We start from the raw sequence: 55,226 nt of genomic DNA, 5'->3' as shown, positions 1-55,226 counted from the left end.
GAGGTCATCGTGCAGGATTGTCCCGCGCTGTCGCCCACCCTCATCTCGGACCTGCGAGCCCGCAACCTCCTTGTCAGCTGAGCCCCTCAAGACCTCCTGGGAAGGTTCAGAATTCCCACGGCGCGGCATGAGCCACGATCGGCACCGGCGCGATCGGACTCACCGAGGCTTTCCGGCCGACCGTCGGCTCGATGACGGGCATGGGCGGCCGTGGTGTCCGGCTGTCGCCGCCCTGCACACGCCCGAGGACGAGAACCATCGTCGAGAGGTCACGACTCCAAGCGCGGCGTCCGCTCACAACATCCCGTGGGGAACCTGCGCCGCTTCCGGCACCGGCTGGACGACATCCCAGTGCTCGACGATCTGCCCGTCGACCAGCCGCCAGATGTCGACGACGGCGATGCCGCGCGGGTCGTCGGCCGTGGCCATGCGGTAATGCATCACCACGTGATCGTCGTCGGCGATGACCCGCTTGAGATCGAGCCGGGCGCGAGCCACCGGAGCCTCGGCGATGAACGCGATGAACGCCTCCCGCCCGGAGGGGTTTCCCGGGCTGTGCTCGATGAAGTCCTCGTGCAGGAGGGTGCGGAGCACATCGATGTTGCCCGCCGCGAACTCGGTGAAGCCATGAAGGGCGAGTTGCTTGTTGCGCGCGGCCTTGCTGCTTTCGCTCATGCAGCGACCGTCCCAGCCGCCGCCCGGCCCTGTCGATTACATGGCATGTAATCGTGGTGATCGACGAGGCGGGGCCATAATCGCCGCATGATGCAGGACCGGCCGGCCGGTGAGCTGCTGCGCGAGTGGCGGCACCGCAGAGGACTCACCCAGCTCGATCTCGCGATCCAGGCGGAGGTGTCCGCCCGGCACGTCAGCTTCGTGGAAACGGGACGGACCATTCCCAGCAGCGCGATGGTGTTACGGCTGGCCGAGCATCTGGGCGTGCCGTTGCGGGAACGCAACCGCCTGCTGGTCGCGGCCGGGCACGCGCCCGTCGTGCGGGAGCGGCCGCTCGACGATCCGCAGCTGGCCTCGGCGCGAGAGGTCCTGGAACAGATCCTGCGGGGGCACCAGCCGTATCCGGCACTGGTCGTAGACCGTCGCTGGAACCTGGTGCTGGCCAACACGGCGATCGACGTCTTCCTGGAGGACGTCGATGCGTCGTTGCTGCGGCCCCCGGTCAACATGATGCGGCTCGGCCTGCATCCCGGTGGGTTCGCATCACGGCTGTGCAACCTCGGGCAGGTCCGTGCCTACCTGCTGCCCCGGCTCGCCCGCCAGGTGGCGCACACCGGTGATGCGGAGCTGAGCGCACTGTATGAGGAACTGCTGTCCTACGGCCCCGAAGGTGATCCGGCACCGCCCGATCCCGCCGACATCGCGCTGCCCATCCGCATCCGCCATCGCGGAGCGGAGCTGTGTTTCATCAACACCGTCACGACGTTCGGCGCCGCCTTCGACGTCACGCTGGAAGAGATCGCCGTCGAGGCGTACTTTCCCGCCGATGACGACACCGCCCGCTTCTTTCGAACAGGAGCCGGAAGGCCCTCGGGATGAGGGCTGCGCACGATACCGTCCGGCTTCAGCAGCCCGGCCCGGTGCCCGTACGTGACGCTGGCCGGCAGCATCACACCGAATGGGGCTCTGGTGGTGCACGGCCTCGACCACCGGCGTGTGCAACTCCAGGACCAGCAGTGTCATGGCGATGGCGAACACACCGTCGCTCAGCCCTGCGAGCCTTCCGATGCTGCTACCGGAGAAAGTGGGAGTAGAGGGCGGACATCAGGTGGGCTGGCCGGTCGGGCGCACGACGACTGTGTTCACGTCCACGCCCGCGGGCTGGGCCAGCGCCCAGGCGATGGCGTCGGCGATGTTGTCCGCGGTGAGCAGCGGCCCGGCGGGGCGGCCGTCCGGCCAGAACGAAGTGTCCACGCGGCCGGGCGCGATCAGCGTCACGCCGACGCCGTCGCCGGTCACGAGCATGCGGGTGTTCTCGGCGAGCGCGGTCACCGCCCACTTCGTCACCGAGTACATGTTGCCCGGCGAGTGGATGAATCCGGCGACGCTGCCGACCAGCACGATCCGGCCGCGGGTCTCGCGCAGCGCGGGCAACGCGGCCTTCACGAGCAGGGCGGGGCCGAGCACGTTGGTGAGGACCATGTCGCGCAGCCGGTCCGGGTCGGTCTCGGTGAGCGGGCCGTGGGTGGAGAAGCCGGCGTTGGCGACGACGTGGTCGAGTCTGCCGTACTCCTTGACGGTCGCAGCCACGGCGTCCTGTACGGCGTCGTAGTCGGTGGCGTCCCCCGGCAGGCGCAACACGCCGGGCACCCCAGCGAGCCTGGCCTCGTCCCGGCCGGTGACGGCGACCGCCTGCCCGTCCGCGACCAGCCGCTTGGCGAGGGCTAACCCGATGCCGCTCGCTCCCCCTGTGATCAACGTTGACTTCACGCGCCACACAGTAGGGGGCACAGCACACGAGCGGCCAATAAATCGGCTTATGGCAGACCCCTCGGAAACCGATCAGTCATGGCGAACCCAAGTCTCCAGCATGCCCACGAGCGCCGAAGGCTCATGGGTTCCCTCCAGCAGGTTGCGGCCGAGGCGATCGACCTCCTGGACGGTCGGCATGTCCCGGGGCTTGAGTAGCAACCGAACGGCCGGTGGCGTCAGCCCGGGGTGAGGACGCAGAACTCGTTGCCCTCCGGGTCGGCGAGGCACATCCATGACACATCGCCCTGGCCGACGTCGGCGTCGGTGGCGCCCAGAGCCCGCAGCCGGGCCACCTCCGCCGCTTGATCGTCACCGCGGTACGGCATCAGGTCGAGATGGACACGGTTCCACACGGTCTTCACGCCGGGCGTGCGAAGGAGCTCCAGATATGGCCCGACGCCCTTGGCCGAACGTAGCACCGCATGATCGTCGGTCACCTCGTGCACGGTCCAGTCCATCGCCTCGCCCCAGAACCGGGCCATGGCTCGCGGATCAGCGCAGTCGACCACCACACGGGCGATCGGCCCGGTGTCCCGGTAGATCGATCGGGGCTCCAGCACGCAGAACACGTTGCCCTCCGGGTCGGCCAGGACCGTCCACGGGACGTCGCCCTGGCCCACATCGGCGGACGTCGCACCGAGCTCCTTCAGGCGCGCGACCAACTCCTCCTGATGGGCCGCCGAGGTGGTGGCGAGATCGATGTGCACGCGGTACTTCACCGTTTCGGGGTCCGGGACGGTGACGACATCGACGCAGACGGCGACGGGGTCCGGCCAGACGAAGCCCACGGGTTCGACGTTGGTCACACCGGGTCCCTCGCTGGAAACACCCCAGCCGAGCGCCTGCGCCCAGAACCGGCCGAGCGCCGAGTCATCCCAAGCCTTGAAGTTCACCTGAACAAGTCGCAGCGCCATGCCGCCCAACCCTATGTCCAGGCAGATGAGTGTGATGAATCAGGATCAGCACGCTGACCCAGCTGGTGGCGCGCGAACGGGAACGGGCCACGCGGGAGCCGCATGACACCTTGGTCGCGCTGCTCAGTGCGCAGCAGCCCCCGCCCCCCGCACACCGCCGGGAACGTCACTCCAGCCGGGCCGCGGCCTCCAGCGGCGCGGACGAACGGAGGAAGCGCAGGTCCTCCATGACCAGGGCGACATCGGTGGCGCCGCCACGGCGGAGGGCCGGGGCCAGCGCGTCCAGGTCGGACCAGCGGGACGGGCGGAGGTGGACGCGGTAGCCGTCTCCGGCGGGCTCCAGGGTGAGGGCTTCGCCGATGGCGAGCCTGCTCTCCGGGAGGTGGGCCGCGGTCGCTCCGGCGGCTCGTTCCAGGGCGGCGACCGAGGTGACACCGGCGGCGATGGGCAGGGTCGTGTCCGGGCTGGTGACGTGTTCGTGCAGGTCACGCAGGCGGGCGGCGGCGGTCGTACGGGCGGGGCGGTCCTTGGGCAGGCGGTCGGCCAGGAGCCTCACGGCGCGGGCGATGTGACCCAGCGGCGGCACGGACGGACGCTCGCCGAGCAGGGCGATCAGCGCCTCCAGGGCGTCCTCGGCACCGGAGGCGAGGGTGACCCACTGCTCCGTGCTGAGCGGGGTGAGCCTCGGGTGGCGTTCCGTCCAGTACGCGACCGCCCGGTCCAGGTCGGGGCCCGTACGCCAGAGGTCTGCGGGGTCGTCGGGCATGAGCAGCTCGACGACTTCGACGGCCTCGTCGGTGGTGGTGAGCGCCTCCAGGGAGAGCGCGGCGATGCGCAGCTCGATCTCGGTCAGGTCGAGTTCGCGGGCGCGGGCGGCGTCGCCCTTGCGGAAGGCGGCGACGCGGCCGCGCGCCCAGCCGTCCGGCCAGGAGAGCGTGCGGGCCGAGGTGGACAGCAGGATCAGGCACTGGGCCGGTGACAGGCCGGTGGCCTCGGCGAACGCCCGTACGGTCGCCTCCCGGTCCACGGGCGGCGGACCGTTCTCGGCGATCAGGTCGAGCGCCCGCCGGAGCCGGTCCTGGTCGCCCCAGCCGCGGCAGGTCCGCAGCTCGACGGCGCGGTTGCGGGTGAACAGGAGTGGGTTGGGGCCGTCCGGGGTGTAGAGGAGCGCCGTGACGGCGTACCCGTGCCCCACCCGCTCGTAGTCGGCGACGGCGGCGATCATGATGGGGCCGCTGCCCGAGCGGATCTGCCCGAGGTCGTACTCCGGGCGCAGCCGGGCGACGTGCCAGGTGCCGTCGGTACGGAGGAGCTCGGGGACGGCGGCCAACTCCAGAAGTTGCGGGCGCCCGCCGCCGTTGCCCCACGCGGCCTCCAGGACGGCGGCGCCGAGGCGGCCCAGCGTGTTCTCGACCCCCTTGACGGCGGGGGCGTTGAATATCGCGATCTTCTTGTCGTACGGCACATCGACGGCGGCACGGGTGAAGTGGACGATCCTCTCGTACGCGGACTCAGGCCCCGGATCGTCCGGCTCGGGGGACTTCTCGGACTGGACGGTGGGGGCCGCGGAGGCGGGCGCCGGGCGCAGGTGGGGCGGAGGGGCTTGCGCCAGGCGTTCCAGCAGGGCGAACGTGCGCTCGCGGCATTCGACGGCCGTCCACACCAGGAACGTGACGCCCTTCCAGAGCGACTCGTCGGTGATCTCCGGCAGGAGCGGGTGGAGCCGTCCCGCCAGCTCGTCGCGGGCGGCGTCCTTCTCCTGGTACCCGCTCTCGGGGTCCAGCACCCGCATGAGGTCGGCGCCGAGCGCGGCGTCCGCGACGTCGATCAGGGCCTGCGCCTTCTTCTCGTCGACGGCGCGCAGCGCCCTGGATCCTTGGGGGTCGCGCGGCCGCATCGCCGACCACCGGCCGGGAGGCGCGACCAGGCGGGTCCCGGATGCGTAGCGGTGGTGCTCGACCGTGCTGATGTTCTCGGCACCGTCGTGCTCGGGCACCCTGCCCCAGCCGCGGACGTAGCGGCCGATGGTCCGCCCGGCCGGGTCCCGCAGCTCGATGATCCGGCCCTGGCCGCGCCACACGGTGGCCTCGGCGCCACCGGGAAAGGCGACCCGTTCGCCGTCGGCCGGTACGACACGGCGGGCGGCGGGGTGCGCGCTGCCGTGCGGGCAGTGCGGGCCGCCGTGGTCCAGTACGGTCACCCGGCCGTTCACCGCGATCAGGCAGCGGTCGTAGAGGTCGCGCGCCTCGGTCCGTTCGTGGGACCGGCTGGAGATGTGCTCGTACGTGCCGAAGCCGTGGGACGGGCCGACTGCATCCGGTGTGACGACGGAGGCGCGGAACTTGTGCTCCCAGAGCCGGCCGGACTCGATCAGGAGCAGGTCGGTGCCGCTCTCTTCCAGGTAGTCGGTGATGGTGTTGACGTGGCCGGGGACGAAGGCGGGCAACTCCAGTTCGTCGAGGACGCCGCCGCCCAGCGTGGTGGCGAGGGCGCGGGCCGGGTCCGTCCCTGTCGCGATCGTCCGGACGCTGTCCAGGAGGAAGCCGGGGACTCCGGCGATGGTGAACCGTTCGGCGTCGCACAGGGCGGCGTGCGCGTCCGGAAGCCCTTGACCTGGGACCCGCTCGGCATGCTCGGCCAGGATGGCGGCGACAATCTGCGCCGTTCCCTGTGTCGCGGTCAGGGCCCGTACGGTCTCGGGGGCGGTCTGCTTCGGGACGGCGGGCTCGGTGACGTTGAGCTGGTTGGTCACGTTGCCCACGATCGCGTCGCGCAGCAGCGGAGCCCAGTCCGGGTCGGCGGCAACGGCGGCCAGGTCGGTGCCCGCTCCGGAGGCGAGCCGGTCGTACAGCTTGAACGTGTGCAGCAGCCGGGGCCGCGCGAGCGGGACGCCGCGGTCCAGGAGGAGATCGAGGAGCGGGAGGTCGGCGGCGGTCTCCTCCCAGCGGTTGACCTCGTCCTCGTCCACTCCGAGTACCGCCTCATGGTCGTCGCAGGTGAGGCCCTCCGCGCGCAGCCGCGTACCGGCGTCGTGCAGGAGGTCGCCGAGACCGGCGACGGGGAGTGCGAGCCCCGCGTACAGCTTCAGGAAGCGGCCGAGCCAGTCCTTCGCCGCCGCTCCTGCCAGCCCGGGGGACGTGGTGAACGGGGCGGTCAGGCCCGCGCCCGCGAGGTTGGCGAGGAGGACCGACACTGCCGCGCTCTTCGCCTCGGGGATGTCCTTGGCGGGCAGCGGCAGGATGCCGAGGAGCGCGCGGCCGATGCCCGCGTCCGCCCGTGCCATCGGGCCGAGCAATGGAAGGACGAACTTCCAGAGGGCCTGCGGTGCCGAGTCCATGCAGCCGCTCTCCAGCACTGCCCGTACGGCGCGTTCGTCCTCGAGCCCGCCGAGCGCGTGCCCGGCGGCCTTCGCCAGCGCCGCCCAGCCGTCGGCCAGTGCCAGCGCGCCGTCCGCGCCGTCCGGGACTTCCTCGCACCACTCGGTGAGCAGGCTGCGGTGCCAGCGGTACGCGCCGGGGGCGGGATGGCGGGCGGCGAGCCGCTTGCCGTGCTTCTTGAGCGTGGCCGTTCCTGCGGCGTCCGGTCCCGCGGCGAGGTGCGCCGCGACGAGCGCGGCCTCGTCGACCGGCAGCGCGTGCGCGTCCTCGGCGGCGCGGGCCTTCTCGAAGAAGGCTGCGGCGAAGCGGGCGCTGCCCGCGGCGGCCAGGATCCGCGCGCACTCCTCGTAGAAAGGCGGCAGCAGCTCGGGCGCGTGCGTCTCCAGGTCGTCGCCGGTACGGGTGAGCGCGGTGCGCGCGAGGCCGGGCTTGCGGGCGGCCAGGCCGCGGGCCGCCCGCAGGTCGGTGTGCGCGGCCAGGATGCGGGCGCGGTGCGCCGGGTACCGGTGCAGGGCGGACGCGAGGAAGCCGAGTGGGCCCGCGTGCACGGTGCCGACGCCGGTCTCCGCCACCGGGTCCAGGTCGTACAGCGACTTCTCGGCCTTGTCGCCGTCGACGGCCGCGCGCCGGACGAGTTCGACGACCGGCTCGTCCAGGACGGAGTGCTCGTAGCGGACGGCGACGCACATGTCCTCGTCGGAGCCGGCGGGCGCGCCCGGCAGCACCGCCCCGGCGCGCAGCAGCACGTCGCGCGTCGGGCCGGTGATGCCGGAGGGCACCACGGTGCCGGGCTCACCTTGGTGGGCGTCGCAGTAGTGGGAGTACGCCTCGGCCGCCTCCACCACCGGCTCCGTCTCGTCCACGGTGCGGTCCGCGTACAGAGCCATGAGAATGCGCACGCCCTCGGACCAGGCGATGTCGCCGATCTCCCGGCCGCCCGCGGCGAAGCTCAGCCACGCCATGGAGGCCGGGCTCATCGGCCCGCTCCAGTCCAGGTCGATCTCGATGCCGAGCGGCTCGGGCGCGTGCACGGTGAACCGCGCCCTGTCTCCCTTGATGCGCCCGCCCAGCTCGTGCACGCGGCGCTCGAACGCGGCGCCGCTCTCGTACCGGGCGTCCATGTATCCGAAGGTGTCGACCACGCCGAACGTACGGTCCATGCTCGCGGGACGCGTCCACACCTCGCGGCGTACCTGCTCAACGACCTGCGCGAGGTTCCGTCCCCGCCAGGGGGGCAGCTCGTCGCCGAGCGTCAGCGGGTGCGGGATCGCGAAGGCGTCCGCGCCCGTCCACGCGCCCTCGCGCAGGAGCGCGCAGCGGCCGAGGTCCGGCGCGCCGTCGACGATCGGGGCGATGACCAGGTCGGTGAGCGTCTCGCGCCACACCGGATCGTCCCACACGGCCGCGAACACCGCGGCCGGGACGGGCAGCGACCGCACCATCCAGGACTCGACCCGGTCGTGCACCGCCCGCGCGTGCTCGCCGAGCCGGTCGCAGAGGGCGGCGAGCCGTACCGCGGTCGGATCCTTCCTGACGTTGGCGGGCACCTTGGCCAGCACGCGGCCCGCGGCCGTCCGGCAGGCGAGCACCGGCCGCCGCGTCCCCTCGACGGTCAGCTCGTGGCCCGTCGCGATTCCGATCCATCTCATGGCACGCCATTCTTGATCACCCCTAGGACATTCGGCGGGAAACGGATGATTTACCCGCAGTGACAGGGGCGTCGAGGTCAGCGGCCCCTGAGGTGCCCAGGAGGTAGCCCTTGGAGAGGACCGGGCGCTGGTAGGGCAGGTGGGGCTCGTCGCCGACGAGCGTGATCGGCCCGTCGTAGCCGTGCTCGAGGCGCAGGGCCTGGGCGGCCTTCGCGCCGGCGAGGCTCGCTCCGATGATGACGATCCCCGGATCGGCAGGCATGGCAGATGGCTCCTAGATGATCTCGAGGTTGGCCATCATGGCCATGTCCTCGTGTTCGGCGTTGTGACAGTGGAAGAGGTAACGGCCGCGGTAGCCGTCGAAACGGGTGATGATCTCCACTGCTTCGCCCGGCCGTAGGGAGACGGTGTCCTTGAGTCCCGCGTCGTGTGGCAGCGGCGGGCGACCGCTGCGCGACAGCACCCGGAACCCGACCAAGTGCAAGTGGACGGGATGGTGGACGTCGGCGACCAGGCGCCACACTTCGACGTCGCCGAGTCGGGCGGTGACATCGGTGCGGGCGGGGTCGAACGGCAGCCCGCCGATCAGCCATCCGTGATCGCCACGCATCTGCCCGGCGCGGAAGGAGAAGTCGCGCACCTGGACGGCGTCCGACCGCCGCCAGGTCGGCAGATCGGTGGAGAGCGTGCGGGGGATGCGGCTGTCGTCGGTGGCGTGGCGTGCGATGCGGAAGGCCATCACGTCGCGGGTACGGCCCGAGCCGAGCCGATTGATGAGTCTGACGCGGCTGCCGACCGGGACACCGGAGAAGTCGACGATCACGTCGTAGCGTTCGGCGGGTGCGATCGGCAGCAGCCGATGGGTGACCGGCGTCGCGAGCAGTCCCTGATCGGCGCCGATCTGGACGAGGTCCAGCCGGCGGCCGTCGTCGGTGACCGCTTCCAGTTCGTAGTGGCGGGCGTTGGAGGCGTTGAGGATGCGTAGCCGGTAGCGGGCCGTGTCGACCTCGTGTACGGGCCACGGGGCGCCGTTGACCAGGATCACGTCGCCCAGGACGCCGGCGAGGTACGACTCGTGCACGCCCGGCCGCTCCCGCAGGGTGGGGTCGAGTGCGGGATAGTCGAGGCTGCCGTCGGCGGCGAACGCGCGGTCGGCGATCATGAGAGGCAGTTCGCGGAGCCCCTCGGGCAGGCCGAGATTGTCTTCTGCGTCGTCGCGGACGATGTGCAGCCCGGCCAGGCCCCGCCAGATGGCGGGGGCGGTGAAGTCCATCCGGTGGTCGTGGTACCACAGCAGCGTCGCCCGCTGGTCCAGCGGGAAGGTGTAGTCCCTCGTCAGCTTGCTCACCACGGCCCGCGGATCGTGCATACCGTGCGAACCATGCTCGGAGCCATGCCCGGTGGGCATGGCGGCGTCGTGCCAGCCTTCGGGCAGGACGAGGTCGGTCGGGTATCCGTCGGAGGCTGCCGGGGTGTGTCCGCCGTGCAGGTGCACGACGGTCGGCACGGGCAGTTCGTTGCGGTGCGTCACGGTGATGGGCCGGCCGCGGCGCGACTCGATCGTCGGCCCTGGGAAGGTGCCCTCGTACGTCCACAGCGGCGTCTTGACGCCGGGCAGGATCTCCGCACTCGCTTCGCGCTGGGTGATCTCGTAACGGTCGGTGCCACCCGCTGTGCTGACCGGCGCCAGCACAGCGGGAAGCGGCAACGGTACCTGGAAGGCGGGCGGCAACGGCACAGCGCTGCGCAGCTCGGCACCGGTGATCGACGGGCGGCGGGCCAGCGCGGCCGAGGTCGACAGCCCGGTGGCCGCCATCAGCCCGAGCGCCCCGCCGATGCCCAGCACCCGGCGCCTGGTCAGGCCACGAGCACGGACGGACCGGCCCTCATCGTGCTCACGCATCGAGGCCCTCCCCCTGCGCACGCGTACTCCGCTGGAGCGGCCGGCGCCAGACCGCGATGAACTGCACGACGAGCGCGGCGACGGTCATCACGCCCAGCGGGATGTGCAGCCACAGCGCGCCGTCCAAGCCGGCGAAGTACTGCACCGTCTCGGCCGCCACCACCGCCATCGTGGCCAGGAACGGCCAGGCCTGACGCAGCCGGACCCAGACGATGATCGCCACGATCGCCTGCAGGTAGCCGATGGAGGTGACCACGTCGGCGCCGACCGCGTGCCGGCGCAGGCTGTCGAAGTCACCGGTCAGATACACCCCGGCGAACACCGGCTGGCCGACGATCGCCACCACGTGCGCGCTGACAACGGCCCGGAAAGCCCACCCGGTCGGCCTCGTCCGATGCGCGGCAGCGGATCCCAGGCTGCTGGTGACCATGAAGGGTCCTCCTCACTCTGATCTCCGTACGCGAACCCATCCGAAGCTATGACCCATGAGCTATCTTGTCTAAGATCAATATTGCTATGGCGTTATGTGTGTGGAGGCATGATGGAGCTGAACACGCTCAAGCAGTTCCTGGTGGTGGCGCGGCTGGAGCACCTCAGCCGGGCAGCCGACGAGCTTCACATCGCCCAGCCGTCGCTGAGCCGTACCATCGCCCGGTTGGAGAGCGAGCTGGGCGTACCGCTGTTCGAGCGCAGCGGCCGGCTCCGGCTGAACGACACGGGCAAACTCTTCCGCGACCACGTCGAACGCTCCCTCGGCGAACTCGATGCGGGACGACGCGCCGTCGCCGAGGCCACCAGCCAAGGCTTGGGCACCGTGAGACTGGCGTCAGAAACCTTCCTCACCCTCACCGGGCCGCTGGCGGCCTACAAGCGCGCCCATCCCTCCGTCGAGATCGAGCTCCACTGGTCGCCGGCCGAGGACATGGCCCGCCGCCTGCGGGCCCAAGACGTTGATCTGTGTGTCGCCTCGCAGCCGATCCATGCCGAGGGCCTGGAGGCCACGCAGCTGTTCGATGAGGCGGTGGGGGTGGCCGTGCCACTCGATCACCCGCTGGCGGGCCGCGCTTCCGTACGCATCGACGAACTCGCCGGCCAGCCTTTCATCACCGCCCGCAAAGGGCACTGGCTACGCCGGCTGCTCGATCGGCTCTTCGCCGCACGAGACCTCACACCGAAGATCGTCTGCGAAGGTGACGAGCCCGCCGCCATCGCGGACCTGATCAGCGCAGGACTCGGCATCGGTCTCGTCCCCGCCTTCGCCCGCCGCAGCGCCACGCGGGCCCCCGCCGCCTGGATCGCCGTCGACAGTCCCGACTGCCGTCGCGCGGTCACCCTCTATTGGGGCGCCGACAGCCACCTGTCGACCGCCGCCCGCCTGATGCGCACCACGATCACCAGCTGGAACTGGATCGCCGGCGAACCTCAAGACAATCGCCGATGATCGCGCTCAGGACCGGCGAGCAAACCATCCAGGAATCTCAGGCGAGACATGAAGGAGACCGATGAGCGACCTGGAGGCCATCGCCGACCGGATCGAGATCGAGACGCTGCTCGGCGAGTTCACCGATGCCGTGATGATGCGACTTCGACGGCCGTGCGTCTCCGTTCGCACCCGACGACGTGTTGGCGGGCTCAGGTTCGTCGCTCGACGCGGCAGGAGCGTCCTGACCGTAAATGCCGTGAGCCTGACATCCCCGGGTGCTGTGTCGTCGTACCTGTGAGAAGCCAAGATTCCACACCGCATGGAAGGGACGGGCAGCGATGCCTACTCAACGCGAGATAGATGAAGCCAAGATTCGGCAGCAGGTCGACAAGATGATCGAAGGGCTCCGAGCCAAGGATCTCGAGGGCCTGAAGCAGCTTTACGCAACGGATGTCGTGTCCTTCGACGTCGAGCCGCCGCTGCAGCATGTAGGGATAGCGGCGAAATTGAAGAACTGGGCGAACGTGTTCACGTTCTTCCATGATGTGACTTACGAGGTCCGCGACCTGACGCTCACCGTGGGCGATGATGTGGCATTCGGGCACTGCTTCGGCCGGCTGAGCGGCACGCTGAAGAACGGGACGGCGACGAGCGGTATGTGGGTCCGGGTCACTTTCTGCTTCCGGAAGATCGACGGCAGTTGGTTGATCACGCACGACCAGGTTTCTGTGCCGCTCGATATTCCGAGCGGCAAAGGAGTGACCGACCTCGAGCCCTGACGGGCGGTTCTGCCCGTTGAGCCACTGACCTGGTTTCGCAGGCCGGGGGCGCGGCGGTGCTACTGCCGATGGTTCGTGCTGCCCGGGCATTACCGGCCGAGCAGGTCCGCGCAGATGCGGCTGACGATCGTCGTCAGCCAGGCGCTGGGAGCTCGACGGCGTCCTGCTGTTGCCGGCACAAGCCGCGGGCGTAGGTCTCGTGGACGAGTTCCTCAGCGTCGACCAGCGAGTTGGAGGAGCCGCACCCCCGGGCTGTCCCGTCATGCCGCGACAACCTGACCGATCGAGGCCCGGACGGCGCCGCCTACGACATCGACCGCGCCGGCAGGCGCCAGCCAGGGCTGGGTTTCAAGGACTTCCCCGGACGGCCGTGGATGATGATGCGGGGAGACGCGGAATCGGCCAGGGACAGCACGCCAAATATTGATGAGAAGTCCTTAGATGTCGCTTGAGGGAGTCCGGGGGAGGAAACGAGACGCCCAGGAAAAGAGGGCGAAACAAGCACAGCGCGCGATCTGATGAGAGCGGTCAGCGAGTCCGTGAGCGAGGACGACACAGTCCTCGACTCCGCCGCAAGCTTCGGAACGTCCATGTGGAGGCGCTTCCGGTGGTCCGGAGGGACGGTCAGCTTGAGGCGATCCCTGCCTACCGTGACGCGGCTCGGTCCGAGCTCATCGACCGCGGGGGCCGATCTGCTCGCCGACCGCGACCACCAGGTGCTCGTCGGCGCCTGGGCCTTCGCCCTGCCGGGATGCGGGCGCGAATAACCGGGGCCGCCTGGTGGATCCACTTCCCGACCTAAAGAGAGACACCACATGGACCTCAAACTCGAATTCATCGTGCTGCCCGTCTCCGACGTCGATCGGGCCAGGAGCTTCTACGAGGCTGCGGGATTCCGGTTGGACGTCGACCAGACATTCAGTGAGGACTACCGGCTCGTGCACCTCACGCCACCCGGCTCAGAGTGCTCGATCATGTTCGGCAAGGGCCTCACCTCCGCCGCCCCCGGCTCCGCCCAAGGCCTGTATCTCGTCGTCGACGACATCGAAAAGGCCCGCGCGGAGCTCGTCGGCCGGGGCGTCGAGGTGAGCGAGATCTTTCACGACGGCGGAGGGCTCCTTCACCACGGTCACGACGCCGACGGGGTCGTCCACCGTGGCCAGGGCCAGGAGCGGCTGGCCGGCCCGCACCCCGACCGTGCCTCCTACGCCTCCTATGTCACCTTCCGTGACCCGGACGGCAACGGCTGGGGACTGCAGGAGGTGAAGCAGCGGGCCCCCGGACGGTGACAGCACGTTGATCGCACCTCCACTCAGACACTCAGCTACTCAGCTACTCAGGAGAGCGACCGATGGTTGCCGGCAACCTTGTTCTCATCGCTGGCGCCGGTGGCACGGGCCGTACGGTGCTCGACCAATTGCGCGCGCAGGACGTGCCGGTGCGCGCGATGGTCCGCCGTGATGACGAGCGTGCGGCCGAGTTGCGCGCCCTCGGCGCGGAGGTCGTCGTCGGCGATCTGACCCGACCCGAGAACGTCGCGGCCGCGCTGGAGGGTGTCGGGCGGATGTACTTCGCGATGCCCGTGTCGCCTGACCATCTGCTGGCGGCGACCGTGGTGGCCACCGTGGCGCGGGAACGCGGGGAGCTGGAGGCTCTGGTGGGCATGTCACAGATGGCGGTGTCGGAGATGGCCGCCACCGGCACCGGCACCGCGGAGTCGCACCAGCACCGGCTGCACTGGCTGGCGGAGCAGGTACTCGACTGGTCGGGCCTGCCAGTGGTCCACATCCGGCCGACGGTCTTCCTGGAAAATCCGCTGTTCACCACGCTGGCGGCACAATCGATCAGGGAGAACGGCACGATCGCGCTCCCGTTCGGCACCGGGCGCACGGCGCCGGTCGCCGTGGACGACGTCGCCCGGGTGGTCGCCACCGTGCTCCGCGACCCGGCCCCGCACATCGGGCACGCCTACGAGCCGGCCGGGCCACGCATGCTCGACATGACCGAGATGGCCGAGGAGTTCTCACGGGCATTGGAGCGCCCGGTGTCCTATGTGGACGTGCCGCTGGACCGGTGGCGGGCCGAGGTGCTCGCCAAGGCGGGTCTGCCGCCGCACGTTGAACAGCACCTCGCCACCATCTTGGTCCGACTGCACCAAGAGAACCGTTACGACGCCGCGTCCGACGACGTCGAACGCGTGACGGGCGTACCTGTCCAAACGATCGAGGCGTTCGTGGCCGCTCGCAGGGACTTCTACCTGGGCTGAGCCGGGTGTGAGACACCTCGGCCGCGCACTGGCCGCGGCGATCGCTTGTGCTCTCACCCCGGCCATCAGCGTCTCGTGGCCGGCTGCTCATCTCAGCGGCGGAGCGGCGGCGCCTGCCACCGGGTGTCGAGCCGGCCGTGCCGCATTCGGCCTACCAAGCGGACGTGCAGCGTCTCCGGCGTGCTGTCGCCCCCGTCCCTGCTGATCGCCAGCGTGCTGTGCCGCACCGACAGCTCGTTGGCGTCCACCACCATGCCCGGCGCGAGGACCAACTCCACGGTGCCGCCGTTCACCCGCAGCTCGATGACCAGCTCGGGCGCGCTTTGCACCGCGCTGGTCAGGTCCAGCACCACCTCGCACCACGCGGTGCGCAGCGCCAGCCGGTGCGGCAGCGTCCACCGGCCCTCACGACGCACCGAGCCGTGACGCTCCTTGATCGTGAGCCGTTCGGCGGCCGGCGTCCCAGCGTGCGGGAGCGTGAGTGCGACGTCGCCGCCTGGCACCGCGACCAGATCGGTGATGAGCGGGGCCAGCGCGTCGATGGTGCGGGCGGTCAGCGCCGCGTCCAGCCGCTCGTCGAACTCGACGGGGTCGAGCCGGCCGTCGGCGACGGCGATGCGCAGCAGTTCGGTGACGCGGTCGCGGTCCGCATCGGACGCGCGCAGCGCGGGTGAGCTGGACTTTTCCAGACCCTGCGCGTGGGTCGCCTGTCTCGTCATCGGGTTCTCCCTTCGTTAGCCCGTGGCGGTGTCACTCGCGGGACACCCGCACCTCGGTGCCGGACTCGTCGACGTCGACGATGGCCTCGCCAAGCTCCTCGATGTGCTGTGCTGACGCCTACCGGCGCCTCCTGGACGCTGATCTCCCCCGCCGCAGGCGGTCGACGGCGCCGACGCCGGGGATGGCGTGCCGGTCTGCCGGCTCCCGCAGGGTCTCCTGGGGGTCCGTCACGCGAGGGCTGTCGTCATCCGAGGCAGGACCGGACGGCCCTGGCCAGGTTCGACGCCCGAGGGTCGTCGGGCCGGAAGTTCCAGAGGTTCGTGACGTAGCCGAAGCCGACACCGGCATCGGGGTCGGCGAAGCCGATCGATCCGCCGGAGCCCGGGTGGCCGAACGACCCCGACCCGGCCATCGGCAGCGGCGGGCAGGCCCGCCAGAACCCGAGCGACATGTAGAAGGAGCGGTCAGCCGGGATGTTCAGCCCCGGCGGCAGCCCGTGCATCGGCGTCTTGTCCGTCTGGACGGCCGTCATCTTCTCGACTGTCGAGGGATCGAGCAACCGCACCCCGTCGACGTCGCTGACCGTGGCGGCATACATCCGCGCCAACGATCGCGCGTCCGCGAGCATGTTCGCGGCTGGGAACTCAGCCGCGCGCCAGGCACGCGTGGTGTGATAGTCGGACGTGTTGTCCAGGGCGCCGCCGAGCTCGCCGGCGCGGGCCTGGACCGAGCCCGGACCCCACACGGCCTTCACCCATGCGGTGACCGTGTCCGCATCGAGCCCGGTGGTCGCGATCAGCCCGGCCGTCAGCTCCTCCACGCTGAACGGAGCGGCGTAGTGGATCCGGGCCACCCGTTTCTCCTGCTTCTCAGGCAGCCCGATCCAGGCGCTCAGGCCGAGCGGGGCGGCCACCTCCTCGGCGAAGAACCTGCCCAGTGACTGGCCGGAGATCCGGCGCACGACCTCCCCGACCAGGAACCCGAACGTGACGCTGTGGTAGACGTGCTCGGTGCCCGGCTGCCAGAGCGGCTTCTGCGCCTCGAGCGCGCGGATGACCGGGTGCCATGCGCACGCCTGCTCGAATGTCAGCGGCCCGTCGACGATCGGCAGACCTGCCTGGTGTGACAGCAACCAGCGCACCGGGATCTGCTCCTTGCCGGCAGCGCCGAACTCCGGCCAGTACTGGGCCACCGGGGCGTCCAGATCCAGTTCACCGCGCTGTGCCAGCATGTGGGCGCAGATCGCGGTGGCGCCTTTCGTCGTGGATGCGACCTGGACGATGGTGTTCTTGCGCCATGGGCGGCTCGCCTCGCGATCGGCGAGGCCGCCCCACAGGTTGACGACGGGGCGGCCGCCCACGTAGACGCTGCACGCCGCGCCGACCTCACCGGGGTGTCTGAAGTTCGCGCGGAACACGTCGGCGACCTTCCCCCAGCCGTGCTCGACACCGTGCTCGGCATCGTCACCGCCACCGCGTACGGAGGCGTTGCCGCGGCCGGTGAGGGCGGCGTGTGCGCCGGCGAGCGCGCCGGCACCCACCACGCCCTTCAACACGGTTCTGCGCCCGACATGTCCCTGTTCGGGTGTCCCGCTTGTCGTATCTTCCATACCGTATTCCTTTCTCAAGACCTGAAATGTAGGAATTTGCACTTCGATCGACCGGGACGGCCGTGTCACTGGATCGGTGCGTTGCGGCGTGCCAGGAGTACGAGCAGCCTTCGTCGAAGGCGCACACGGGCGGCCGGTTCCATGCCGTCGTGTCGCTCCGGCTCGCCCTTGGTGGTCCTGCCGCGGAACGCGAGCCGCCCCCGTCAGGGGGCGACCGGAATACGGGCACAAACGGGCCGCGGACGCGACCGCCGCAGGCGAGCAGCCACAGCGGCCGTGGGCGACCTCACCGGTCACCGGCTCGCGATCACGCGTCCCAGGTGACCGGGAGGCTCTTCACCCCGTAGATGTCGGCGGCCTCCGGGCGCAGGGCGACCTCTTCGGCCGGTACGGCCAGGCGCAGCGTGGGGAAGCGGTTGAGGAGTGCGGGGAAGGCGACGCGCATCTCGACGCGGGCGAGTTGCTGGCCCAGGCACTGGTGGACGCCGTGGCCGAAGGACATGTGGCCGCCGTCCTGCCGGTGGAGGTCGAGCGTGTGAGGGTCGGAGAAGCGCTCGGGGTCGCGGTTGGCGGTGTTGAGGGACAGGATGACGGTCGTGCCGGCCTTGATGGTGTGGCCGCCCAGCTCGACGTCCTCCAGCGCCACCCGGTAGAACTGCTTGGCGACGCTCAGGTACCGCAGCAGCTCCTCCACCGCCTGGTCGGTGAGCGTGGGGTCGGCGCGTAGCGCGGCCAGCTGGGCCGGGTTCCGCAGCAGGGCGAAGGTGCCCAGCGCCAGCATGTTCGCGGTGGTGTCGAACCCGGCCGCCAGCAGGATCAGGGCCATGCCCTTCAGTTCCTCGTCGGTCAGGTCGCTGTCGGTGAGTTCGCTGAGTATGTCGTCGGTGGGGTTGGCGCGCTTGGCGGCCACCAGCTCAGCGAGGTACTGCTGCACCGAGGTGTAGGCCGCGATCAGGTCCTCGTCGCCGGCCTCCCCGCTCATGAACGTGTCGATGTTCTCCTGGAAGGAGCCCCGGTCCTCGTACGGCACGCCCAGCAGCTCACAGATCATGATGGCGGGGACGGGCTTGGCGAACGCGGTCACCAGGTCCACCGTCGGCCCGGCCTTCTCCATGGCGTCCAGATGCTCGGCGGTGATCTGCTCTACGCGCTCGGTGAGCAGCCGCATCCGCCGTACGGTGAACTTGCCCACCAGCGGCTTGCGGTACCGGCTGTGCTGCGGCTCGTCCATGAGGAGGAACTCCCCGGGCGGCGCCGGAGGGACCTCGATGTCGCCGTAGTCGATCAGCGGGTGGTGGCTCATGAGCTCCTTGCGCGAGCTGAACCGCGAGTCGGCCAGCACCGACCGGACCAGGTTGTAGCCGGTGACCAGCCACCCCTCGTGCCCGTCGGGGAAGGGGAAGCGGCTGATGGGGCCGTGCCGGCGGGCCTCGATCAGCTCCTTGGGCGGGTCGAAGGGACAGCCGGACTGACGCGCCGTCGGCATCGTCGTGACGGTGTGGAGGGATTCAGTCATGATCTTCCTTGTCTCGCGATAGGACGTGTTGTGTGAAGCTCGAAGGGTGCGTTGCAAGGGATATGCCGATCCGCGTCGGCGGCGGCGTGCGTCGCCCCGGTCCACCACGACATCGGGGTGACATCAGTACCTGGTGGGGGGATCGGCCCACCCACGATGGAGGCCGTTCGTCACTCGCACCGGCAAGGGTCAGCGGCTGCCGCATGCGCTCTGGGTGGTCCGCTCACAGCCCGGTGCTCATCTCGCGCCAACTCCTGGAAGCCTCCGCCCGGCAGCGGAGACAAGCCGAGGAGGGGCTGGGCTTGTTCAGGGCAACCGCGCCGCGATCCGCCTGTCCGCCACGCTCATCGAGATCAGGCCGAGCCCGGCGATACGGCCTAGGAGATCTTGCGCCGGTAGGTGTTCATGGCGAAGACGTACGCGACGATGAGGATGCCGACACACCAGGCCAGGGCGATCCAGATGTCGGTGCCGACCGGCTGCTGGGTGAACAGGTCGCGAAGGGCGTTGACGATAGAGGTCACCGGCTGGTGCTCGGCGAAGAAGCGCACCGGGCCGGGCATGGTGTCGGTGGGCACGAACGCCGAGCTGAGGAACGGCAGGAAGATGAGCGGGTAGGAGAACGCGCTCGCGCCGTCCACGGACTTCGCGGTGAGACCGGGGATGACGGCGATCCAGGTCAACGCCAGGGTGAACAGGATCAGGATGCCGGCGACCGAGAGCCACGCCAGCACTCCCGCCCCCGAGCGGAAGCCCATGAGCAGGGCGACGAGCACGACCACCACGAGCGAGATCAGATTGGCGACCAGCGAGGTCAGCACGTGCGCCCACAGCACCGACGACCGCGCGATCGGCATGGACTGAAAGCGCTCGAAGATGCCGCCCTTCATGTCCATGAACAGCCGGAACGCGGTGTAGGCGATGCCCGAGGCGACCGTGATCAACAGAATGCCGGGCAGGAGGTAGTTCACATACGAAACCGACCCTGTGTTGATGGCGCCGCCGAACACGTAGACGAACATCAGCATCATGGCGATCGGCATGAGCGCGGTCGTGACGATGGTGTCCACGCTGCGCGTGATGTGGCGCAGGGAGCGTCCCAGCAGGACGGCGGTGTCGCCGAAGAAATGCTTGCTCATCGTTGCTCCTTACTTGCGTACCGAGATGCGGTGTTCGCCGGTGTCGCCGTCCTTGCCGTCGGCGCCGACGAGCGCGAGGAAGACGTCCTCAAGCGTCGGCTGCTTCTCGACGTACTCGACCTTCGCGGGCGGGAGCAGCTGCTTGAGCTCGGACAGGGTGCCGTTCACGATGATCCGGCCCTCGTGGAGGATCGCGATCCGGTCGGCGAGTTGTTCGGCCTCGTCCAGGTACTGCGTCGTGAGCAGCACCGTCGTGCCCTGGGCGGCGAGTTCCTTGACCGCCTGCCACACCTCGATGCGCGCCTGGGGATCGAGCCCGGTCGTCGGCTCGTCGAGGAAGACGACCGGCGGGTTCCCGATGAGGCTCATCGCGATGTCGAGGCGGCGGCGCATGCCACCCGAGTACGTCGACACCTTCCGCGTGCCGGCGTCGGTCAGCGAGAAACGCTCGAGCAGGTCATCGGCGATCTTGCCGGGATTCTTGAGATGCCGTAACCGGGCGACCAGCACGAGGTTCTCCCGCCCGCTGAGGATCTCGTCGACGGCGGCGAACTGTCCGGTGAGGCTGATGGACTCCCGCACGTCCGCAGCCTGCGTGGCCACGTCGAAACCGTTGATGCGGGCCGTGCCCGCATCGGCCTTGAGCAGCGTGGACAGGATCTTCACGGCCGTGGTCTTGCCCGCCCCGTTCGAGCCGAGCAGGGCGAAGATGCTGCCCCGCGCCACGGAGAAGTCCACGCCGCGCAGCACCCGCAGTTCCTTGTACGACTTCTCCAGGCCTTGCACCTGTATCGCCTGGGCTTGCTGTGTCGTCATCACTCTGTCCTGTCTTGTCGTGTGGTGTCTTCGCCGGCGGCGCGTTCGATGGCGCTGGTGAAGCGGTTCCGCTCCCGGCTTCTCCACTGTCCGGCCGGATAGTTGGCCACGAACGCCTCGACGAACTCCACGGGGTCTTCGCCGAAGATGTCGCGGATCGGGGTTCCGTCCGCCGCGCTCTGTTCGAACAGATCGACGAGGTCCTCGTACATCGCCATCGCGCCGGCGCCGTCCGCCGGTCCGAGGAGCATCAGGTAGCGCTCCAGCGCCTCGGCCGCCGTGCGGTAGTTCTGGGGAAGCTGCTTGATGCGCGCTTTGTACTGCCGGTAGCGCCGCTTGTCCTCCAGCGGCCCGGTGACCATCTCCAGGTACTGCAAATAGCGGCTCTTCGGCTCGTTCGACTGTGCGGCCATGTCTACTTCCCTCCTGTGCGGAGCTGTTCGAGCCTCTCGGCCAGGAAGCTCCAGGTCCTCCAGAACTCTTCGAGGTACTCCCGTCCCTGAGCGTTCAGGGAGTACACCTTGCGCGGGGGCCCCTTCTCGGACGGGACCTTCTCCACGTCGACCAGTCCGCGCTGCTCGATCCTGACCAGCAGCGCGTAGATGGTGCCCTCGGCGATATCGGAGAAGCCCTGATCGCGCAGCCACGCCGTGATCTCGTAGCCGTACGCGGGCCGGCCGGACAGGATCGCCAGGACGATGCCCTCCAGCGTTCCCTTGAGCATCTCGGTCACGAGCTTGCCCATGGACCACCTCCTTTCAGCTACCTCGTACCGCTAACTACCGGTATAAAGTAACACTGACTACTGGTACTTAGCAACGCCGAATAGCTGAGGCGCAAGCCGAGACTGCAGGCGTGTGGATGGAGGCGGCCTGATCGTTGCTCGTGAGCGAGCCCGCCACCGCCCCCCTTAGGGGAAGACGTACTGCGTCAACGCACCGGAGAGTTCGATCCTCGGCTTCGCCGTCGCGGACGCGGCGGGAGCGCCTGCGGCGACGGGTGCGGCCGCGAGCGCCGCAATCGCTGACCTGTTCATGGCATCCACCATCGCCGGCCACGCTGATACCGGGCCGCCACCGTGCTGACACGGCCGCTGACACGACACCGAGGCAGACCTGATCGCCGCCGGGACCTTGGCCGGCCTTGCGTGCCTCCCGATGCGGCAGCGCGCAGCACCTGCAGCGTCTTGTCTGACTTCTCCGGGCCCCTGCACGTGAATCGCGGGCCCGTCGTCACGGCTCGTCACCCGTGACGCGATCGATGGTGGTGGTCAGCCGTTCACGCTTGCGGCTGATCCGCTGACCTTCGGGGTGGTTCGGCGAACTTCGCAGGGGCCTCCCCGACGACTTCGCGGATCGGGGTTCCGTTCGCCGCGCCCTGCTACGGCAGGTGCGGCCTCGGGAGGGTGTTCCAGCACCCCCTCAGGGGTCCGTCCCACTGGACGACGCTTACTCGCAGAAGACACGCAGGTGGCCATCGGGCTGCTCGAGCTCCACGATCGTCTCGTCGAGGTGCTCTACGAGCGCCTCGAGGTGCTCGGGCTTGAGCTGCGTCAGGTCGAACGGCACACCCGACTTGCTCAGCTCGGCGTTGGCCCGATCCAGTGCCTGCGGCGGGATCAGGGCCGCCAGCTGTACGCCGGCCCGCAGCAGTTGCAGCGGTATCCGCACGTTGAGCCGCCCCGACTCGCCGTCATCGAGGAACTCCATCACCACCCGCAGGTACTTCGCCTTGCCTTTCGGCCGGGCGGCCGGACCGGCCGCCGTCGGCGGCTGGTCCCGTTCGAGCGCGGTGATGAGCCGCTCCGCCTCCTCTGCGGTGATCTTGCCTTCGGCCAGCATGTCGAGGATGTCCTTGCGATGTTCGTTCATCGAAGACCCTTCCTATCGGATGGCTACGAGCACGGCCGTACGGCTGTACTCCATGTCGACCCGGGTGCCGGGCAACGCGCAGACCACGCGCCAACCGGTGCCGAACGCCCGCACCACGCTGACGCCGAACATGAGGCAGGCCACGACCGCCCCCAGGACAGCCAGGACCACGACCGGTGTAAGTACGAGCACCACGGGAAGTACCGGCACCCAGATCCGGATGGCACGATGGTCCGGGCGTTTGACCCGTACGGTCAGCAACTGCGGCATCACGTGCGCCCCTCCAGTTCGGACAATGCCTGCTGGGCGGTGATCTCGCCGCGGCGCAACCGATCGAGGACCTCGGTCGGCGGCGGTGCCGGATCGGTCTCGACGAAGTCGAGCATCTGCGTGATCCGGTTCAGTCGAGCTTTGATCGTCGGGTAGCTCACCCCGAAGATCCGTTCCATCTGCTTGATGGAACCGTGGCACTGCACGAACGCCGTGACGAAGACCTGATCCTCGACATTGAGCTGAGCCAGTTGCGGTAGCTCGAACTCGCCCTCGATCGCGACGCCGTTGTCTGCCAGGCGCACCCGCTCGACGAAGAACGGCCGGCCCCGGGTCAGGTTCGTGAGTTCCTGCCAGTCCATCGCCTGATCTGTCATACCTTAAGTTATACCCGGCGAGATATTAATTTTGAAGAGATCCGCCTTAATTTTCTTAATCATCTGCGCCTTCTTCGGGTTCCATGCTGGTCCGCCGCCCTGCGTGGCGGAGTGTCAGCCTCGCCGCAACTGCCGACGCCTTCCTCGCCACCCCGCGCACGGCCAACCCCAACACCCATCCGCGCCTACGCCTCGGCCATCGACCGCACCATCGACCGCCTCGGACGCGACCGGCCGTCGGCCGAGGTCACCGACGCGGCGCCCCCCTGGGGACGCGTGGGCCCGGGATGCTGATCGAACCAGCCTGGCGGGTCGTTGAGGAGCATCAGCAGCCGCACGCGGATGGGGATCAGCCTGTCGATGAGTTCCACGTACAGCTGCTGGGTCTCCGGCTCCGGAGCGCCCGCCCTCGGAGAGACTCCAGATCATGAACATGATCGGCTCGTGGCCGCTTCTGGCCGGATCTCGGCCGGACCCGGAGGAGGCCACGAAGACGGCTCGGCGGCAGGACCTCGGCGGCGAGGGATCTGCGCGACGCTGGAACGGTTGGGACCGATCTCAGCCTTCCGCCAACCCATGCCGGTAGGCGTAGCGCGTCGCGTCGCTGCGGCTACGAGCTCCAATCTTGGCGAAGGCGTTGTTGATGTGCGTCTTGACCGTCGACTCGCCGATGAACAGCGACGTGGCGATCTGCTGGTTGGTCATGCCTTGCGCGATGAGCTTCAGAATCTCGATCTCCCGGGGGGTGAGCCCGCCGGGGTTGCCCCAGCGATCCGGCGGGACGGGGTGGAGCGGGCCCAGCCGTAGCATGGCCGCCACAAGGCGCCGGGAGACGGCGGTGTCGAAGGTGGACTGACCGGACGCGGTGGCACGGAGAGCCGCTGCGATCTCGGCTCGGCCGGCGTCCTTGGTCAGATAGCCGCGGGCGCCTGAACGAAGGGCCGCCGCGATCGAGTCATCGTCGGCGTACGTGGTCAGGACCAAGACCGCGACCTGTGAATGCTGCCGGGTGATGCGCTGTGTGGCTTCCACCCCGTCCATCACCGGCATCCGCAGGTCCATCAGCACGACGTCGGCAGAGGTTTCCGCCAGCAGCCGAAGCGCGCCCTCGCCATCGCCCGCCGCACCGACGACCTCGACGTCGTCCAGCAGCCCGAGCAGGGCCACCAGGCCCTCCCGGACGATCTGCTGGTCATCGACAACGATCACGCGGATCACCGTGGTGTCACTCACGCCGGTACCTCCGCGACCACCTGCCAGCCACCCCGCTTTTCCGCAGCGGTGAGTCGACCGCCCACGAGGGCGAGTCGTTCGCGCATGCCGGTCAATCCGTACCCCACAGGACCCGCGCTGCGGTGGCCCTCAGCCGGGTCGGGAACGGACTCGTTACGGACCACGAGGTTCACGGTGTCGACGCGGTACTCGAGCCGAACCGTGATCGCGGCGTGCGGGGCGTGCATGGCGGCATTGGTGAGCGCCTCCCGCGCGGTGCGCACCCGATTTCGGTGAGCATGCCCGAACGGGCCGTCAGCGGGGCGGCCACCATCATGATCGTGCCGACCAGTCGCTCAACCCGCCATCCCGGTGACGGGTAGACCCGCCAGGACGGCCGTTTCGCCTGGCGCGGCGTGTCGATCATGTGGCCGACGTCCCCGCTCAGACCATGGCCAGGTAGCCGGCGAGCTCGCTGGATGAGTCGGTGGCGATCCCGATATATCCGTCCGGCCGGATGAGGGTGTGACGCACGTCGCCGTACGGCTCGGCGGTGGCGTACGCCCGCACCTGCGGGCCGTTCGGCACCCTGGGCGCGGGTTCCGGCGAGAGCAGCGTGAAGTGCGGGCCCCGCAGCAGGTCGAACATGCGCGCCCGACTGCCGTCGGCCAGGCGCAGCGGCCCGTCGGGCACCCGATCCCCGCCCTTGCGGGCCAGCGAAGCGCCCCGGTAGCCGACCTGCAACTGGTAGGTCTCCTCGTCGCGCTTGTAGGTCTTCTTGTCGTGCAGGTCGGTGCTGAGGCCCAGCACCCGAGCCGCGATCGGGCGGCGTTCCTCCTCGTAGGTGTCCAGCAGCGACCGCGGCGCTCCGGCGAGCACACGCGCGAGTTTCCAGCCCAGGTTGTAGGCGTCCTGCACACCGGTGTTGAGGCCCTGCCCGCCTGCGGGCGAGTGCACGTGGACGGCGTCTCCGGCCAGGAAGACACGACCGTCCCGATACCTGTCGGCCAGCCGGATGTTGACCCGGTAGAGGGAGGACCACAGCAACTCGGTGATGCGCACCCCGCGCAGCATCGACCGCTCGGCAAAGACCCTCTGAAAGCCGGACAGCGTCAGATCCGGCGTCATGCCCGGCTTGAGCGGCGCGAGCACCTGAAAGGTGTCGGTGCCGGCCATCGGATACAGCGCCACCATGCCCCTGCCCGGCCGGACCCAGACGTGGATATGGTCACGGTCGAGCCCCTCGACACGTACGTCGCCAAGCGCCATCCGCTCCTCCTCGCGGGTCTCGCCGACGAAGCCGACACCGAGCGCCTTGCGCACGAAGCTCCTGCCGCCATCGGCCGCGACCAGGTAGTCGGCCCGCACCGTCACCCCTGTGCCCAGCCTGGCCGTCACACCTTGCGCGTCCTGCTCGAAGCCGGTCAGCTCCGCGCCGTACTCCACCTTCCCGCCCAGCTCTGCCAGCCGTTCACGCAGGACCTCCTCCGTGCGCCACTGTGGATGCATCACCACCATCGGGTACGGCACGCCGTCGGTCGCCGCGGCGGGCTTGTGCATGCGACCCTGATACACCGCCACTCTGCCGATCCTCACCCGCAACGGCGGATAGACCGTCGCGGCCGCCACCACGCGGTCGATCACTCCGAGGTCGTCGAAGATCTCCTGCGTGCGGGGCTGCAACCCCTTGCCCTTCGAACCCAGTGACGGCTCCGGCGCCCGTTCCACGATGCGATGGTCGATCCCGCGCCTGGCCAGTTCTGCCGCGAGCGTGAGCCCCGTGGGCCCGCTACCGACGATGAGCACGTTCGTCTTCTCAGCCATGGCCCGACCGTGCCAGGCCGCGCTGCCATATCTCTGTCACCGCTCTGCCGGAACCGTCACGGGCGAACGTCGGCACGCCCTGAGGGGTTGGTGAAGGCGTTGTCGTTCCACACCTCGCCCCCCGTGTACAGGTTGACCAGCGCGGCGCCGGTGGTCTTGCCACGGCCTCGTGCGGTCGGTCGAGACCTGATGCCTACTCCCTACGGTGTAGTGCGTACGGCGAACGGTGCAAGGTCACGTGACGATCAACGGACGACGCGCTCCCGCTGCGGCCCGGCCTAGCGTTTCTCGTCGAGATGGCTGGATGAGAACTGGAGGAATCGCCATGAGCAAGAGAGCGATGACTGCGATCGCCGGGCTGAGCTTGACGGCCGGTTTGCTGGGATCGACCGGCGCGCCGGCTGGTGCCCAGGCCGGCACGGCCGGCGAGGCCACCGCCGCGATGGCCGCGCCGAAGCCGCCGAAGGGCGCCAGGGCGGTGGTTCAGGTCAGCCCCAATCCCACCACCAAGCGCCGTCAGGAGGTGACGATCACCGGCCACTGCGGCGGCGGCAAAGGGCTCAAGGCCGTGCTCGCCGGGCTCGACAGGGAGCACCCGGTGCTAGAGAACATCCGCATCATTGAGGACAACCCGCAGGGATTCGTGGCGAAGGCGACCCTCGCCCCCACGATCGGTAACGGCGTCGGTCCTGTTTTCGTCGACTGTGGCGGCGAGGCAGGCGTGACCCTCCTGGTCACCCACGTCTGATCCGAACCTTCCCACCCGGGCTGGTAAACAGATCCCGAGCTTCCGCGGTCCTCGAGCCCGCCGGTCCACGCGGCCACGGAAGCCGAACACGCCGGCGGCGTCGCCCATGTGACCACCTGGGCGACGCGGTCCGGTACGCCCCGGCCCGGCGTCACCCGTCACCCCTCGAGAAAGGGGCTCCGCATGGCCGAACCGCCCCCACGACGCGAACCCGCTCCTGTCCGGCATTTTGCCTGGATCGCCGACATCACGCTCGCCGCCCTCACTCTGGTCTTCTTCGTCGCCGTAGCCCTCGCCACCGGGGTGCACAGCCCCTGGCGGGGCACGATCCCCCTCGCCCTGCTTCTCGGGGTGCTCCTGCTGGTCAGACGCCGCTGGCCGATGACCGTGCTGCTGCTGTCGATCGGCGGGATCTTCGTCTATCACCTCACCGGACATTGGTCTCCCGCCGGCTGGATCTGGCCGGCCGCGGTCGCCTACTTCACCGCCGCCACCACGCCACGCGTGCGCTGGGTGGCCGCCATCGGCCTGGCCCAACTGGTCTACTCCGCGGTCGACTTCCGCTTGGTCCTGGACAGTAACCCGACCCGCTACCTGGTCCACGTCGCGGGGGAAGGACTGCTCCTGGCGATCCTCATCGCCGCGGGCCTCACCTACGCCGCCGCGATCCGCTGGCGCGAACAGCTGCGCGGAACCGACAGCCGTGCCCGCGCCGCCGAGGAACGGCTGCGCGTCTCGCACGAAGTACACGACATCATCGCGCACACCCTGGCCGTCGTCGGCGTGCAGCTCAATGTCGCCGCCGACACCCTCCAGGAGGACCCGGCCGCGGCCGCCGCCGCGCTACGCCTGGCAAAGGACGTCAGGAACCGGGCGATGACCGACCTCCGCTCCCTCATCACGATCCTGCGCGACGACCCAGCTGACACCGCACCCCAGGCGGATCTGGCCTCCTTGGACACGCTCATCGCCGATGCCCACGCCGCCGGGCTTGAGGTGACCCTCGACGAACACGGCGACCCCTCGGCCGTCCCCGCCATTCCCGCCATCGCCACCTACCGCGTCGTACAGGAGTCCCTCGCCAACACGCTCAAGCACGCGGGAGCGAGCAAAGCCAAGGTGACGATCGGCTACCAGCCGCGCTCGATCACCGTCGAGATCACCGACAACGGCCGCAGCGTGCCAGGCGGCGCCGAGGTCACCGAAGGCCATGGCCTGGCCGGCATGCGCGAGCGAGTGAGCGCACTCGGGGGCGCGCTCACCGCAGGACCCGTCCCCGGCGGCGGCTTCGCCGTGCGGGCCGACATCCCTGTGGCAGGCTCGACGGCATGACGATCAAGGTGCTCCTCGCCGACGACCAGGCACTCGTACGGGCCGGCTTCCGCAGCCTGCTGGCCCGTTCCCGGGACATCACGGTCGTCGGCGAAGCACAGGACGGCGACGAAGCCGTACGGCTGGCCGCGAGCGCAAGCCCCGACGTGATCCTCATGGACATCCGCATGCCGGGCACCGATGGGATCACCGCCACGCGCCGCATCGTCACCAACCCGACCACTCTGGGCTGTCGCGTCATCATCCTCACCACGTTCGATACCGACGAACACGTCTTCGCCGCCCTGCGCGCCGGAGCCAGCGGCTTCCTCACCAAAGAGGTCGAACCCGCCGACCTTCGCCGGGCGGTTGCCGCCGTCGCCGGCGGAGATGCGCTCCTGTCGCCGGGCGTGACCCGCCGCGTCATCGAGCAGTTCGCCCACCGGCAGGACCTCGCGCCCAGTGCGGGGCAGCGGCTGGCCGCCCTTACCTCCCGGGAACGGGAGACGGTCAAGCTCGTGGCGCTCGGACTCTCCAATAACGAGATCGCCGAGCGCCTCGTCATCAGTCCGCTCACTGCCAAGACCCACATCACCAGGGCCATCGCCAAGCTGAACGTGCGCGACAGGGTCCAGTTGGTCATCCTGGCCTACGAGAGCGGCCTGATACGGCCCGGCGCGTGACATCGGAATCAAAGCTCAGCCACCGACCGGGCCCGGCGGCTGGAGCGCCGCAAGAGCGCCCGCTCCAGCCCGCGCGCCCGGCTGGAGACGCTGTTCACCGACAATCGGCACGCCCTGCGAGAACGCGCGCTCTGGAGGCTGCTGTATGAGAAGGCCGCCCGCGCCGAGGAGATCCCCACCCTGAACGTCGAAGACTTCGACCCCGAGTTCCGCCGTGCCCGCGTCACCTCCAAGGGCGTTGCGATCGAGTACGTGCACCGGGCCACAGGCCGGGCGGCTCCTTCGACCTCAACCCTGCGCGCGTTGCGGGGTCGTTGCCCCGTTGGAGTGTGTCGTGATGCGGCGGCCGGAGATGTGCTCGGCCTCGATCACGATGTAATGGTCCCTGCTGCCCGGTGCCCAGGTTGTCAGCGGCAGCGCCGCCAACCAGGCGATCTCGTCGGGATCGGTCACCTCCCGCGCCTGTCCCACCGCGGTGACCGACCAGCCGGTGCGAAGCTTGGGATCGAACTCGTCGGCTTCGAAGGCCACCACGGCACGTCGGGTGGCGGCTGCCAGCTTCGACCCGATCGAGGTACGGATCACGATGGACTGACCGTCGAGATAGAAGTTCACCGGCTGGACGGCAGGCAGGGCGCGATCGGTGAACACGATCCGCCCGATCGGGGTTGAGGACAGCAGGTCGAGGCACTCCTCGCGAGTGAGCACCTGAAGTCCGGACGCATCGAGCTGCATACTCTTCAGAATCCTTCGTCGAATCCCCTCCGCGGCAGGGGCGAAGGTCCCGACTTCCTTGCCGATCGGCTTGCGATCGCGAGCGCGCCTTGGAGAACACTCCACTATCCGGCCCGTCGCCTGGCCCGGTAGGGACCAAAGTCCCGACCGGAGAAGATCTTGTGTCCTGTTAGGGACTTTCGACCCTGCAAGTGCGGACGTTCGCCCGGTGAACGGCCTGCTTCGGACTCTTAGCCTGGTTCGGGCCCGCAGTCGCGGGCTGCCCTCCCCTGCTCTCTGGAGACTTCATGCTGTCCGCTGAATCAGCCGCGATCGTCCGTGCCACGCTGCCGATTGTCGGAGCCTCCCTTGAGGCCATCACGACGCGGTTCTACGACACGATGTTCAGCGAGCGACCGGAGCTGCTGGACGGCCTGTTCAATCGCGGTAACCAGGCCAACGGCGAGCAGCGCAGGGCGCTGGCCGGCTCCATCGCCTCGTTCGCCACCATGCTCCTGGACCACCCTGACGAGCGGCCCGACGCCCTGCTCGCCCGCATCGCGCACAAGCACACCGCGGTCGGCGTCACCGACGACCAGTACGTGATCGTCCACAAGTACCTGTTCGGCGCCATCGCCGAGGTGCTGGGCGATGCCGTCACCGCGGAGGTCGCCGCGGCCTGGGACGAGGTGTATTGGCTGATGGCAGGCGCACTGATCGCGCTGGAGGCTCGCATCTACGCCGAGGCCGGCGCCCGCAACGGCGACACATGGCGGCAGTGGCGGGTCATGGCCCGCCAGGACGAGACCTCGAACGCGGTCTCGTTCCTGCTGCGCCCCGCCGACGACGCCCCGGTGCCGCCCGCGTGCCCCGGTCAGTACGTCAGCGTCCGCGTCCGCATGCCCGACGGCGTGCACCAGCTGCGCCAGTACACGCTGTCGAACGGGGGCGAAGACCGGTTCCGCAGGATCACGGTCAAGCGCGTGGACGGCGACCCCGCCGGCGAGGTGTCCACGCTGCTGCACACCACCGTGCGGCCGGGCGACGAGCTGACCCTGTCGGCTCCCTTCGGCGACGTGACGCTGCAGGACGGGGACGCGCCTTTGGTGCTCGTGTCCGCGGGCATCGGCTGCACGCCCATCACGGCGATGCTCGACCACCTGGCCGCCACCGGCTCGCGCCGACGCGTTCTCGTCCTGCACGCCGACCGCTCTCCGGCCGAGCACGCGCTGCGCGAGGACATGCTGCGGCTGGCCACCGAGCGGGTCTTCTGGTACGAGAGCGGCGCGGCCGCCCCCGACCGCGACGGCCTGATGGACCTGGACGGCATCAAGATCCCGGCCGGCGCGGTCGCCTATCTGTGCGGTCCTGTGCCGTTCATGCGTGACATGCGCGCCCGGCTCCTGACGGCGGGGGTGGCGGCCTCCGACATCCACTACGAGGTGTTCGGCCCCGACCTGTGGCTGGGGGCCAACTGAGGGTCCATCGGACCGGCGACGAGGGACTTTGGTCCCTGCCGTGCCAGGGCGGCGAGCCCGAATCTTGATCTGTGTCCGCTGTTCCCCCTGTAGCGAGGAAGATCCTGTGACTGATGTCGACTCCACCCCTGGCATGGGGCCGTTGCTCGCTGCCCGTGCGTTCTTCACCAGGTCCGAGGTGTCGGCGGACGGCCGCACCCTGCACCAGATAGACCCGAGCAGTTGGGACCGCTTCTACCGGGACCGGTGGGCGCACGACAAGGTGGTGCGCTCCACCCATGGCGTGAACTGCACGGGCTCGTGCTCGTGGCAGGTGTTCGTCAAGGACGGGCTGATCACGTGGGAGCACCAGGCGACCGACTACCCGTCGGTCGGGCCGGAGTCGCCGGAGTACGAGCCGCGCGGCTGCCCCCGCGGCGCGTCCTTCTCCTGGTACACCTACTCGCCGTCACGAGTGCGGTACCCGTACGTGCGGGGCGTGCTTCTGGAGATGTGGCGCGAGGCCAAGGCCAGGCTGGGCGATCCGGTGCTGGCGTGGGAGGAACTGACCGGCGACCCCGAGCGGGCGCGAGCCTACAAGCGGGCGCGCGGCAAAGGTGGATTCGTCCGCTCCAGCTGGGAAGAGGTCCTGGAGCTGATGGCCGCGGCGCATGTGCACACGGTCAAGGAGTACGGCCCCGACCGAGTCGTAGGGTTCTCGCCGATTCCGGCCATGTCGATGGCGTCGTTCGCGGCCGGGACGCGGTTCCTGTCGATGATCGGCGGCACGCTGCTGTCCTTCTACGACTGGTACGCCGACCTGCCGATCGCCTCCCCGCAGGTGTGGGGCGACCAGACAGACGTCCCCGAGGCTGCCGACTGGTGGAACTCCCGCTACCTCATCATGTGGGGCTCCAACATCCCGGTCACCCGCACACCGGACGCCCACTTCATGACCGAGGCCCGCTACCAGGGCACCAAAGTCGTCGCGATCAGCCCCGACTACGCCGACAACGTCAAGTTCGCCGACGACTGGCTGGCGCCGCACCCGGGGACGGACGGCGCGCTGGCGATGGCGATGGGCCACGTGACGCTGACGGAGTTCTTCCGCGACCGGCAGGTCCCCTACTTCACCGACTACATCCGCAAATACACCGACCTGCCGTTCCTGGTGACGCTGGAGCGGCGCGGCGACGCTTACGTGCCGCGCCGCTTCCTGACCGCCGCGGATCTCGGCGCGGAGAGCGAGCACGCCGCGTTCAAGACCGTCTTCCTGGACGAGGAGACCGGTGAAGCGGTCGTGCCGAACGGCTCGCTGGGCTTTCGCTGGGGCCAGGAGGGCGAAGGCCGCTGGAACCTCGACCTGGACGGCGCCAACCCGGCGCTGACGCTTCTCGGGCGCCGCGCGGTCGAAGTCGATCTGCCGCGCTTCGACGAAGGCGCCACCGAGGGCGGCTCGGTCATGCGCCGCGGCGTGCCGGTGGCCGAGGTGGCGGGACAGCTCGTCACGACGGTGTTCGACCTGCTCATGGCTCAGTACGGGGTGGCCCGCGACCTGCCAGGAGACTGGCCGGCGAGCTACGAGGACGCCTCGCAGCCGTACACCCCGGCCTGGGCGGAAGAGATCACCTCGGTCCCGGCCGCCACGATCGCCAGGATCGCCCGCGAATTCGCCCGCAACGCCGAGCGCACCGAGGGCCGGTCGATGATCGCGATGGGCGCGGGCACCAACCACTGGTTCCACTCCGACCAGATCTACCGCGCCTTCCTCACGCTGGTGCTGCTGACCGGCTGCCAGGGCGTCAACGGCGGCGGCTGGGGCCACTACGTCGGCCAGGAGAAGGTCCGCCCGATCACCGGCTTCCAGCACCTGGCCTTCGCCTTCGACTGGCAGCGGCCGACCCGGCACATGGCCGGCACCGCGTTCTGGTACCTGGCCACCGACCAGTGGCGTTACGAGCAGATCCAGGCCGACGAGCTGGCCAGCCCGCTGGGCGAGGGCATGTTCGCGGGCCGGTCGTTCGCCGACTGCAACGCGCAGGCCGCGCGGCTGGGCTGGCTTCCCTCGCATCCGACGTTCAACCGCAACCCGCTCGCGCTCGCCGACGAGGCCGCCGCGAAGGGCATCCCGGTCGCCGAGCACGTGGTGAACGAGCTGACCTCCGGCCGGCTGCGCTTCGCCGCCGAGGACCCAGGCGACCCCGCCAACTTCCCCCGTGTGCTGACCGTGTGGCGGGCCAACCTGCTCGGCTCCTCCGGCAAGGGCAACGAGTACTTCCTGCGCCACCTGCTCGGCACCGACGCCGAGACCCGCAACGAGGAAGGCGTTCACCCCGTCGAGGTGACCTGGCGCGAGGGGGCCGCCGAGGGCAAGCTCGACCTGCTGACCACGATCGACTTCCGGATGACATCCACGGCGCTGTTCTCCGACGTCGTGCTGCCGGCCGCCACCTGGTACGAGAAGCATGACCTGTCCAGCACCGACATGCACCCGTTCGTGCACGCCTTCAACCCGGCCATCGCCCCGCCCTGGCAGACCCGCGCCGACTACGACGTCTTCCTCGGCCTCGCCGACACGTTCTCCGAGCTGGCCGCGGAGCACCTCGGCAGGCGCACCGACGTGCTGGCCGTCCCTCTCACCCACGACACCCCCGACGAGCTGGCCCAGCCCGGCGGCCGGGTGCGCGACTGGAAGCACGGCGAGTGCGAGCCGATCCCTGGCAGGACCATGCCGAAGATCATCACCATCGAGCGCGACTACGCGGCCGTCGGCAAGCGCGTACGCGGCATCGGGCCGCTCTTCGCCGACCTCGGGCTGACCACCAAGGGCATCACCTACCGGGTCGAACCCGAGCTGGAGTATCTGGGCGGCAAGAACGGCGTCACCCCCGAGGGCCGCATCTCGCTGGACACCGCCGACCGGATGTGCGAGGCCATCCTCGCGTTGTCCGGCACCACCAACGGCCGGTTGTCCACGCAGGGCTTCGAGACACTGGAGAAGCGCACCGGCACCAAGCTCGCCGACCTGGCAGCCGAGCACGAGGGAAAGCGCATCACGTTCGCCGACACGCAGTCCAGGCCGCAACCGGTGATCACCTCACCGGAGTGGTCCGGATCGGAGACCGGCGGGCGCCGCTACTCCGCCTTCGTGATCAACGTCGAGCGGGACAAACCGTGGCACACGCTGACCGGCCGCCAGCAGTTCTTCCTCGACCACGACTGGATCATCGAGCTGGGCGAGCAGCTGCCGGCGTACCGGCCGCCGCTCAACATGCACCGCCACTACGGCGAGCAGGCCGACGGTGGGGCGGCCGAGGTCACCGTGCGCTACCTGACCCCGCACTCCAAGTGGTCCATCCACTCCGAATACCAGGACAACGCCTACATGCTCGCCCTCTCGCGCGGCGGGCCCACGATCTGGATGAGCGTCGAAGACGCCGCCACGATCGGAGTCGCCGACAACGACTGGATCGAGGCGTACAACCGTAACGGCGTGGTCGTGGCCAGGGCGGTCGTCTCGCACCGCATGCCGGCCGGGACCGTGTACATGTACCACGCGAAGGACCGCAACGTGAATGTGCCGCTCACCGAGAGGTCAGGCCGGCGCGGCGGCGTGCACAACTCCCTCACCCGGCTGCTGCTCAAGCCGAGCCACCTCATCGGCGGGTACGCGCAGTTCACCTATGCCTTCAACTACTACGGGCCGACCGGCAACCAGCGTGACGAGGTCACGGTGATCCGCCGCCGCGACCAGGAGGTGACCTACTGATGCGGGTGCTCGCTCAGGTAGCCATGGTGATGAACCTGGACAAGTGCATCGGTTGCCACACGTGCTCCGTCACGTGCAAGCAGACCTGGACCAACAGGGACGGCGTCGAGTACGTCTGGTTCAACAACGTCGAGACCAAGCCCGGCGTCGGCTACCCCAAACGCTACGAGGACCAAGAGCGCTGGCACGGCGGCTGGACGCTGGATGGGCGCGGCCGGCTCAAGCTCCGCGCCGGCGGCCGCATCAAGCGCCTGCTCAGCCTGTTCGCCAATCCGGATCTGCCGGACCTGGACGACTACTACGAGCCGGCCACCTACGACTACGACACCCTCATCAACGCCCCCGCGGGGCCACACGTCCCGGTCATTCGCCCCAAGTCCGCCATCACCGGCAAGGACATGGCGATCACCTGGGGCGCGAACTGGGAGGACGACCTGGGCGGCGCCCCCGAGTACGCCGGCGCCGACCCCAACCTCGCGGCCATGGTGGAGAAGGTGAAGATGGAGTTCGACAAGACCTTCATGTTCCACCTGCCGCGCATCTGCGAGCACTGCCTCAACCCGGCCTGCGTCGCCGCCTGCCCGTCCGGCGCGATGTACAAGCGCGAGGAGGACGGCATCGTCCTGGTGGACCAGGACCGCTGCCGCGGCTGGCGCATGTGCGTGTCGTCCTGCCCGTACAAGAAGGTGTACGTCAACCACAAGACCGGCAAGGCCGAGAAGTGCACGTTCTGCTTCCCCCGCATCGAGGCGGGACAGCCGACCGTGTGCGCCGAGACCTGCGTCGGGCGGCTGCGCTACATCGGCCTCGTCCTGTACGACGCCGACGCCGTCCTGAACGCCGCCCGCGTCGCCGACCCGAGCGACCTGCTGGAGGCGCAGCGCCAGGTGTTCCTCGACCCGGAGGATCCCGAGGTGGCCGCGGCCGCCCGGGCGAGCGGGATCAGCGAGGACTGGATCCAGGCGGCGCGCCGCTCGCCGATCTACCGGCTGGCCATGCGGTACCGGGTGGCGCTGCCGCTGCACCCCGAATACCGCACGCTGCCCATGGTCTGGTACATCCCGCCGCTGTCACCCGTGCTCGACGCCGTCACCAGCGTGGGCGCCGACGCCGACGACCCCGACAACGTCTTTCACGCCATCACCGACCTGCGCATCCCGCTGGAGTACCTGGCGAGCCTGTTCTCGGCCGGGGACATCGAGGTCGTGGCCGGGGTGCTGATGAGACTGTCGGCCATGCGCGCCTACATGCGGGCCCGCACCGTTGACGGCAGTGTGGCCACGCACCTGCTGGAGGCGGCCGGGATGACGGCGGCCGACATGGAGGAGATGTACCGGCTGCTGGCCGTCGCCAAGTACGACGAGCGCTATGTCGTGCCCGCCGCACACCGCGAGGACGCCGCCGCGCTGTCCGCCCAAGCGGACGGGTGCAGCCTGGACGGCGACGGCGGGCCCGGAATGAGCGAGTTCCACCCGGCCGGCGTGACCGGGCGCCGCGGCGACGGGCGCGTGGGGCTCAAGCTCTTCGTCGGCAAGGGAGACGCGGCATGAAGCTCCGCACCTGGCCCCGCCGCCTCGCGCCCGCAGGGCCGCGCCGGCACAGCGAGCCCGGCCGGCGCGCACTGCCCGAGCTCGCCCCGCCGGACCGGGCGATGCTGTTTCGACTGGTGTCGCTGCTGCTTCAGTATCCCGACCCCGAGCTGATCGCCGCCCGGGAGGAGCTGGGCGAGGCGGTGCGCCGGCTGCCGGAGTCGGCGGCGCGCGAGTCGCTGACGCGGTTCGTCGAGTGGTTTCGCACCACCGAGCCGATGGCGCTGGCGCGCGCCTACGTCGAGACGTTCGACCTGCGCCGCAAGTCCAGCCTCTACCTCACCTACTACCTGCACGGCGACACCCGCCGCCGCGGCATGGCCCTGCTGACGCTCAAGCAACGCTACCGGGTGGCCGGGCTCACCCCGCCGGACGGCGAGCTGCCGGACTTTCTCCCCGTGGTCTGCGAATTCGCCGCCCTGTCAGGTCCTGCCACCGGCGAGGCGCCGCTGCGCCAGCACCGCAAGGGTCTGGAGCTGATCCGCACCGCGCTGCACGACGGCGGCTCGCCGTACGCGTGGGTCCTCGACGCGCTCTGCGCCGAGCTGCCCGGCCTGTCGGAGGCCGAGCGGGCCGCGGTGGCCGATCTCGCGCTGGCGGGCCCGCCCGCCGAGGAGGTTGGTCAGGCCCCCTTCGGTCCGCCCCTGAACGCATTGGAGGTGCGGCCGTGAGCGTCGCGCTCTGGGTGGTCGTACCCTACGTCGCCCTGACGATCTTCGTCGTCGGTCATGTCTGGCGCTGGCGCGTCGACCAGTTCGGCTGGACCACCCGCACCACGCAGGTGCTGGAGAGCCGGCTGCTGCGGCTCGGCTCCCCGCTGTTCCACCTCGGCGCGTTCGCCGCCATCGGCGGTCACGTGCTCGGCCTGCTCGTCCCGAAGAGCCTGACCGAGGCGGTCGGCGTCGACGAGCACCTCTACCACCTGGTGTCGGTGAGCGCCGGCACCGTAGCGGGGCTCATGGTGGTCGCGGGGCTGGGACTGCTGCTGGCCCGCCGCTTCACCAGCGCGCGGGTGCGCCGCACCACCACCCGCGCCGACAAGGTCCTGTTCGCCGTGCTGGCGGCGGTGATCGTGCTCGGCATGACCGCGACCGTGGGCAAGAACCTGGTCGGCGGCGGCTACGACTACCGCGCCACCATCGCCGTCTGGTTCCGCGGCGTCCTGACCTTCCGCCCCGACCCCGCCCTGATGGCGGACGTGCCGCTGGTCTTCCAGCTGCACGTGCTGTCGGCCTGGCTGCTGGCCGCGATCTGGCCGTTCACCAGGCTCGTCCACGTGTGGTCGGCGCCGATCGCGTACCTGTGGCGGCCATACGTCGTCTACCGGCGGCGCACCCCGCTCGACGTGCGCCGATGACCGGCATCCAGCGTGACACGGGCGCTTTCGTCACTACACGGGTGCCCACCCCGAAGTTGGAGGACTGTGTGCTGTCCATCGCCGATCACTTCGCCGAGGCGTTCCACGCCGAGCATCGCGAGCACATGCTGGCGATCCGCGACCTGGCCAGAGAGACGAACGCCGACGTGCTGACGTGGGCGCGGACGATGCGGGCGTGTCGTGTCTGAGGCCGCGCTCCCCGTCCTGATCCAGGGTGGCATGGGCGTCGCGGTGTCCGGGTGGCGGCTGGCGCGCGCCGTCGCCCGGACCGGGCAGCTCGGCGTGGTGTCGGGCACCGCGCTGGACGTCACTCTGGCCCGCCGGCTGCAGCGCGGCGACCCTGGAGGGCACCTGCGGCGGGCGCTGGCCTGCTTCCCGGTGCCGGCGATCGCCGAGCGGGTGCTGGGCCGCTACTTCGTGCCCGGCGGGACGGCGCCAGGGCAGCCGTACCGGCCGGTGCCCCGGCTCGGGCTGCGGCCCAATCCCGCCCGCGACGAGTTGATCGTGGTCGCGAACTTCGCCGAGGTCTTCCTCGCCCGGCAGGGGCACGACGGCCCGATCGGCGTCAACTACCTGGAGAAGATCCAGCTGGCCACGCCGGCCGCCGTCTACGGGGCAATGCTGGCCGGCGCCGACTATGTGCTGATGGGCGCCGGCATTCCGGCGGAGATACCGCACGTGCTCGACGAGTTCGCCGCGCACCGCCCGGCTGAGATCACGGTCGCCGTGGCCGGCACCGACGGCACGCGGCACGCGATCGGCCTCGACCCGGCCGCGCTGCTGCCTCGCCCCGCCGAGCCGCTGCGGCGGCCGAAGTTGCTGGCGATCGTCTCCTCCCACGTGTTGGCCGCCTACCTGGCCCGGTCCCCGCAGGCTCGGCCCGACGGGTTCGTCCTGGAGACGCCGGTGGCCGGTGGGCACAGCGCGCCGCCGCGCGGCCGCCTGTCACTGGACGCGGCCGGCGAACCTGTGTACGGCCCGCGCGACGAGGTCGACGTCGGCAAGGTCGCGGCGCTCGGATTGCCGTTCTGGCTGGCCGGAGGCTACGGCACGCCCGAAGGGCTGGCCCGGGCGCTGGCCGCTGGGGCCACCGGCGTCCAGGTCGGCTCGGCGTTCGCGCTGTGCCGTGAGTCCGGGTTCGACGACGAGCTCAGGCGCCGCCTGCTGCGCGAGGCCACCGCCGGCGCTCTGGAGGTCCGCAACGACCCGCGCGCGTCGCCTACCGGCTTCCCGTTCAAGGTCGCGCGGGTGCCCGGGACCCTGTCCGACCCCAGCGTCTACGAGGAGCGGCCCCGGCTGTGCGACCTGGGATACCTGCGCACCCCGTACGTCAAACCCGACGGCGCGATCGGCTACCGCTGCTCCGCCGAACCCGTCGATACCTACGTACGTAAGGGCGGACCTGCCGAGGAGGCCACAGCTCGCCAATGCCTGTGTAACGGGCTGACCGCCGCCATCGGGCTCGGCCAGACCCGCGGCGACGGCTACCGTGAGCCCGCCCTGCTCACGCTGGGCCAGAACGCCGCCTTTCTCGACGGGCTGCCCGAGAACCACTCGGCCGCTGACGTCGTGCACCGCATTCTGCTGGGAGCACCCGCATGACCGGCGCGCCACCCCACGCCCGGCCGCTGGGCAGGGTCCGGCGCGACGTAGCCGTCAGCCCGTTCATCGTGATCTGGGAGGCCGGACGGGCCTGCCCGTCCGGATCGCCTGTATCGCCGCGCCGAAGCCGTGCCGGCGCCGCTCTCGGGACGGACCGGAGGTCCTCCACAGTGAGGACCTTGGTCAGTACCCCGGGCCGAGCCCCTGAGCTGGGATGTAAAAGACAGCACGCGTTGGTGCGTGATGACAGCGATGAGGAAGGATGGCGATGACCGACAAGAAGGACCCGTCCGCTTTCGGGGGCAGACCCGCGCTGATGCTCGGCTTGGCGACCCTCGGTTTCGCACTGAACTTCTGGGCCTGGGCGCTACTCAGCCCGCTGGGACCGCGATTCAAGGATCTGCTCGGCCTGTCGTCGGCCCAGCAAGCGCTGCTGGTCGCCGTCCCGGTGATCGTCGGCTCGCTGGGCCGCATCCCGGTAGGCGCGCTCACCGACCGCTTCGGCGGCCGGTCGATGTTCCCGCTGATCTCGGCTGCCACCATCGTGCCCGTCGTGTTCATCGGTGTAGCCGGACAGAGCTCGCTGCCGATGCTGCTGGTCGGCGGCTTCTTCCTGGGCATCGCAGGAACGGTGTTCGCCGTCGGCGTGCCGTTCGTCAGCGCCTGGTTCCCGCCGCACCGTCGTGGCCTGGCCATCGGCATCTTCGGCGCCGGCATGGGCGGCACCGCGATCAGCGCCCTGACCACGGTCAAGCTCGTCAAGGGCGGCGGCTCGGCCACCCCGTTCCTCATCACCGCGATCGCGCTGGCGCTGTACGCCGCAGTCGCCTGGCTGGTCATGCGCGACGCGCCAGGCCGCACCGTCGCGGCGCAACCGCTGCCAGGACGGCTCGCGGCCACCGCCAAACTGGCGATCACATGGCAGGCCTGCATCCTGTACGCGGTGGCCTTCGGCGGCTATGTCGCCTTCTCCGTCTACCTGCCGGCCTATCTGCAGACCGGGTACGGGCTCGAGCAGGCCGACGCCGCCAACCGGATGGCCGGGTTCGTCATCCTCGCGGTCATCATGCGGCCGATCGGGGGCTGGCTCTCCGACCGCATCGGCCCGATTCCCGTGCTGACCGGCGTGTTCGCCGTCGTCGCCGTCATGGCCGCGATCCAGGCCATCACACCCGGCCTGATGCCGATGGGCACGGTCGCCTTCCTGACCATGGCCGCCGCCCTCGGCGCAGGCAGTGGCGCCACCTTCGCCCTGGTCGCCCAGGTCGCCCCCGCCGACAAAGTCGGCGCGGTCACCGGGCTGGTCGGCGCGGCCGGCGGGCTGGGCGGGTTCGTACCACCGCTGCTGATGGGCTTCCTCTACGGCGAACTCGGCTCCTACGGCCTGGGCCTCGGCCTGCTGGCCGCCACCTCGGCGCTGACCGTGGTGCTGACGACGACGGTGGTCCGGCTGACAGCCTCGCGGCGCCTCGCCGTGGTGGCCAGCCCGGGCACGTGATGGGCTGTGTGCTGTGAACATGGTGCTCTCTCCAGGGAGTGAGCGATGACCTGGTGGTCGGTCGTCCGCTTCCTCCACGTGCTGTCCGCCGCGCTGTGGGTCGGCGGGCAGCTCACGGTTTCGCTGGTCGTGCTGCCTCTGGCCCGCCGCCTCCTGGATGAGCGGCGGCGGGCGGCCGTGCTGAGCGCCGTCGGCCGCCGTTTCGGACTCATCACCGCGGCGGTGTTCCTGCCCGTCCAGCTCGGCACCGGGGTGGCCCTCGCCTGGCGTAAGGGCGTCACCTGGGCCTCGCTCGCCGATCCCGGCTACGGCCGGATCCTGGCCGCCAAACTGCTGCTGTTCTGCGCCGTCATGGCCGCCGCCGGCCTGCACGGCTGGGCCAGCGGCGCGGCCCGACCCAGGCTCGCTCGCGCAATGGCGGTGACCGCACTCATGGGATCGCTCGGCGTCGTCCTGCTCGCCGCTGCTCTGCCCGCGACGTGAACCGCGGCTCAAGTCGCCGGCGTTCGCATCACGACGGCCTTGTGACGGACGCATGACGCCCTGCGGCAGCCCTGCGGGTGAGGTACCGAACTGCTCCAATGGGACACTGTGCGGCATGGGGAGCGAGCATCGTCCGTTGCTGCCGCAGATGCGGCTCGATGAGCTGCTGGCCGAGCTACAGGTGCGGCTGGACGCCGTGCTGGCCACCCGGGACCGGGTGCACGCACTGCTCGAGGCGGTCGTGTCGGTGGGCAGCGATCTGGACTTGGAGACGGTGCTGCGTCGCATCGTGGAGACCGCGACCACGCTGGTGGACGCCAGTTACGGAGCGTTGGGTGTGGTCGGGCAGGACAACACGCTGATTCAGTTCATCCCTGTGGGGTTGAGCGATGAGGAGATCGCCAAGGTCGAGCACTGGCCGCACGGGCTTGGTCTGCTCGGCTTGCTGATCAAAGACGCGCGGCCGCTCAGATTGGGCCGCATCTCCGATCACCCGGAGTCCTACGGCTTCCCACCTGGTCACCCGCCGATGGGCACCTTCCTGGGCGTGCCCATCCGGGTGCGCGAAGAGGTGTTCGGCAACCTCTATCTCACCGAGAAGCGCGGCGGCGGCGAGTTCGACGAAGAGGACGAGGCCGTGGTGATCGCGCTGGCCACCGCAGCCGGCGTCGCGGTGGAGAACGCGCGCCTGTACGAGGAGTCGCGGCGGCGCGAGACATGGCTACAGGCGTCCTCAGAGGTGACCACCACGTTGCTGTCCGGCGCGGACCCGCGCCAGGTGCTGACCGTGGTGGCCGAGCGTGCCCGGCAGATGAGCGATGCGGACCTGGCCCAGGTACTGCTGCCGGACCCGCGCGAGCAGTCGCTCACCGTGGCGGCCGTAGAGGGCGAAGGCGCCGAGGAACTGGCGGAGGCCCTCTTCGAGGTGTCGGCCACGCTCGCGGGCGAGGTGTTCGCCCAAGGCGAGCCGATGATCGTCCCGGATGCGGACGTGCCGTTGCGGCGGCTGGGTTACGGGCCTGAACTGATGGTGCCCCTGGGCGCCATGCCGAACGTGCGCGGGGTGCTGGCGCTGGCCAGATACAGCGGGCGGTTGCCGTTCAGCGACGCGGACCAGCAGATGCTGCATGCGTTCGCCGACCAGGCGGCGATCGCGTTGGAGTTGGCCGAGGCACGGCGGGACGCCGAGCGGCTCGGCCTGCTGGAAGATCGGGATCGGATCGCCAAGGACCTGCACGACGTCGTCATCCAGCGGCTGTTCGCCACCGCGATGACGTTGATGAGCACCGTCCGGCTGGTGGAGCAGCCGGAGGCGGCCAAGCGGGTGCATCACGCGATCGACGAACTCGACGAGACGATCCGGCAGATCCGCTCGACCATCTTCGCGCTGCAAGGGCCGCCTGAGGAAGCAGCGCCCAGCCTGCGAAGCAGGATCGTGGAGTTGGTGGAGGGCGCTGGGGCGCATCTGGGGTTCATGCCCGGCCTTCGCATGGAGGGACAGATCGACACGCTGGTGCCCGAGCCCGCCGCTGAGCACCTGCTGGCGGTGCTGCGCGAGGCGCTCTCGAACGTGGTGCGCCACTCGCATGCGAGCCAGGCCGACGTCGCCGTCGAGGTCGCCGGCGGCGAGCTGACCCTGACGGTCGCCGACAGGGGCGTCGGCGTGGGCGAGGTGAAACGCCGCAGCGGCCTGCGCAACATCGAAGACCGCGCCGCCCGGTTGGGCGGCACCGCAGAGCTGGAGACACCCCACGGCGGAGGGACGCGGCTGCGCTGGCACGTCCCCTTGTGAGCTCGGGATGATGAGCCGCGCGTCGTATCGTCTGACCCGATGATGACCGCCACTCTGAGGTCATGGTCGACCTCGGGACTTGGCCAGAGCCGACAGGTGGGTCAGACGATGAACGACGCGCGGCCGGAGTCGATCATGTGACGCGATCAGGGGCTCAGTCGAGGACTTCGGACAGCGGCCGGCGGACGCCGTGCGTCGAGTCGAACGTGAATCCGAGGCGCATGATCATCTGGGGGTACTCCCCCGAGCACACCTCCTCGCGCGCGAACTCGCGCAGGTGCGGCAGTTCCAGCGCCTGGGTGTGGAAGGCCGCGCTCAGGCCGAAGGCGCAGGCGTACAGCAGGACCCGCTGCAGCGCCTGGCCGGTCGCGATCCACTCCTCCTTCGAGTCCCGGCGCGTCGTCATGACCGCCACCACGCCGGTCGCCGTGGCCGTACTCTGATCGGCCTCGATCCCCCACGCGTAGTCGCGCTGGGGAAACCCGGTGTCAGCGGGCTCGCTCGGGTAGGCGTCGGCCGGCACCCCGTCCTTACGCGAACTGCCCGGAGCCCTCCCCCACCGGCGCACCTCGGCGTCCTCCGGCCGCGCCGCCTGAGCCGCCTGGGTGAGGGCGGCGAGCACCCGTACCGCCGCCTCGTCGCCGACGGGCATCAGTCTGCCGTTCTCGGCGGCCGCCTGCCGTACCAGGGCCTCGATCAGCTTGTCGGGAACGGGCAGGTTGGTGAATCCGGCGCGGTGCGTGCGCCTGCGCTCGATCTCACCGCCGAACAGGCGGGTGGTCTCGTCGGGTGTCACGACCTCGCCGAGGCGTACGGTCGCCAGCAGGTTCGGCCTGTCGGGGTCGGGCAGGATCCGGGTCACGGGCGCCCAGCCCTTACCGCGGAGCACGGTACGCACGTTGAACAGCGCGGCGCCGCAGCCGATCAGCATCTCCCTGCCCTCGGGGTCGCCCACTCGCAACTTGCGGTCGGCGTCGGCACGAACAGAGATCTCCTCGCCCGACACGGCGAACGTCCACGGCTGGCTGTTGTGCACGGACGGAGCCCAGGTCGCGGCCTCCAGCGCCGCGCGGATCGCCTCGGCCTGCATGGCCATCACCCCCATGGTGTCCACTCCAGCCCATCAGCCGGCGCGCTCCTCGGTCAGGGCCGAAAGTCCCAGGCCGTCAGGTCCTTAGCCTTCGACTGCTGTCGCCCATGGCCGGGAAGACTGCGCGCGAGAGCACCCGCTCAGCGGGTACATGTGCGCAGCGTGACGCCGGTCCGGGGCGATGGTGAGGGAAATCCGGGAACGTGCTTCCCGAAGATCGGGGAGATGCTCACGAACCCGCCATGCCAGAGCGGGCACCATGCCCATCACAGCAAGGCGCGGCCGGGCCGCTGCCGTGTCGCTTCTCACCGTAGTGTCCGCCCTCATCCTGGCGCTGCCGGCCAGCGCCTCCTCGGCGGACATTTCCACCTACACGCACGCCGACGACACCGGTGACTGGAACTCCAACGACAAGGGCGCCGCGGCCACCTGCCCCACCGGGACGCGCGTACTCAGCGGGGAGGTGGGCCGTAAGCGTTCGAGGCGAACGAGTCCAGTTCGTCTGCTCGCCGGAGGTCCTTGGGGCGGCCTATGGCGCGGCGCATCCCGATCAGGTCTTCTCGAGAGACATAGCGAACCTCCAGGCCGCCAGGGCCGACCGCGGTGATCGCGCGGTCGAGGAGCTCTCGGACGTGAAGGTCACCCCAGGGGAGCGCCGGGGTGCAGCAGTCGCCGCCGGCTCCGGGCGAGGTGAACTGCACTTTGGGGCGGAGGAAGGAAGCCGCGTGAGTCGCCAAGGGTTCACCCTGTTCGTCGGCGAGCTGGGCGTTGACGGAGGTGAACGCGTCCGCCAGGGCCGGGGCGTGAGCCGGGACGCCATCCCAGAGCAGGTCCAGATCGCCGGTCAACTCGGTGGATCCATGCATGATGCCGGCGACCTGCCCGATCACTACGACTCGGACGCCGTTGCGGTGGAGGGCTTCGAGCAGGGGGAACGGGTCGAACCCGAGGGCATCGTCCGTGCCGATCGTGCCGACGTCGTCGTCGGCGTCCTGATGGCCCAGACCGGTGATCGCCCGGTTTCGGGCCAGCTCACGAGCGCGTCGGGCGGCAGAGCGGAGTCGCTCCAGCGGTTCGTCGATCATCTGATCAATGCAACACCTGCCCGCACTCTTGCCGCACTCGAATTTCTTACGATCATCGAAGGGTATGAAGACAGCTCCTCCGCCGATCACTGGCCGCGCTCCCGTCACCACGCGTTGCCGACGGGCGGATCGTGCTGGCCGCCGACGTCAGTCCATGGCTGCGGCCGGACGCCGCGACCAGCCCGGACCGGTCGTTCTGTCACGCCTACGGTCGCAGTGAGAAGACCAAGCATCAGATGATCCCCGGCTGGCCGTACTCCATCGTCGCCGCCCTGGAGACCGGCCGCACCCCCTGGACCACTCTGCTGGACGCCGTCCGGCTGGAGCCAGGCGCCGACCTCGCGCAGGTCAGCGCCGCCCGGCTCCTTCCGCGAGGAGTTCGACTACAAACGCCCGGCTCATCACCGCAAAGGCGCCGAACCCCGCCACGCCACCCGGCCAGCTACACCTGCCCACAGCCCGGCATGTTCACGAAGTCCCGAACGCGAAGATCAGAGGTAGGCCTTCGAGGCCGGCTTCCAGTCCTGGGCTAGGAGCCCGAGCAGCACCTGGTCCAGGAACTCGCCCATCACCCAGGCCGAGGAGCGCAGCACGCCCTCGCGGACGAAACCGTTGCGCTCGGCGGAGCGCAGCATCGCGGCGTTGTCCGACAGCGTCTCGATCTGCAGCCGCTGCAGGCCGCGCACGACGAAACCGTAGTTGCACAGCACCGCGACCACATCGGTGCCGTAGCCCTTGCCGCGGGCCGACGGCAGCAGCCCCAGCCCGATGTGCGCGGACCGGTTGTGGTTGTCGATGCCCCACAGCGTCGCGGTGCCGACCAGCGTGCCACCGTCCAGCTCCACGACCGAGAACGGGACGTGCCCTTGCTCCTTGTCGTCCACCACGAGCCGCGGATCCTTCGAGCCGGGTGTGATCGGCCGCCACGGCCGGCCTTCGGCCCGCGAGGCGTTGACCACGTCGTCGTAGAGCTCGGCCAGCAAGATCGGGATGTCGTCCTCGTGCCGGGCCCTGAGCCCGACCTTGTTACCTCTTAGCACGCAAGGTTCCTATCCGACCGGGCTGTCCAGTGGCAACTCAAGCCCATCCCGACTGGTGCTCTCTACCGAGCTCGCAGACAGACACGCCATGCCCCATTCGCCGCAATCCGCTATGCGGTGATACATCATCCGAGCCGTCGGATGCGGTAGTGGTGGCGCCATGCCGGTCCGCCAGACGAGAGGCGAGCGGTGATGGGTCAGCGGAACTCGACCTCGACCTTGCGCTCGGAGAAGATCTTCAGGAGGTCGTCCAGTGCGATGCTCGGCCCCCAGTCGCGCAGGCGGTGCGCTGGCCGGTCATACCCTGCGACGAGGTGGCGGCGGGCCACGTTGGAGTGGTGCCAGATCAGCTGGAATGGACGGGCGGCACCCCATCCGCCGCCGAGGCAGTCGTGCAGAGCGTCGAGGTTCCAGCCGAAGTAGCCGCCTGGACCGTTGACCGCCTCTCCGATGGCGCAGTAGAAGGCGTCGATGTCGGTGACGAAACGGCCGTCGAGGTGGTATGTGGTTCCAGCTGATTTGTCCGGCAGTCCGCCCTGAAGACAGTGACGACTGACCGCCAATCCGAGCCATTCGCGCTGTAGCAGCCGGTCGTAGTGTGCCCACAGGCCGGGTTCGGCCGGGCCGCCGTCGTACCACATCTGGAAGATCTCGCGGGCGGCGCTCGGCGTCGGCTCCTCGATCCCGCCGTCGAGGGTGATGTCCAGCAGGCCGTCGCCCAATCTCGACGGTCGGGCGGAGACAACGGTGGCCGACAGCAGCGCGACCTGTCCGGCGATCCGGCCGTCGTGTTGAAGGGTCATGATGGACGCCGTGATCTTGCGTCCCTCGATGCTTTTCAGCAGCGGCGGCGCTTCGGGGCGAAAGCCGATCAGGGTCACCGGCCGGATGGACGGGGAGGGCCGCTCGCGGAAGACTCCGGCCACGTCCAGGCACTCGCCGAGAGTCGCGTCATCGAGCGCGGCCAGGCGGAACCCTGTCACGTCCGGTTTCTCTTCCGGGAGCCCGTATTCCGGAAGCAGCCGGACATATCCTCTCAGGTCGAGGTCCACCATGCCTTCTCGTGCTGCCGACGGGCGCCGGCCGACCACGGTGACATCGATGAGCTCCTCCACGCAGGTGCACCCGCGCTCGTCCCACAGGCACCCGGCAGGCCGCTTCCGGTGGACGGGAAACAGGGCGACGCTGGGCAACCACGCCCGGCGGGTACCCAGATGCCCCAGCGCGTCCCGCAACGGCCCCGCCGGGTCGCAGCCGAGCAGGGTGAACGTCTCGGGCGGAGGGATGGGCTCGGGGTCGACGAAGAGCCCGTCGATGTCGTGACACACGCCCACGGTGACGTCGGGCTCACCGACCTCACCGGTGTACTCGTCCAGCAGCAGCCACCGCGCGCCCGGCACAGCACGAGTTTTCATCGCGACTGACTCTAACCGCTGATCTTCTCCTTCGCCCCGGCCGGCATGGTGATCTTTCACGCATAGCGGGCTGTGACGGTGGGGCCACGTCTATTCGCCAGACGGCGGCGGCCACCGGCTCATCGTCGAGGTGTGAAAGCTCGAGGAGAGGCGGTGGCCGTGACCTTCATGCCGGCACATGCTCTGCCCGATGAGGGCAGGCCATCCGGCGATAGCGGCGGCAGCGCTGTGCGGGCTACGCTCGTCAGCTTCCGAACCGAGTGGTTCGCCTGCCTGACCCGTCGCCGCAGGAGTTGTTCGAGCTGACCGACGCGGTGCTGAGCGCGGATGGACCGGTCAAGACCCTGGTCGGGCCGGCGCTGGCCCCGGAGGCATCGGCGCGGCACGGCGCGTTGTACGACGGGTTGGATCACGGTCGCATCGACATGGCGCGGCTGCGGATGCCCCTGGCCACGTCGCCACTGCCGCGGGCCGCTGACGGGCGGCCGGCGCTGGCGGTCAGCGGCTGCATGACGGGGATCTGCCGATTCATCGTCGCCGACGCCGGTTACGACCTGCGCTGGTTGCCTTCCTGCTGGCTGAGCTGCCCGTCGGGGTGCTGGGCAGGGTGCGCTCCGATCGGGTGATGTGCCGTTCGGCGCCCTCGCGCGAGGAGTTCTTCCTAGCCAACTCCGAGGGAGGCCGGCCGCCCAAACGCGGCGGCGAGTTCGTCCCCGCACTCGCCGCAGTCCACACGACCGCGGAGCCACAGTGGCACGAGCTCCTGGCCCGTGCCCACCATGCCGGATGGGATGCCTTCACCAGCCTGCCTCTGCGGCTTCGCCTACACGCGGATCCGGATCCGCCGACCTCATGGATGCATCGTCGATTGAAGGTTCATCACGGTGGCGGCGGGGCGTTTCGCGAAAAGTTTCTACCGAAAGTTCAACGATACCGTTGAAGTCATGGATATCAAGGACACAGCCCGTGCGCTCGACGGCGCGGGCGTCTCGGCGTTCCTGCGGTCGCTGCCCGCCAAGCCCCTGCTGCTCGGCCTGGGCGAGGCCAGGCACTTCGTCGGGGAGCTGGGCGAGTTGCGCAACGAGATCTTCCGGCATCTGGTCGAGCACGAGGGCTACCGGTCGTTCGCCATCGAGAGCGACTGTCTCATGGGCCTCGTGGTGGACGACTACATCACGACGGGCACGGGCACGCTCGATGACGTCATGGAACGCGGCTTCAGCCACAACTTCGGCGCCTCACCGGCCAACCGCGACCTCGTACGCTGGATGCGGGCGTACAACGAGGAGCATGACGAAAAGCTCCGGTTCTTCGGGTTCGACGGCCCTCTGGAGTATTGGGCGGCGAGCCCGCGCCAGGCGCTCACCGCCCTCTACGACCTCCTCGACGGCCCGCTCCCCCGCACCGTGGTAACCAGGGAAACCCTCGACACGCTGCTGGGTCCGGACGATCGGTGGGCGAACGAGGCCTCGGCCATGGATCCGTCCCAGTCGATCGGCCAGTCCGCCGACGCCCAGCGGCTGCGGCTGATCGCCGACGACCTGGTGGCGCTGCTCGACACGCAGGCGCCGCAGCTGAGCGCGGAGGACAGGGAGCGGGCGGCACTGTACGGGCGCACCGCCACCGGCCTGCTCCGCTACCACTACTGGATGGCCGACGCGTCCCCGGCACGGTGGGCCCGGCTGTCGAGCCTGCGGGACGCGATGATGGCCGCCAATCTGCTTGCCGTCGCCGAGCACGGCCCGACCCTGGTCTTCGCGCACAACCTCCACCTGCAGCGGAACAAGAGCTTCATGCGGCTCGGCGACCAGCTGCTGGAGTGGTGGGGCGCGGGAGCGATCATCGGTACGCACCTGGGCGACCGATACGCCTTCCTGGCCTCGGCCCTCGGCACGGTCGGCACCGACGTCCCGGGCCCGGACACCGTGGAGGGCACCCTGTCCGCACTTCCCTGGGACCACTCACTCGTCGACGCCCGCCACCTGGCCGAAACCGTCACTCAGCCGAGCTCGCGCGTCCCGCAGGACCACGCCTACATCCCGCTGGACCCGGCCCACCTCGACGTGATCGACGGCATCGTCTTCCTCAAGGAGGCTGTCAACCGGGATTGACAGCGCATGGCTGTCGGCCTGGCCTGACAGCCATGCGCGCCTGGCTGGTCACCGGCCTGCTGCCGGTGGCCTTCGCCGGGTGCTCAAGGCGCTCTGGGGGCCGATCCCGGTGGGGTCTGGGCATCACCCGCCTCGAACGGCGCGGCCAGGGAATCTGGTCACCGGCGTGCACCTGGGAGCCGCCGCCACCGGCATGATGGCCCGCTACGAAGGTGACGTGAACGATCCCGCGACGTGGCCCGCGCCACGCTCGACGGCGCGGAAGCGGGCGCGATCAAGGTTGTCCAGATGACTGGAGCGGCTATGTCAAGGCGTCCCTGACCGGCGACTCGAGCCTGTTGTGGCAGGCCCCCTGAGCCTCCAGCAGGGAGGCGCCACACAACCGTGGGTGATCTAGCCTTCCGGGTAGAACAGGAACAGCGTGCAGCCCGTCGTGGTCTGCGGGACGTGCGAGGAACCTGCGGGGGCGTGGATGAAGGAGCCGGCCGGGTAGTCCCGGTCGCCGTCGTTGAAGACGCCAGAGATCACGAAGACCTCCTCGGGACCCGGCTCGTGGACGTCGACCCCCTGCCAACAGGTGTTCGCGTCCATCTCCAGCACATAGGCCTTCGCCCCATTGCCCCCGGTCCACAGCGGGCGCGCACGGATGCCGGGGAACAGTTCGCGGACCGGGGCATCCTGGACAGCGGACCACACATAGTCAGGCGTGTTCTGTTCTGTCGTCATGGGGCCAGCGGGACGCGCTCGACCGGGCGGACACCGTGGTCATCCCGGGCTGAGTGCCCGCCAAGCAACCACCCTCACCTGCGGTCGTACGGGCGCTGCGCCGCGCGCACTCCCAGGGAGCGCGGGTGGTCAGCATCCGCTCCGGCGCCTTCGCGCTGGCGCACGCCGGTCTGCTGGACGGGCGACGGGCGACCACCCACTGGGCGCTGGCGGACGAGCTCGCCGCGCGCTTCCCGCACGTCCGGGTCGACCCGGACGTGCTGTACGTGGACCACGGTGACGTAGCACGGGCAGATGCAGTTAGCGGATCGCCACAGCCCGGGAGGGGTACGCGCTGTGGGCGGCTGTCGTGGGATGGGAACGTCAACACGCTCCCATCCCGGTCTCGAATGAGGAGAAGCGGGCCCGGCATCCCGGCTGTGACCGACGACGTGGTCACTGTGCCAGTAGGTCGTTCAGCTCGTCGGCGATCAACAGGTTGGGGTCGAACTTCATTCCGGTGAAGTGGCCGGCGAGTTCGAGTGAGAGTACGCCATGCAGGCGGGTCCAGAAGGACAGGGCGCGATGCAGGGTCGCGGCTTCCGCCGGGTGGTCGTTTGCCCATTCGCGGTGGTTTTCCAGGTGGGCGTCGAACGGCGTCGCCGGCCTGTCTACCGCCTGCGCGCGACAGGCTTCGAGCAGCACCGTCATGACCTCGAACGAGATCGCGGTGATGTCGTCGGGTGCGTGGTAGCCAGGCACGGGCGTGCCGTAGATGAGGAAGTACCGCTGCGGGTCGCTCCGGGCCCATTCCCGGATGACGTGGGCCAGTCCGGCCAGGTCGGCACCGGAGTCGAACGCCGCCCGGACGGTGTCGGCGAGGCTTCGGTAGGCGTCGCGGATGAGCGCGGTGATCAACTCGTCGCGACTGGCGAAGTACCGGTAGAGGGCAGGGCCGCTCATGCCCATCTGTTTGGCGATCGCGTTGAGCGACAGCGCGGGCACTCCCGCCGCGGCGATTTGCTCCCACGCGTGCCGCTTGATCTCCGCGTGCACCTGAGCCCGGTAGCGCTCCCGTGGGCTCTGCCCTCCTGGGTCCGTCATCAGCCGCTCCTTCCTGGTCCGCGCGACAACGTCGAAGTCTAGTTAGAGCTTCTCACTTTTGCTATTGACGCTGAAGCCCACGGCGTTATAGCTTCTAACTATAGCGAGAGATACTAACAAGCAAAGAGGAGAACAGCCATGATCGACACCAACGCGTCCGCATCGCCCACCCCGCGGACCCCCACCAGCACCCCACGATCCCCCCGCCGGCGAGCTCGGCTGCGCTCCGCTCTGCTCGCGATCCCGCTGGTCGGCCCCGGGCTCCTCGGCGGCATCGCCGCCGCACCGGCCCATGCCGCAAGCCCCAGCCCGAGCGCCACGTCCGGCCACGCCACTCCTCCGAATTCGCTGACCTGCCGGGGCAAGGGCATCGATCCCACTGCCAAGCTCCACCACCGGGCCGAGACCTTCATCAAGGCGCCGCTGAGCACCATCTGGAATCTGCACACCGACGTGGAAGGCTGGCCGTCCTGGCAGGCACCCGTCACCAGCATGAAGCGACTGGACCCGGGACCGTTGCGGAAGGGTTCGCGGTTCCGGTGGACCACACCGGCGCCCGCCACACCCATGACCCCCGCCACCACCCTCGTCATCACCTCCTCCGTCCAGCAGGTCAAGCACAACCAGTGCATCCGTTGGACCGGGCCCGCGATCGGCAAGGGACTGCGCATCGACCAGGGCATCCACGTCTGGAACTTCATCAAGGTCAAGGGCGGCGTCCTCGTCCGCACAGAGGAGAGCTGGACCGGCGACCAGATCGAGGCCGACCCGGCCACCTCCATCACCTACCTCGCACCAGGTCTCGACGCCTGGCTGGCCGACCTCAAAGCCGCCGCCGAAACCCGCTCCCGCCACCACTGAGCCAACCGTCGTCGCCCCGGCCCTTGCCGCCGACGTCCACCGCGGGTACATCCGCCCCGCCGAACAGCGAGGCGGCGGCCGCGCCCGCCGCCTTTCCCCATACCCGGCAGCTGATTCGCACGGCGAGCAGCTCCTCCCCCACCGAGAGACCTGGGAGAAGACGATGACCATCACCATCCCGCAACGCGACCGCACGAACCGCACCGCCAACCGCACCTCGCTGCCTGTCCTCATCGCGGCCTGGGCCGTCCCGGTCCTCGTCCTTGGCCAGTTCGCGCTGATCGCCGGCATTCCCGTCGCCGTCGTGGTGATCGGCACTCTGCGCGAACCCCGCTTGCGCGCACTCCGCTGGTGGGCCGGCGCCCTCACCGCGGTCTACGCCGTCCCGCTGGCGCTCTGGGTATTCGGGCCGACCAGCGCGCCGAGCCTGTCGAAGTTCATGAGCCCCGCCGCTACCGCGCTCTTCGTGGCGACCGGCGTCGCTGTCGCCATCGCGCACCACGTCCTGCGCAGGCGCTCCGGAGCACCGGCGCACGAACAGGCCGTCTGAACCCGCCCGGGAAGGGGCCGGCCGCCTCGTCTCCGCCGGAGCCGATCGCCGGTTCGACAGCAGGTCTAGGCCGGCCCTGCACTGTCGGCGAAGTACAGCAGAACCATCTCGATCAGCGCGGCGACGTCGCCGTCGACCATCGGTTCGCCGGTCATGCCCATGCGGTGGAGCAGGGTTGCGACGACGACGTCGATGAAGAACAGGACCCGGTTCTCCGGCTCGTCGAGCGCGTCCTGGAGTGCGAGCCGGTACGGGTCCTGCAAGCGCGTGGACAGGACTTCGCGCAGGGCCGGATCGCTGACGGCGTCGCTGAACACGCCTGCGAACGCGTCGCCTACCCCGGGCTCGCTGATCTTCGCCGCGATCCAGCGGATGGCCGAGGACATGAGCTCGGCTCGACTGGCGCCCTCCAGCGGCACCGGGCCGAACGCGTCAAGGAGGCAGTCCACGATCAGCGCGCCCTTCGACGGCCAGCGACGGTAGATCGTCGTCTTCGCGACCCCGGCCGCGGCGGCGATGCGGTCGACGGTGGCACGCGCGTAGCCGAGTTCGTGGACCGTGCTCAGTGTCGCGGCGAAGACCACGGCGTTGACGCCGGAGCGCGGGCGACCGGGCGGTCTGGCGGATGTGGTCGCTCGGGTCATGCCCACACGATAACGGATTGCGCTACTGTTGGTATCGATACTTTCGGTAGCGAAACTCGTGGGCTGAGGAGGACATATGAGCGAGGTCACCGGTACGGAGCGGCCGCCGCTGGGCATCCGGTTGCTGCACGCCCTGGGAAAGCAGCCGGACTGGTCGGCGATGACGGCCGAGGAACTGGTCGCCTACCGCGACGCGGAGAACCGCAAGCGAGCGTCCCGCGCGGCGAGGGTGATCACCGGAATTCCGGATCGTGGCGCCGCGATCCAGTGGCAGGAGGTGGCGCTGCCCGGCCGCAGGCTCCCGGTCCGGGTGTACCGGCCCTCATCCGGACCCGGCGGCGGGCAAGGCGACCTGCCGCTCGTGCTCCACGTGCACGGAGGCGGGTTCGTGGGCACGGCGGTGCAGAGCGACTGGGTGAACAGCCATCTCGCCGTGCGACTGCCCGCGATCGTCGTCTCGGTCGAGCACCGCCTCCTCGCCCCGGGGACTCCGCTGTCGGCGGCCGTCGACGACGGCTGGGACGTACTCGGGCAGGTGGTGCGGCACGCCGCGCAGTGGGGAATCGACCCGACACGGACCGCCGTCTTCGGTGAGAGCACCGGCGCGATGATCACCGCCATGGCCGCTATCCGGGCCAAGGAGTCCGGCCTGCTCCTGCGGGCGCAGGTGCTGGTCAACCCCGCTGTCGACCTGACCTCGACAGCGTTCGACCACGCCTCGATCACCCAGTACGCCGACAGCCCGACTCTCACCCTGACGCAGATGCGGCTGCTCCAGCGGCTCGCCGTTCCGCCGGGAACGGATCCCCGTGCGGTGTCGCCGCTGTATGCCGACGATCTGAGCGGGCTGGCTCCAGCGCTCGTGGTGGTGCCCACCCTCGACCCGCTGGCGGATCACGGCCGCGGCTACGCCGAACGGCTGCGGGCGGCAGGGACGCCCGCGCGGCTCACCGAACATCCCGGAGCGACGCACGCGTTCCTCAGCATGCCGGGCGTGGTGCCGCAGGCGAAGGCCGCGCGGGCGGAGATCGTCGAGTTCCTCCGAGAATCCTTCGCCGGGTGACGGGTTCCGGCCCGCCGGTTCCTGTTCCACATCGTCGCCCCCATGCCCGGCGAGCGCACCGCAGCCCGAACCTGGGCTGCGGTCGCCAGGCCGGCCGCGCATCACGCGGTGCTCGAGGTCGCCGCGCTGCTCGACCTGCCATGCGCATCGTTGTAGCCGAAGACCTCTACCTGCTGCGTGATGGGATGGTCCGCCTCCTCCAGGCGTACGGACACGAGGTGGTGGCGACGGCGACCACCGGACCGGAGACGCTGGACGCGCTGCTGAGGTGGCGGCCGGATGTGTCCGTCGTCGACGTCCGCATGCCGCCGACCCAGTCGGATGAGGGCCTGGGGGGGGGGGGGGGGGGGGGGGGGGGGGGGGGGGGGGGGGGGGGAGGGGG

Annotated in this window: 57 protein-coding genes and 2 pseudogenes (1 of these 59 running past the window's edge); 28 read left to right on the top strand and 31 right to left on the bottom strand. The window is 69.7% G+C overall.

Going from position 1 to position 55,226, the window contains the following annotated elements:
• Positions 1–81 carry the final stretch of a leucine-rich repeat domain-containing protein gene (locus AC3EO4_RS39935; protein ID WP_431900620.1) on the top strand. 1,272 nt of this gene lie to the left of the window's left edge, so 81 of the gene's 1,353 nt are visible here — the last part of the coding sequence; its start codon lies off the left edge, out of view; it ends in the stop codon at positions 79–81.
• 213 nt (positions 82–294) lie between these two features.
• Here the strand turns inward: AC3EO4_RS39935 and AC3EO4_RS39930 are convergent, their stop codons facing one another.
• Positions 295–675: a nuclear transport factor 2 family protein gene (locus AC3EO4_RS39930; protein WP_379580677.1), complete on the bottom strand. Its 381-nt coding sequence runs from the start codon at positions 673–675 to the stop codon at positions 295–297.
• A gap of 87 nt (positions 676–762) precedes the next feature.
• Here AC3EO4_RS39930 and AC3EO4_RS39925 point away from each other — a divergent pair, with 87 nt between their 5' ends.
• On the top strand, positions 763–1,554 hold the full coding sequence (locus AC3EO4_RS39925) for a helix-turn-helix domain-containing protein (protein ID WP_431900617.1): 792 nt from the start codon (positions 763–765) through the stop codon (positions 1,552–1,554).
• Between the two features lie 114 nt (positions 1,555–1,668).
• Here the strand turns inward: AC3EO4_RS39925 and AC3EO4_RS39920 are convergent.
• From AC3EO4_RS39920 to AC3EO4_RS39890, 7 genes and pseudogenes are all read right to left on the bottom strand, one after another.
• Positions 1,669–1,725: pseudogene (locus AC3EO4_RS39920) on the bottom strand (TMEM175 family protein); the annotation flags it as partial.
• 54 nt (positions 1,726–1,779) lie between these two features.
• On the bottom strand, positions 1,780–2,445 hold the full coding sequence (locus AC3EO4_RS39915) for an SDR family oxidoreductase (protein ID WP_431900614.1): 666 nt from the start codon (positions 2,443–2,445) through the stop codon (positions 1,780–1,782).
• A 218-nt stretch (positions 2,446–2,663) separates the two neighbouring features.
• On the bottom strand, positions 2,664–3,401 hold the full coding sequence (locus AC3EO4_RS39910; protein ID WP_431900613.1) for a VOC family protein: 738 nt from the start codon (positions 3,399–3,401) through the stop codon (positions 2,664–2,666).
• Positions 3,402–3,567: 166 nt separating this feature from the next.
• Positions 3,568–8,427 (bottom strand): DUF4132 domain-containing protein, encoded by a 4,860-nt coding sequence (locus tag AC3EO4_RS39905; RefSeq protein WP_431900611.1) that lies wholly within the window; start codon positions 8,425–8,427, stop codon positions 3,568–3,570.
• 22 nt (positions 8,428–8,449) lie between these two features.
• Positions 8,450–8,689, bottom strand: coding sequence for an FAD-dependent oxidoreductase (locus tag AC3EO4_RS39900; RefSeq protein ID WP_431900608.1), 240 nt, complete (start codon positions 8,687–8,689; stop codon positions 8,450–8,452).
• A 12-nt stretch (positions 8,690–8,701) separates the two neighbouring features.
• On the bottom strand, positions 8,702–10,330 hold the full coding sequence (locus AC3EO4_RS39895; RefSeq protein ID WP_431900605.1) for a multicopper oxidase family protein: 1,629 nt from the start codon (positions 10,328–10,330) through the stop codon (positions 8,702–8,704).
• The gene (locus AC3EO4_RS39890; RefSeq protein WP_431900602.1) at positions 10,323–10,760 is read right to left on the bottom strand and encodes a hypothetical protein; all 438 of its coding nucleotides are present in this window, start codon (positions 10,758–10,760) and stop codon (positions 10,323–10,325) included. The genes AC3EO4_RS39895 and AC3EO4_RS39890 overlap by 8 nt, the downstream gene beginning before the upstream one ends.
• Positions 10,761–10,871: 111 nt before the next feature.
• On the opposite strand from AC3EO4_RS39890, the gene AC3EO4_RS39885 reads away from it, so the two are divergent.
• From AC3EO4_RS39885 to AC3EO4_RS39865, 5 genes are all read left to right on the top strand, one after another.
• A complete protein-coding gene (locus AC3EO4_RS39885) occupies positions 10,872–11,771 on the top strand; it encodes a LysR family transcriptional regulator (protein ID WP_431900600.1) in 900 nt (299 codons plus the stop codon).
• Positions 11,772–11,832: 61 nt separating this feature from the next.
• On the top strand, positions 11,833–12,051 hold the full coding sequence (locus AC3EO4_RS39880; RefSeq protein ID WP_379580668.1) for a hypothetical protein: 219 nt from the start codon (positions 11,833–11,835) through the stop codon (positions 12,049–12,051).
• Between the two features lie 40 nt (positions 12,052–12,091).
• Positions 12,092–12,532: a YybH family protein gene (locus AC3EO4_RS39875; protein WP_379580667.1), complete on the top strand. Its 441-nt coding sequence runs from the start codon at positions 12,092–12,094 to the stop codon at positions 12,530–12,532.
• Between the two features lie 815 nt (positions 12,533–13,347).
• Positions 13,348–13,821 carry a VOC family protein gene (locus AC3EO4_RS39870; RefSeq protein ID WP_379580666.1) on the top strand — a complete coding sequence of 158 codons (474 nt, stop codon included), beginning with the start codon at positions 13,348–13,350 and terminating at the stop codon, positions 13,819–13,821.
• A 62-nt stretch (positions 13,822–13,883) separates the two neighbouring features.
• On the top strand, positions 13,884–14,798 hold the full coding sequence (locus AC3EO4_RS39865) for an NmrA family NAD(P)-binding protein (RefSeq protein WP_431900597.1): 915 nt from the start codon (positions 13,884–13,886) through the stop codon (positions 14,796–14,798).
• A gap of 92 nt (positions 14,799–14,890) precedes the next feature.
• On the opposite strand, the gene AC3EO4_RS39860 is transcribed toward AC3EO4_RS39865, so the two are convergent.
• The 15 genes from AC3EO4_RS39860 to AC3EO4_RS39790 all read right to left on the bottom strand — a co-directional run bounded on the left by AC3EO4_RS39860 (position 14,891) and on the right by AC3EO4_RS39790 (position 26,152).
• A complete protein-coding gene (locus AC3EO4_RS39860; protein WP_379580664.1) occupies positions 14,891–15,517 on the bottom strand; it encodes a DUF1707 SHOCT-like domain-containing protein in 627 nt (208 codons plus the stop codon).
• A 245-nt stretch (positions 15,518–15,762) separates the two neighbouring features.
• Entirely contained in the window at positions 15,763–17,127 is a 1,365-nt protein-coding gene (locus AC3EO4_RS39855) for a serine hydrolase domain-containing protein (RefSeq protein ID WP_379580663.1), read from the bottom strand.
• Between the two features lie 307 nt (positions 17,128–17,434).
• A complete protein-coding gene (locus tag AC3EO4_RS39850; RefSeq protein ID WP_431900594.1) occupies positions 17,435–18,643 on the bottom strand; it encodes a cytochrome P450 in 1,209 nt (402 codons plus the stop codon).
• Between the two features lie 377 nt (positions 18,644–19,020).
• The gene (locus AC3EO4_RS39845; RefSeq protein WP_379580661.1) at positions 19,021–19,782 is read right to left on the bottom strand and encodes an ABC transporter permease; all 762 of its coding nucleotides are present in this window, start codon (positions 19,780–19,782) and stop codon (positions 19,021–19,023) included.
• Positions 19,783–19,791: 9 nt separating this feature from the next.
• Positions 19,792–20,598 (bottom strand): ABC transporter ATP-binding protein, encoded by an 807-nt coding sequence (locus AC3EO4_RS39840; protein ID WP_379580660.1) that lies wholly within the window; start codon positions 20,596–20,598, stop codon positions 19,792–19,794.
• Entirely contained in the window at positions 20,598–21,011 is a 414-nt protein-coding gene (locus tag AC3EO4_RS39835) for a DUF1048 domain-containing protein (protein WP_379580659.1), read from the bottom strand. The genes AC3EO4_RS39840 and AC3EO4_RS39835 overlap by 1 nt, the downstream gene beginning before the upstream one ends.
• 2 nt (positions 21,012–21,013) lie before the next feature.
• On the bottom strand, positions 21,014–21,343 hold the full coding sequence (locus tag AC3EO4_RS39830) for a PadR family transcriptional regulator (RefSeq protein ID WP_379580658.1): 330 nt from the start codon (positions 21,341–21,343) through the stop codon (positions 21,014–21,016).
• 165 nt (positions 21,344–21,508) lie between these two features.
• Positions 21,509–21,634: a hypothetical protein gene (locus AC3EO4_RS39825; RefSeq protein WP_379580657.1), complete on the bottom strand. Its 126-nt coding sequence runs from the start codon at positions 21,632–21,634 to the stop codon at positions 21,509–21,511.
• Between the two features lie 412 nt (positions 21,635–22,046).
• Entirely contained in the window at positions 22,047–22,469 is a 423-nt protein-coding gene (locus tag AC3EO4_RS39820) for an SHOCT-like domain-containing protein (protein WP_379580656.1), read from the bottom strand.
• A 12-nt stretch (positions 22,470–22,481) separates the two neighbouring features.
• Positions 22,482–22,739 (bottom strand): hypothetical protein, encoded by a 258-nt coding sequence (locus AC3EO4_RS39815; protein WP_431900588.1) that lies wholly within the window; start codon positions 22,737–22,739, stop codon positions 22,482–22,484.
• Positions 22,739–23,116, bottom strand: coding sequence for a DUF2089 domain-containing protein (locus tag AC3EO4_RS39810; RefSeq protein WP_431900586.1), 378 nt, complete (start codon positions 23,114–23,116; stop codon positions 22,739–22,741). The genes AC3EO4_RS39815 and AC3EO4_RS39810 overlap by 1 nt, the downstream gene beginning before the upstream one ends.
• A 185-nt stretch (positions 23,117–23,301) precedes the next feature.
• Positions 23,302–23,487, bottom strand: a complete 186-nt coding sequence (locus AC3EO4_RS39805) for a hypothetical protein (protein WP_431900583.1) — start codon at positions 23,485–23,487, stop codon at positions 23,302–23,304.
• A gap of 187 nt (positions 23,488–23,674) precedes the next feature.
• A complete protein-coding gene (locus AC3EO4_RS39800) occupies positions 23,675–24,349 on the bottom strand; it encodes a response regulator (RefSeq protein ID WP_379580653.1) in 675 nt (224 codons plus the stop codon).
• Positions 24,346–24,612 (bottom strand): ATP-binding protein, encoded by a 267-nt coding sequence (locus AC3EO4_RS39795; protein ID WP_431900581.1) that lies wholly within the window; start codon positions 24,610–24,612, stop codon positions 24,346–24,348. Before AC3EO4_RS39795 ends, AC3EO4_RS39800 begins: the two co-directional genes overlap by 4 nt.
• Positions 24,613–24,772: 160 nt before the next feature.
• Positions 24,773–26,152, bottom strand: coding sequence for an FAD-dependent monooxygenase (locus AC3EO4_RS39790; protein ID WP_431900578.1), 1,380 nt, complete (start codon positions 26,150–26,152; stop codon positions 24,773–24,775).
• 340 nt (positions 26,153–26,492) lie between these two features.
• On the opposite strand from AC3EO4_RS39790, the gene AC3EO4_RS39785 reads away from it, so the two are divergent.
• The 3 genes from AC3EO4_RS39785 to AC3EO4_RS39775 all read left to right on the top strand — a co-directional run bounded on the left by AC3EO4_RS39785 (position 26,493) and on the right by AC3EO4_RS39775 (position 28,894).
• Positions 26,493–26,900 carry a hypothetical protein gene (locus tag AC3EO4_RS39785; RefSeq protein WP_431900577.1) on the top strand — a complete coding sequence of 136 codons (408 nt, stop codon included), beginning with the start codon at positions 26,493–26,495 and terminating at the stop codon, positions 26,898–26,900.
• A gap of 183 nt (positions 26,901–27,083) precedes the next feature.
• Complete coding sequence (locus AC3EO4_RS39780; protein ID WP_431900574.1) at positions 27,084–28,232, top strand: sensor histidine kinase; 1,149 nt, start codon at positions 27,084–27,086, stop codon at positions 28,230–28,232.
• Positions 28,229–28,894 (top strand): response regulator transcription factor, encoded by a 666-nt coding sequence (locus tag AC3EO4_RS39775; RefSeq protein ID WP_379580648.1) that lies wholly within the window; start codon positions 28,229–28,231, stop codon positions 28,892–28,894. The genes AC3EO4_RS39780 and AC3EO4_RS39775 overlap by 4 nt, the downstream gene beginning before the upstream one ends.
• 288 nt (positions 28,895–29,182) lie before the next feature.
• On the opposite strand, the gene AC3EO4_RS39770 is transcribed toward AC3EO4_RS39775, so the two are convergent.
• Positions 29,183–29,629, bottom strand: coding sequence for a pyridoxamine 5'-phosphate oxidase family protein (locus AC3EO4_RS39770; protein ID WP_431900571.1), 447 nt, complete (start codon positions 29,627–29,629; stop codon positions 29,183–29,185).
• Positions 29,630–29,916: 287 nt separating this feature from the next.
• On the opposite strand from AC3EO4_RS39770, the gene AC3EO4_RS39765 reads away from it, so the two are divergent.
• From AC3EO4_RS39765 to AC3EO4_RS39720, 10 genes are all read left to right on the top strand, one after another.
• Complete coding sequence (locus tag AC3EO4_RS39765; RefSeq protein WP_431900568.1) at positions 29,917–31,086, top strand: globin domain-containing protein; 1,170 nt, start codon at positions 29,917–29,919, stop codon at positions 31,084–31,086.
• 133 nt (positions 31,087–31,219) lie between these two features.
• On the top strand, positions 31,220–34,834 hold the full coding sequence (locus AC3EO4_RS39760) for a nitrate reductase subunit alpha (RefSeq protein ID WP_379580788.1): 3,615 nt from the start codon (positions 31,220–31,222) through the stop codon (positions 34,832–34,834).
• On the top strand, positions 34,834–36,384 hold the full coding sequence (gene narH, locus AC3EO4_RS39755) for a nitrate reductase subunit beta (protein ID WP_379580645.1): 1,551 nt from the start codon (positions 34,834–34,836) through the stop codon (positions 36,382–36,384). The genes AC3EO4_RS39760 and narH overlap by 1 nt, the downstream gene beginning before the upstream one ends.
• Positions 36,381–37,094 (top strand): nitrate reductase molybdenum cofactor assembly chaperone, encoded by a 714-nt coding sequence (gene narJ / locus AC3EO4_RS39750; protein WP_431900565.1) that lies wholly within the window; start codon positions 36,381–36,383, stop codon positions 37,092–37,094. Before narH ends, narJ begins: the two co-directional genes overlap by 4 nt.
• Entirely contained in the window at positions 37,091–37,780 is a 690-nt protein-coding gene (narI, locus tag AC3EO4_RS39745) for a respiratory nitrate reductase subunit gamma (protein WP_379580643.1), read from the top strand. Before narJ ends, narI begins: the two co-directional genes overlap by 4 nt.
• Entirely contained in the window at positions 37,777–37,989 is a 213-nt protein-coding gene (locus tag AC3EO4_RS39740) for a hypothetical protein (RefSeq protein WP_379580642.1), read from the top strand. The genes narI and AC3EO4_RS39740 overlap by 4 nt, the downstream gene beginning before the upstream one ends.
• Positions 37,982–39,403 (top strand): nitronate monooxygenase, encoded by a 1,422-nt coding sequence (locus AC3EO4_RS39735; protein WP_379580641.1) that lies wholly within the window; start codon positions 37,982–37,984, stop codon positions 39,401–39,403. The genes AC3EO4_RS39740 and AC3EO4_RS39735 overlap by 8 nt, the downstream gene beginning before the upstream one ends.
• Positions 39,404–39,671: 268 nt before the next feature.
• Complete coding sequence (locus AC3EO4_RS39730; protein WP_379580640.1) at positions 39,672–40,901, top strand: MFS transporter; 1,230 nt, start codon at positions 39,672–39,674, stop codon at positions 40,899–40,901.
• A 45-nt stretch (positions 40,902–40,946) separates the two neighbouring features.
• A complete protein-coding gene (locus tag AC3EO4_RS39725) occupies positions 40,947–41,384 on the top strand; it encodes a hypothetical protein (RefSeq protein WP_431900563.1) in 438 nt (145 codons plus the stop codon).
• 115 nt (positions 41,385–41,499) lie between these two features.
• Positions 41,500–43,176: a sensor histidine kinase gene (locus tag AC3EO4_RS39720; protein ID WP_379580638.1), complete on the top strand. Its 1,677-nt coding sequence runs from the start codon at positions 41,500–41,502 to the stop codon at positions 43,174–43,176.
• 154 nt (positions 43,177–43,330) lie between these two features.
• Here the strand turns inward: AC3EO4_RS39720 and AC3EO4_RS39715 are convergent, their stop codons facing one another.
• Entirely contained in the window at positions 43,331–44,272 is a 942-nt protein-coding gene (locus AC3EO4_RS39715) for an Acg family FMN-binding oxidoreductase (RefSeq protein ID WP_379580637.1), read from the bottom strand.
• Between the two features lie 446 nt (positions 44,273–44,718).
• Positions 44,719–45,351, bottom strand: coding sequence for a hypothetical protein (locus tag AC3EO4_RS39710; protein ID WP_379580636.1), 633 nt, complete (start codon positions 45,349–45,351; stop codon positions 44,719–44,721).
• 131 nt (positions 45,352–45,482) lie between these two features.
• On the opposite strand from AC3EO4_RS39710, the gene AC3EO4_RS39705 reads away from it, so the two are divergent.
• Positions 45,483–45,884, top strand: coding sequence for a transposase (locus AC3EO4_RS39705; protein ID WP_379580635.1), 402 nt, complete (start codon positions 45,483–45,485; stop codon positions 45,882–45,884).
• Here AC3EO4_RS39705 and AC3EO4_RS39700 read toward each other — a convergent pair.
• Positions 45,843–46,391: a GNAT family N-acetyltransferase gene (locus AC3EO4_RS39700; RefSeq protein ID WP_379580634.1), complete on the bottom strand. Its 549-nt coding sequence runs from the start codon at positions 46,389–46,391 to the stop codon at positions 45,843–45,845. The two genes, AC3EO4_RS39705 and AC3EO4_RS39700, sit on opposite strands and share 42 nt — an antisense overlap.
• A 197-nt stretch (positions 46,392–46,588) precedes the next feature.
• Complete coding sequence (locus tag AC3EO4_RS39695) at positions 46,589–47,806, bottom strand: barstar family protein (RefSeq protein WP_431900561.1); 1,218 nt, start codon at positions 47,804–47,806, stop codon at positions 46,589–46,591.
• 293 nt (positions 47,807–48,099) lie between these two features.
• Here AC3EO4_RS39695 and AC3EO4_RS39690 point away from each other — a divergent pair, with 293 nt between their 5' ends.
• Positions 48,100–48,432, top strand: coding sequence for a transposase (locus AC3EO4_RS39690; RefSeq protein WP_379580632.1), 333 nt, complete (start codon positions 48,100–48,102; stop codon positions 48,430–48,432).
• Between the two features lie 318 nt (positions 48,433–48,750).
• Positions 48,751–49,917: an erythromycin esterase family protein gene (locus AC3EO4_RS39685; RefSeq protein ID WP_379580631.1), complete on the top strand. Its 1,167-nt coding sequence runs from the start codon at positions 48,751–48,753 to the stop codon at positions 49,915–49,917.
• 393 nt (positions 49,918–50,310) lie between these two features.
• On the opposite strand, the gene AC3EO4_RS39680 is transcribed toward AC3EO4_RS39685, so the two are convergent.
• Positions 50,311–50,643: a cupin domain-containing protein gene (locus AC3EO4_RS39680; RefSeq protein WP_379580630.1), complete on the bottom strand. Its 333-nt coding sequence runs from the start codon at positions 50,641–50,643 to the stop codon at positions 50,311–50,313.
• Positions 50,644–50,654: 11 nt separating this feature from the next.
• Here AC3EO4_RS39680 and AC3EO4_RS39675 point away from each other — a divergent pair.
• Positions 50,655–50,927 (top strand): annotated as a pseudogene (locus AC3EO4_RS39675) (DJ-1/PfpI family protein); the annotation flags it as partial.
• 151 nt (positions 50,928–51,078) lie between these two features.
• Here AC3EO4_RS39675 and AC3EO4_RS39670 read toward each other — a convergent pair.
• Positions 51,079–51,678 carry a TetR/AcrR family transcriptional regulator gene (locus AC3EO4_RS39670; RefSeq protein WP_379580629.1) on the bottom strand — a complete coding sequence of 200 codons (600 nt, stop codon included), beginning with the start codon at positions 51,676–51,678 and terminating at the stop codon, positions 51,079–51,081.
• Between the two features lie 186 nt (positions 51,679–51,864).
• Between AC3EO4_RS39670 and AC3EO4_RS39665 the strand changes: the two genes are divergently transcribed.
• Both AC3EO4_RS39665 and AC3EO4_RS39660 read left to right on the top strand, forming a co-directional pair.
• Positions 51,865–52,587, top strand: coding sequence for an SRPBCC family protein (locus tag AC3EO4_RS39665; RefSeq protein ID WP_431900559.1), 723 nt, complete (start codon positions 51,865–51,867; stop codon positions 52,585–52,587).
• Positions 52,588–52,750: 163 nt separating this feature from the next.
• Positions 52,751–53,137: a hypothetical protein gene (locus tag AC3EO4_RS39660; RefSeq protein WP_431900557.1), complete on the top strand. Its 387-nt coding sequence runs from the start codon at positions 52,751–52,753 to the stop codon at positions 53,135–53,137.
• Positions 53,138–53,202: 65 nt separating this feature from the next.
• Here the strand turns inward: AC3EO4_RS39660 and AC3EO4_RS39655 are convergent, their stop codons facing one another.
• On the bottom strand, positions 53,203–53,721 hold the full coding sequence (locus tag AC3EO4_RS39655; protein ID WP_379580626.1) for a TetR/AcrR family transcriptional regulator: 519 nt from the start codon (positions 53,719–53,721) through the stop codon (positions 53,203–53,205).
• Between the two features lie 136 nt (positions 53,722–53,857).
• Between AC3EO4_RS39655 and AC3EO4_RS39650 the strand changes: the two genes are divergently transcribed.
• Together AC3EO4_RS39650 and AC3EO4_RS39645 are read left to right on the top strand one after the other, a co-directional pair.
• Positions 53,858–54,844 carry an alpha/beta hydrolase gene (locus tag AC3EO4_RS39650; protein ID WP_379580625.1) on the top strand — a complete coding sequence of 329 codons (987 nt, stop codon included), beginning with the start codon at positions 53,858–53,860 and terminating at the stop codon, positions 54,842–54,844.
• 140 nt (positions 54,845–54,984) lie between these two features.
• A partial coding sequence (locus AC3EO4_RS39645) for a response regulator transcription factor (RefSeq protein WP_431900555.1) occupies positions 54,985–55,226 on the top strand: 242 nt, incomplete at its 3' end.

The organism is Nonomuraea sp. bgisy101 (assembly GCF_057708945.1).
Note: the sequence above shows the minus strand (reverse complement) of the source record. Positions and strands in the feature narration are given on the sequence as shown.

Coding starts and splice junctions, on each gene's coding strand:
- AC3EO4_RS39930 (WP_379580677.1), bottom strand. CDS start 675: ATGAGCGAAAGCAGCAAGGCCGCGCGCAACAAGCAACTCGCCCTTCAT.
- AC3EO4_RS39925 (WP_431900617.1), top strand. CDS start 763: ATGATGCAGGACCGGCCGGCCGGTGAGCTGCTGCGCGAGTGGCGGCAC.
- AC3EO4_RS39910 (WP_431900613.1), bottom strand. CDS start 3,401: ATGGCGCTGCGACTTGTTCAGGTGAACTTCAAGGCTTGGGATGACTCG.
- AC3EO4_RS39905 (WP_431900611.1), bottom strand. CDS start 8,427: ATGAGATGGATCGGAATCGCGACGGGCCACGAGCTGACCGTCGAGGGG.
- AC3EO4_RS39900 (WP_431900608.1), bottom strand. CDS start 8,689: ATGCCTGCCGATCCGGGGATCGTCATCATCGGAGCGAGCCTCGCCGGC.
- AC3EO4_RS39895 (WP_431900605.1), bottom strand. CDS start 10,330: ATGCGTGAGCACGATGAGGGCCGGTCCGTCCGTGCTCGTGGCCTGACC.
- AC3EO4_RS39890 (WP_431900602.1), bottom strand. CDS start 10,760: ATGGTCACCAGCAGCCTGGGATCCGCTGCCGCGCATCGGACGAGGCCG.
- AC3EO4_RS39885 (WP_431900600.1), top strand. CDS start 10,872: ATGGAGCTGAACACGCTCAAGCAGTTCCTGGTGGTGGCGCGGCTGGAG.
- AC3EO4_RS39880 (WP_379580668.1), top strand. CDS start 11,833: ATGAGCGACCTGGAGGCCATCGCCGACCGGATCGAGATCGAGACGCTG.
- AC3EO4_RS39875 (WP_379580667.1), top strand. CDS start 12,092: ATGCCTACTCAACGCGAGATAGATGAAGCCAAGATTCGGCAGCAGGTC.
- AC3EO4_RS39870 (WP_379580666.1), top strand. CDS start 13,348: ATGGACCTCAAACTCGAATTCATCGTGCTGCCCGTCTCCGACGTCGAT.
- AC3EO4_RS39865 (WP_431900597.1), top strand. CDS start 13,884: ATGGTTGCCGGCAACCTTGTTCTCATCGCTGGCGCCGGTGGCACGGGC.
- AC3EO4_RS39860 (WP_379580664.1), bottom strand. CDS start 15,517: ATGACGAGACAGGCGACCCACGCGCAGGGTCTGGAAAAGTCCAGCTCA.
- AC3EO4_RS39855 (WP_379580663.1), bottom strand. CDS start 17,127: ATGGAAGATACGACAAGCGGGACACCCGAACAGGGACATGTCGGGCGC.
- AC3EO4_RS39850 (WP_431900594.1), bottom strand. CDS start 18,643: ATGACTGAATCCCTCCACACCGTCACGACGATGCCGACGGCGCGTCAG.
- AC3EO4_RS39845 (WP_379580661.1), bottom strand. CDS start 19,782: ATGAGCAAGCATTTCTTCGGCGACACCGCCGTCCTGCTGGGACGCTCC.
- AC3EO4_RS39840 (WP_379580660.1), bottom strand. CDS start 20,598: ATGACGACACAGCAAGCCCAGGCGATACAGGTGCAAGGCCTGGAGAAG.
- AC3EO4_RS39835 (WP_379580659.1), bottom strand. CDS start 21,011: ATGGCCGCACAGTCGAACGAGCCGAAGAGCCGCTATTTGCAGTACCTG.
- AC3EO4_RS39830 (WP_379580658.1), bottom strand. CDS start 21,343: ATGGGCAAGCTCGTGACCGAGATGCTCAAGGGAACGCTGGAGGGCATC.
- AC3EO4_RS39825 (WP_379580657.1), bottom strand. CDS start 21,634: ATGAACAGGTCAGCGATTGCGGCGCTCGCGGCCGCACCCGTCGCCGCA.
- AC3EO4_RS39820 (WP_379580656.1), bottom strand. CDS start 22,469: ATGAACGAACATCGCAAGGACATCCTCGACATGCTGGCCGAAGGCAAG.
- AC3EO4_RS39815 (WP_431900588.1), bottom strand. CDS start 22,739: ATGCCGCAGTTGCTGACCGTACGGGTCAAACGCCCGGACCATCGTGCC.
- AC3EO4_RS39810 (WP_431900586.1), bottom strand. CDS start 23,116: ATGACAGATCAGGCGATGGACTGGCAGGAACTCACGAACCTGACCCGG.
- AC3EO4_RS39790 (WP_431900578.1), bottom strand. CDS start 26,152: ATGGCTGAGAAGACGAACGTGCTCATCGTCGGTAGCGGGCCCACGGGG.
- AC3EO4_RS39785 (WP_431900577.1), top strand. CDS start 26,493: ATGACTGCGATCGCCGGGCTGAGCTTGACGGCCGGTTTGCTGGGATCG.
- AC3EO4_RS39780 (WP_431900574.1), top strand. CDS start 27,084: ATGGCCGAACCGCCCCCACGACGCGAACCCGCTCCTGTCCGGCATTTT.
- AC3EO4_RS39775 (WP_379580648.1), top strand. CDS start 28,229: ATGACGATCAAGGTGCTCCTCGCCGACGACCAGGCACTCGTACGGGCC.
- AC3EO4_RS39770 (WP_431900571.1), bottom strand. CDS start 29,629: ATGCAGCTCGATGCGTCCGGACTTCAGGTGCTCACTCGCGAGGAGTGC.
- AC3EO4_RS39765 (WP_431900568.1), top strand. CDS start 29,917: ATGCTGTCCGCTGAATCAGCCGCGATCGTCCGTGCCACGCTGCCGATT.
- AC3EO4_RS39760 (WP_379580788.1), top strand. CDS start 31,220: ATGGGGCCGTTGCTCGCTGCCCGTGCGTTCTTCACCAGGTCCGAGGTG.
- narH (WP_379580645.1), top strand. CDS start 34,834: ATGCGGGTGCTCGCTCAGGTAGCCATGGTGATGAACCTGGACAAGTGC.
- narJ (WP_431900565.1), top strand. CDS start 36,381: ATGAAGCTCCGCACCTGGCCCCGCCGCCTCGCGCCCGCAGGGCCGCGC.
- AC3EO4_RS39740 (WP_379580642.1), top strand. CDS start 37,777: ATGACCGGCATCCAGCGTGACACGGGCGCTTTCGTCACTACACGGGTG.
- AC3EO4_RS39730 (WP_379580640.1), top strand. CDS start 39,672: ATGACCGACAAGAAGGACCCGTCCGCTTTCGGGGGCAGACCCGCGCTG.
- AC3EO4_RS39725 (WP_431900563.1), top strand. CDS start 40,947: ATGACCTGGTGGTCGGTCGTCCGCTTCCTCCACGTGCTGTCCGCCGCG.
- AC3EO4_RS39720 (WP_379580638.1), top strand. CDS start 41,500: ATGGGGAGCGAGCATCGTCCGTTGCTGCCGCAGATGCGGCTCGATGAG.
- AC3EO4_RS39715 (WP_379580637.1), bottom strand. CDS start 44,272: ATGGCCATGCAGGCCGAGGCGATCCGCGCGGCGCTGGAGGCCGCGACC.
- AC3EO4_RS39710 (WP_379580636.1), bottom strand. CDS start 45,351: ATGATCGACGAACCGCTGGAGCGACTCCGCTCTGCCGCCCGACGCGCT.
- AC3EO4_RS39695 (WP_431900561.1), bottom strand. CDS start 47,806: ATGAAAACTCGTGCTGTGCCGGGCGCGCGGTGGCTGCTGCTGGACGAG.
- AC3EO4_RS39685 (WP_379580631.1), top strand. CDS start 48,751: ATGGATATCAAGGACACAGCCCGTGCGCTCGACGGCGCGGGCGTCTCG.
- AC3EO4_RS39680 (WP_379580630.1), bottom strand. CDS start 50,643: ATGACGACAGAACAGAACACGCCTGACTATGTGTGGTCCGCTGTCCAG.
- AC3EO4_RS39665 (WP_431900559.1), top strand. CDS start 51,865: ATGATCGACACCAACGCGTCCGCATCGCCCACCCCGCGGACCCCCACC.
- AC3EO4_RS39660 (WP_431900557.1), top strand. CDS start 52,751: ATGACCATCACCATCCCGCAACGCGACCGCACGAACCGCACCGCCAAC.
- AC3EO4_RS39650 (WP_379580625.1), top strand. CDS start 53,858: ATGAGCGAGGTCACCGGTACGGAGCGGCCGCCGCTGGGCATCCGGTTG.